The 57381-nt window shown below is 66.8% G+C and carries 48 protein-coding genes, 2 tRNA genes and 6 pseudogenes (2 of these 56 running past the window's edge); 39 read left to right on the top strand and 17 right to left on the bottom strand.

Going from position 1 to position 57381, the window contains the following annotated elements; all coding sequences use genetic code 11:
* The 8 genes and pseudogenes from ACFQDH_RS00515 to ACFQDH_RS00480 all read left to right on the top strand — a co-directional run.
* A protein-coding gene (locus ACFQDH_RS00515) for a nitrate reductase subunit alpha (protein WP_382397460.1) crosses the window boundary here: on the top strand, positions 1-3058 show its 3' portion. It extends 623 nt beyond the left edge of the window; 3058 of the gene's 3681 nt are visible here — the last part of the coding sequence; its start codon lies beyond the left edge, outside the window; the stop codon is at positions 3056-3058.
* Positions 3059-3246: 188 nt separating this feature from the next.
* Positions 3247-4910, top strand: a pseudogene (gene narH / locus ACFQDH_RS00510) (nitrate reductase subunit beta).
* The gene (gene narJ, locus ACFQDH_RS00505; RefSeq protein WP_382397458.1) at positions 4907-5626 is read left to right on the top strand and encodes a nitrate reductase molybdenum cofactor assembly chaperone; all 720 of its coding nucleotides are present in this window, start codon (positions 4907-4909) and stop codon (positions 5624-5626) included. The pseudogene narH and the gene narJ overlap by 4 nt, the downstream one beginning before the upstream one ends.
* The gene (narI, locus tag ACFQDH_RS00500) at positions 5626-6375 is read left to right on the top strand and encodes a respiratory nitrate reductase subunit gamma (RefSeq protein ID WP_382397456.1); all 750 of its coding nucleotides are present in this window, start codon (positions 5626-5628) and stop codon (positions 6373-6375) included. The genes narJ and narI overlap by 1 nt, the downstream gene beginning before the upstream one ends.
* Positions 6372-6983: a molybdenum cofactor guanylyltransferase gene (gene mobA, locus ACFQDH_RS00495; RefSeq protein ID WP_382397454.1), complete on the top strand. Its 612-nt coding sequence runs from the start codon at positions 6372-6374 to the stop codon at positions 6981-6983. Before narI ends, mobA begins: the two co-directional genes overlap by 4 nt.
* A 94-nt stretch (positions 6984-7077) precedes the next feature.
* The gene (gene rsmA, locus ACFQDH_RS00490) at positions 7078-7941 is read left to right on the top strand and encodes a 16S rRNA (adenine(1518)-N(6)/adenine(1519)-N(6))-dimethyltransferase RsmA (RefSeq protein ID WP_382397452.1); all 864 of its coding nucleotides are present in this window, start codon (positions 7078-7080) and stop codon (positions 7939-7941) included.
* 4 nt (positions 7942-7945) lie between these two features.
* A complete protein-coding gene (locus ACFQDH_RS00485; protein ID WP_382397450.1) occupies positions 7946-8875 on the top strand; it encodes a 4-(cytidine 5'-diphospho)-2-C-methyl-D-erythritol kinase in 930 nt (309 codons plus the stop codon).
* A 36-nt stretch (positions 8876-8911) separates the two neighbouring features.
* Positions 8912-10706, top strand: a pseudogene (locus ACFQDH_RS00480) (ABC-F family ATP-binding cassette domain-containing protein).
* A 61-nt stretch (positions 10707-10767) separates the two neighbouring features.
* Here ACFQDH_RS00480 and ACFQDH_RS00475 read toward each other — a convergent pair.
* Positions 10768-11619: a helix-turn-helix transcriptional regulator gene (locus ACFQDH_RS00475; RefSeq protein ID WP_382397448.1), complete on the bottom strand. Its 852-nt coding sequence runs from the start codon at positions 11617-11619 to the stop codon at positions 10768-10770.
* A gap of 101 nt (positions 11620-11720) precedes the next feature.
* On the opposite strand from ACFQDH_RS00475, the gene ACFQDH_RS00470 reads away from it, so the two are divergent.
* Positions 11721-12476, top strand: a complete 756-nt coding sequence (locus ACFQDH_RS00470; protein ID WP_382397446.1) for an SDR family oxidoreductase — start codon at positions 11721-11723, stop codon at positions 12474-12476.
* A gap of 173 nt (positions 12477-12649) precedes the next feature.
* Here the strand turns inward: ACFQDH_RS00470 and ACFQDH_RS00465 are convergent, their stop codons facing one another.
* The 3 genes and pseudogenes from ACFQDH_RS00465 to ACFQDH_RS00455 form a co-directional block, all read right to left on the bottom strand.
* The gene (locus ACFQDH_RS00465; protein WP_382397444.1) at positions 12650-14425 is read right to left on the bottom strand and encodes an ABC transporter substrate-binding protein; all 1776 of its coding nucleotides are present in this window, start codon (positions 14423-14425) and stop codon (positions 12650-12652) included.
* A 385-nt stretch (positions 14426-14810) separates the two neighbouring features.
* The gene (locus ACFQDH_RS00460) at positions 14811-15767 is read right to left on the bottom strand and encodes an ArsR/SmtB family transcription factor (RefSeq protein WP_382397442.1); all 957 of its coding nucleotides are present in this window, start codon (positions 15765-15767) and stop codon (positions 14811-14813) included.
* A 163-nt stretch (positions 15768-15930) separates the two neighbouring features.
* Positions 15931-16436: pseudogene (locus tag ACFQDH_RS00455) on the bottom strand (MarR family winged helix-turn-helix transcriptional regulator).
* Between the two features lie 86 nt (positions 16437-16522).
* Here ACFQDH_RS00455 and ACFQDH_RS00450 point away from each other — a divergent pair.
* Entirely contained in the window at positions 16523-17317 is a 795-nt protein-coding gene (locus tag ACFQDH_RS00450; protein ID WP_382397440.1) for a methyltransferase domain-containing protein, read from the top strand.
* Positions 17314-17709, top strand: a complete 396-nt coding sequence (locus ACFQDH_RS00445; RefSeq protein ID WP_382397438.1) for a VOC family protein — start codon at positions 17314-17316, stop codon at positions 17707-17709. The genes ACFQDH_RS00450 and ACFQDH_RS00445 overlap by 4 nt, the downstream gene beginning before the upstream one ends.
* 106 nt (positions 17710-17815) lie before the next feature.
* On the opposite strand, the gene ACFQDH_RS00440 is transcribed toward ACFQDH_RS00445, so the two are convergent.
* Positions 17816-18439, bottom strand: coding sequence for a TetR/AcrR family transcriptional regulator (locus tag ACFQDH_RS00440; RefSeq protein ID WP_382397436.1), 624 nt, complete (start codon positions 18437-18439; stop codon positions 17816-17818).
* A 121-nt stretch (positions 18440-18560) separates the two neighbouring features.
* Between ACFQDH_RS00440 and ACFQDH_RS00435 the strand changes: the two genes are divergently transcribed.
* Positions 18561-18642, top strand: a tRNA-Gln gene (locus ACFQDH_RS00435).
* An 8-nt stretch (positions 18643-18650) separates the two neighbouring features.
* Here ACFQDH_RS00435 and ACFQDH_RS00430 read toward each other — a convergent pair.
* Positions 18651-19790 (bottom strand): sterol desaturase family protein, encoded by a 1140-nt coding sequence (locus tag ACFQDH_RS00430; RefSeq protein ID WP_382397434.1) that lies wholly within the window; start codon positions 19788-19790, stop codon positions 18651-18653.
* Positions 19791-19849: 59 nt separating this feature from the next.
* On the opposite strand from ACFQDH_RS00430, the gene ACFQDH_RS00425 reads away from it, so the two are divergent.
* From ACFQDH_RS00425 to ACFQDH_RS00365, 13 genes and pseudogenes are all read left to right on the top strand, one after another.
* Entirely contained in the window at positions 19850-20647 is a 798-nt protein-coding gene (locus tag ACFQDH_RS00425; RefSeq protein ID WP_382397432.1) for a GNAT family N-acetyltransferase, read from the top strand.
* 122 nt (positions 20648-20769) lie between these two features.
* Positions 20770-21027, top strand: coding sequence for a hypothetical protein (locus tag ACFQDH_RS00420; RefSeq protein ID WP_382397430.1), 258 nt, complete (start codon positions 20770-20772; stop codon positions 21025-21027).
* A gap of 350 nt (positions 21028-21377) precedes the next feature.
* Positions 21378-21734 (top strand): YciI family protein, encoded by a 357-nt coding sequence (locus tag ACFQDH_RS00415; protein WP_382397428.1) that lies wholly within the window; start codon positions 21378-21380, stop codon positions 21732-21734.
* Positions 21731-22954 carry an RNA polymerase sigma factor gene (locus tag ACFQDH_RS00410; protein ID WP_382397426.1) on the top strand — a complete coding sequence of 408 codons (1224 nt, stop codon included), beginning with the start codon at positions 21731-21733 and terminating at the stop codon, positions 22952-22954. Before ACFQDH_RS00415 ends, ACFQDH_RS00410 begins: the two co-directional genes overlap by 4 nt.
* Positions 22955-23082: 128 nt before the next feature.
* Entirely contained in the window at positions 23083-24525 is a 1443-nt protein-coding gene (glmU, locus tag ACFQDH_RS00405) for a bifunctional UDP-N-acetylglucosamine diphosphorylase/glucosamine-1-phosphate N-acetyltransferase GlmU (RefSeq protein ID WP_382397424.1), read from the top strand.
* Positions 24525-25502, top strand: coding sequence for a ribose-phosphate diphosphokinase (locus tag ACFQDH_RS00400; protein ID WP_382397422.1), 978 nt, complete (start codon positions 24525-24527; stop codon positions 25500-25502). Before glmU ends, ACFQDH_RS00400 begins: the two co-directional genes overlap by 1 nt.
* A gap of 226 nt (positions 25503-25728) precedes the next feature.
* Positions 25729-26394 (top strand): 50S ribosomal protein L25/general stress protein Ctc, encoded by a 666-nt coding sequence (locus tag ACFQDH_RS00395; RefSeq protein ID WP_382397420.1) that lies wholly within the window; start codon positions 25729-25731, stop codon positions 26392-26394.
* A 91-nt stretch (positions 26395-26485) separates the two neighbouring features.
* Positions 26486-27108: pseudogene (gene pth, locus ACFQDH_RS00390) on the top strand (aminoacyl-tRNA hydrolase).
* Between the two features lie 344 nt (positions 27109-27452).
* A pseudogene (gene mfd / locus ACFQDH_RS00385) lies at positions 27453-31003 on the top strand (transcription-repair coupling factor).
* A 106-nt stretch (positions 31004-31109) separates the two neighbouring features.
* Positions 31110-31667, top strand: coding sequence for a YgdI/YgdR family lipoprotein (locus tag ACFQDH_RS00380; protein ID WP_382397418.1), 558 nt, complete (start codon positions 31110-31112; stop codon positions 31665-31667).
* Entirely contained in the window at positions 31664-32629 is a 966-nt protein-coding gene (locus ACFQDH_RS00375) for a MazG family protein (RefSeq protein WP_382397416.1), read from the top strand. Before ACFQDH_RS00380 ends, ACFQDH_RS00375 begins: the two co-directional genes overlap by 4 nt.
* A gap of 18 nt (positions 32630-32647) precedes the next feature.
* Positions 32648-33184 (top strand): orotate phosphoribosyltransferase, encoded by a 537-nt coding sequence (gene pyrE / locus ACFQDH_RS00370; RefSeq protein ID WP_382397414.1) that lies wholly within the window; start codon positions 32648-32650, stop codon positions 33182-33184.
* 36 nt (positions 33185-33220) lie between these two features.
* Positions 33221-33856, top strand: coding sequence for an FMN-binding negative transcriptional regulator (locus tag ACFQDH_RS00365; protein WP_382397412.1), 636 nt, complete (start codon positions 33221-33223; stop codon positions 33854-33856).
* A 9-nt stretch (positions 33857-33865) separates the two neighbouring features.
* Here ACFQDH_RS00365 and ACFQDH_RS00360 read toward each other — a convergent pair whose 3' ends face one another.
* The 6 genes from ACFQDH_RS00360 to ACFQDH_RS00335 all read right to left on the bottom strand — a co-directional run bounded on the left by ACFQDH_RS00360 (position 33866) and on the right by ACFQDH_RS00335 (position 39133).
* Positions 33866-34456 carry a GTP-binding protein gene (locus ACFQDH_RS00360; RefSeq protein ID WP_382397410.1) on the bottom strand — a complete coding sequence of 197 codons (591 nt, stop codon included), beginning with the start codon at positions 34454-34456 and terminating at the stop codon, positions 33866-33868.
* Positions 34437-34838 (bottom strand): DUF742 domain-containing protein, encoded by a 402-nt coding sequence (locus tag ACFQDH_RS00355; protein WP_382397408.1) that lies wholly within the window; start codon positions 34836-34838, stop codon positions 34437-34439. The genes ACFQDH_RS00360 and ACFQDH_RS00355 overlap by 20 nt, the downstream gene beginning before the upstream one ends.
* A 9-nt stretch (positions 34839-34847) precedes the next feature.
* The gene (locus ACFQDH_RS00350) at positions 34848-35255 is read right to left on the bottom strand and encodes a roadblock/LC7 domain-containing protein (protein ID WP_465253871.1); all 408 of its coding nucleotides are present in this window, start codon (positions 35253-35255) and stop codon (positions 34848-34850) included.
* Positions 35252-35938, bottom strand: a complete 687-nt coding sequence (locus ACFQDH_RS00345; RefSeq protein WP_382397406.1) for a hypothetical protein — start codon at positions 35936-35938, stop codon at positions 35252-35254. The genes ACFQDH_RS00350 and ACFQDH_RS00345 overlap by 4 nt, the downstream gene beginning before the upstream one ends.
* A complete protein-coding gene (locus tag ACFQDH_RS00340; RefSeq protein WP_382397404.1) occupies positions 35935-37965 on the bottom strand; it encodes a sensor histidine kinase in 2031 nt (676 codons plus the stop codon). The genes ACFQDH_RS00345 and ACFQDH_RS00340 overlap by 4 nt, the downstream gene beginning before the upstream one ends.
* Positions 37966-38242: 277 nt before the next feature.
* Positions 38243-39133, bottom strand: coding sequence for a LysR family transcriptional regulator (locus ACFQDH_RS00335; protein ID WP_382397402.1), 891 nt, complete (start codon positions 39131-39133; stop codon positions 38243-38245).
* Between the two features lie 85 nt (positions 39134-39218).
* Here ACFQDH_RS00335 and ACFQDH_RS00330 point away from each other — a divergent pair, with 85 nt between their 5' ends.
* From ACFQDH_RS00330 to ACFQDH_RS00300, 7 genes and pseudogenes are all read left to right on the top strand, one after another.
* Complete coding sequence (locus tag ACFQDH_RS00330; RefSeq protein WP_382397400.1) at positions 39219-40181, top strand: threonine ammonia-lyase; 963 nt, start codon at positions 39219-39221, stop codon at positions 40179-40181.
* A gap of 142 nt (positions 40182-40323) precedes the next feature.
* On the top strand, positions 40324-41604 hold the full coding sequence (gene eno, locus ACFQDH_RS00325) for a phosphopyruvate hydratase (protein ID WP_382397398.1): 1281 nt from the start codon (positions 40324-40326) through the stop codon (positions 41602-41604).
* 25 nt (positions 41605-41629) lie between these two features.
* Entirely contained in the window at positions 41630-42172 is a 543-nt protein-coding gene (locus ACFQDH_RS00320; RefSeq protein WP_382397396.1) for an FtsB family cell division protein, read from the top strand.
* 7 nt (positions 42173-42179) lie between these two features.
* The gene (locus ACFQDH_RS00315) at positions 42180-42695 is read left to right on the top strand and encodes a DUF501 domain-containing protein (protein ID WP_382397394.1); all 516 of its coding nucleotides are present in this window, start codon (positions 42180-42182) and stop codon (positions 42693-42695) included.
* A 49-nt stretch (positions 42696-42744) separates the two neighbouring features.
* Positions 42745-43680 carry a Ppx/GppA phosphatase family protein gene (locus ACFQDH_RS00310; protein ID WP_382397392.1) on the top strand — a complete coding sequence of 312 codons (936 nt, stop codon included), beginning with the start codon at positions 42745-42747 and terminating at the stop codon, positions 43678-43680.
* Between the two features lie 136 nt (positions 43681-43816).
* On the top strand, positions 43817-44557 hold the full coding sequence (locus tag ACFQDH_RS00305) for a DsbA family protein (RefSeq protein WP_382397390.1): 741 nt from the start codon (positions 43817-43819) through the stop codon (positions 44555-44557).
* Positions 44558-44592: 35 nt separating this feature from the next.
* Positions 44593-44832, top strand: a pseudogene (locus ACFQDH_RS00300) (WhiB family transcriptional regulator); the annotation flags it as partial.
* Positions 44833-44887: 55 nt separating this feature from the next.
* Here the strand turns inward: ACFQDH_RS00300 and ACFQDH_RS00295 are convergent.
* Entirely contained in the window at positions 44888-45595 is a 708-nt protein-coding gene (locus tag ACFQDH_RS00295) for a helix-turn-helix transcriptional regulator (protein WP_382397388.1), read from the bottom strand.
* 165 nt (positions 45596-45760) lie between these two features.
* Between ACFQDH_RS00295 and ACFQDH_RS00290 the strand changes: the two genes are divergently transcribed.
* Positions 45761-45834: transfer RNA gene (locus ACFQDH_RS00290), tRNA-Leu, on the top strand.
* 75 nt (positions 45835-45909) lie between these two features.
* On the opposite strand, the gene ACFQDH_RS00285 is transcribed toward ACFQDH_RS00290, so the two are convergent.
* The 4 genes from ACFQDH_RS00285 to uxaC all read right to left on the bottom strand — a co-directional run bounded on the left by ACFQDH_RS00285 (position 45910) and on the right by uxaC (position 51377).
* The gene (locus ACFQDH_RS00285) at positions 45910-47004 is read right to left on the bottom strand and encodes a ScyD/ScyE family protein (RefSeq protein WP_382397386.1); all 1095 of its coding nucleotides are present in this window, start codon (positions 47002-47004) and stop codon (positions 45910-45912) included.
* A 164-nt stretch (positions 47005-47168) separates the two neighbouring features.
* Positions 47169-48650 (bottom strand): UxaA family hydrolase, encoded by a 1482-nt coding sequence (locus ACFQDH_RS00280; RefSeq protein ID WP_382397384.1) that lies wholly within the window; start codon positions 48648-48650, stop codon positions 47169-47171.
* A 41-nt stretch (positions 48651-48691) separates the two neighbouring features.
* Positions 48692-49918: a D-mannonate dehydratase ManD gene (gene manD, locus ACFQDH_RS00275; protein WP_382397382.1), complete on the bottom strand. Its 1227-nt coding sequence runs from the start codon at positions 49916-49918 to the stop codon at positions 48692-48694.
* Between the two features lie 22 nt (positions 49919-49940).
* Complete coding sequence (gene uxaC / locus ACFQDH_RS00270; RefSeq protein ID WP_382397380.1) at positions 49941-51377, bottom strand: glucuronate isomerase; 1437 nt, start codon at positions 51375-51377, stop codon at positions 49941-49943.
* A 226-nt stretch (positions 51378-51603) separates the two neighbouring features.
* On the opposite strand from uxaC, the gene ACFQDH_RS00265 reads away from it, so the two are divergent.
* From ACFQDH_RS00265 to ACFQDH_RS00240, 6 genes are all read left to right on the top strand, one after another.
* Positions 51604-52602: a LacI family DNA-binding transcriptional regulator gene (locus ACFQDH_RS00265; RefSeq protein ID WP_382397378.1), complete on the top strand. Its 999-nt coding sequence runs from the start codon at positions 51604-51606 to the stop codon at positions 52600-52602.
* A gap of 149 nt (positions 52603-52751) precedes the next feature.
* Entirely contained in the window at positions 52752-53975 is a 1224-nt protein-coding gene (locus tag ACFQDH_RS00260; RefSeq protein WP_382397376.1) for an extracellular solute-binding protein, read from the top strand.
* Positions 53972-55117 (top strand): ABC transporter ATP-binding protein, encoded by a 1146-nt coding sequence (locus tag ACFQDH_RS00255; RefSeq protein ID WP_382397374.1) that lies wholly within the window; start codon positions 53972-53974, stop codon positions 55115-55117. Before ACFQDH_RS00260 ends, ACFQDH_RS00255 begins: the two co-directional genes overlap by 4 nt.
* Positions 55114-56043 (top strand): ABC transporter permease, encoded by a 930-nt coding sequence (locus ACFQDH_RS00250; protein ID WP_382397372.1) that lies wholly within the window; start codon positions 55114-55116, stop codon positions 56041-56043. The genes ACFQDH_RS00255 and ACFQDH_RS00250 overlap by 4 nt, the downstream gene beginning before the upstream one ends.
* Positions 56043-56912 carry an ABC transporter permease gene (locus ACFQDH_RS00245; RefSeq protein ID WP_382397370.1) on the top strand — a complete coding sequence of 290 codons (870 nt, stop codon included), beginning with the start codon at positions 56043-56045 and terminating at the stop codon, positions 56910-56912. Before ACFQDH_RS00250 ends, ACFQDH_RS00245 begins: the two co-directional genes overlap by 1 nt.
* Positions 56913-56915: 3 nt before the next feature.
* Positions 56916-57381: the 5' end (the start) of a mannitol dehydrogenase family protein gene (locus ACFQDH_RS00240; protein WP_382397368.1), read on the top strand. Its footprint extends 1010 nt past the window's final position; the window shows 466 of its 1476 coding nt (coding positions 1-466); the start codon lies at positions 56916-56918; the stop codon falls past the right edge of the window.

The following is a 57381-nucleotide window of genomic DNA, read 5'->3' as shown; positions in this document are numbered from 1 at the left end:
CGCCTCGGGTGCGCGTTTCAACGAGCTGATCGGCGCGCCGATGCTCAGCTTCTACGACTGGTATGCCGACCTGCCCGTAGCCAGCCCGCAGATCTTCGGCGACCAGACAGACGTGCCGGAGTCCGGTGACTGGTGGGACGCCGCCTACCTCATCATGTGGGGCACGAACGTGCCGCTGACCCGCACGCCCGACGCGCACTGGATGATCGAGGCCCGTTACCGCGGTCAGAAGGTCGTGGTGATGAGCCCGGACTATGCCGAGAACGTCAAGTTCGCCGACGAGTGGCTCGCGCTGGCGCCCGGCACGGACGCAGCGCTGGCGATGGCCATGGGGCACGTCGTGCTGCGCGAGTTCTTCGTCGACCAGCAGGTCGACTTCTTCGACGACTACGTGAAGAAATACACCGACCTGCCCTTCCTCGTCACCCTTTCGCAGCAGGAGGACGGCAGCTGGCGCCCGGGCAAGAACCTCGTTGCAGCCGACTTCGACAACCCCGCTCGCGAGAGTGAGAACGCCCTCTTCAAACCGACCATCTTCGACGATGTCACCGGTGCGCCGGCGGTCCCCAACGGGACGCTCGGTCACCGCTTCGGCGATGAGGGCATCGGCAAGTGGAACCTCGACCTGGAGGACCTGTCGCCGCGGCTGACCTGCTGGTCCGAGGATGCCGAGTCGGTCGCTGTCCGGCTGCCCCGCTTCGACGCTGCCGATGGCCAAGCCGTGCTGGAGGAGCGCGGGGTTCCCGTCATACGCGTGGGGGAGCACCTGGTCACCACGGTCTTCGACCTGATGTTGGCGCAGTACGGCGTCAGCCGCCCGGGGCTGCCCGGCGTGTGGCCGGAGGGGTATGACGACCCGAGAGTGCCCTACACCCCGGCGTGGCAGGAGGAGATCACGGCCGTCCCGGCTGAGGCGTGCGCGCGCATCGCCCGCGAGTTCGCTCGCAATTCTGTTGATACGCAAGGTCGTTCGATGATCTTGATGGGTGCCGGGACCAACCACTGGTATCACTCGGACATGATCTACCGAGCGATGATGATGCTCACCACGATCACCGGTTGCCAGGGACGCAACGGTGGCGGCTGGGCGCACTACGTCGGGCAGGAGAAGGTCCGCCCGTTGATGGGCTTCCAGAACGCCGCGTTCGCGCTGGACTGGACGCGCCCACCGCGGCACATGACCCAGACCGCGTATTGGTACGTCAACACCAGCCAATACCGCTACGACACCTTCATGGCCGACACGGTCGGCGCCGGCATGGGTGCCTTCCCGGGGCAGACGGTGATGGACCTCCTGCTGAAGTCGGCCCGGCTCGGCTGGTCCCCGACCTACCCGACGTTCGACAAGAGTTCGATCGAGATCCCGGAGTTGGACGCGGCAGACGGGGTCGATGTCAAGGACTGGGTGGTCGACAAGCTGCAGACCGGCGAACTGAAGTTCGCGCTCGAGGAGCCGGAGAACCCCGAGAACTATCCGCGGGTGCTGACCCTGTGGCGCTCCAACCTGTTGGGCTCCAGCGCCAAGGGCGACGAATACTTCCTCAAGCACCTGCTCGGCGCGGAGGGATCGGTGACCGCCCGAGAAGCGCCGCCGGAGCAACGGCCGCAGGACATCGCGTGGGCCGACGAGATCGTCGACGGCAAGCTTGATCTGTTGATGACGATCGACTTCCGGATGACCAGCTCGACGCTTTTCTCCGACATCGTCCTGCCGGCCGCGACGTGGTACGAGAAGCACGACATCAACACCACCGACATGCACCCCTTCATCCATTCGTTCAACCCGGCGATCAACCCGCCATGGCAGAGCAAGACCGACTGGGACGCGTGGAAGGAGATCGCAAAACGGTTCTCCGAGTTGGCTGTTGACCACCTCGGCACGCGCACCGACCTGGTCGCCAAGCCGCTGTGGCACGACACCCCGGAGGCCATGGCGACCCCGCACGGCATCGTGCGTGACTGGAAGCTCGGCGAGTGCGACCCGATCCCCGGCAAGACCATGCCGGCGTTGGTTGCAGTGGAGCGCGACTACACCGCGGTCTACGACAAAATGACGTCGATCGGTCCGTTGCTGGACACGCTGGGCACCGCCTGCAAAGGCATCACGTATGACGTGTCGGCCGAGCTGGAGCTGCTCCGTCACGAGCACGGTGTCGTCGCCACCGGCCCCGCGGCCGGTCGGCCGCGGCTGGACACCGACGTGCACGTCGCGCAGATGATCATGACGCTGTCCGGCGCCACCAACGGTCACCTCGCGACCCAGGGTTTCCGGACCCAGGAGCAGCGGACCGGACACCAGATGCACGACCTGGCGGCCGAAAGCGAAGGCAGGAGAATCACTTTCGCCGATATCCAGATGGCGCCGCAGGCGGTCATCACTACTCCGGAGTGGTCCGGCTCGGAGACTGGTGGCCGACGCTACAGCCCGTTCACGGTCAACATCGAGCGGCTCAAGCCCTTCCACACCCTCACCGGACGGCAGCACTTCTACCTCGACCACGACTGGATGCTGGCGATGGGGGAGGCGCTGCCGACCTACCGACCACCGCTGGACATGACCCGACTCTTCGGCGAGGCGGAGATCGGCGCAACCGGCGAACTCGGTGTGTCCGTGCGCTATCTCACGCCGCACAACAAGTGGTCGATCCACTCCGAATACCAGGACAACCTCTTCATGCTGTCGCTGTCCCGTGGTGGTCAGACGGTGTGGATCTCCGACCAGGACGCCGCCAAGGTGGACATCCACGACAACGACTGGGTGGAGATGGTCAACCGCAACGGCGTCGTCGCCTGCCGCGCCATCGTGTCGCACCGGATGCCCGAAGGCACGGTCTACATGCACCACGCGCAGGACCGGCTGATCGACGTGCCGCTGACCCAGCGCGACCAGAAGCGCGGCGGCATACACAACTCGATGACCAGGATCATGATGAAACCCAGTCACCTGATCGGCGGCTACGCGCAGCTGTCCTACTTCTTCAACTACATCGGCCCGACCGGCAGCAACCGCGATGAGGTCACGATGATCCGCAAGCGCACCACGCCAGTGGAATACTAGACAGGGCAAGGTGTTTCGACGATGAAGGTCATGGCCCAAATGTCGATGGGGACCCACCCCACGAAGTTCTCCCCCGCTCCGTCACCCCACGAAGTTCTCCGCTCGTTCCTCGCTCCGATACTTCGCGGGGACCCCGACTCGCTCCTACGATACTTCGCGGGGACCCCGGGACTGACAGAGGTACAGCCATGAAGGTAATGGCGCAGATGTCGATGGTGATGAACCTCGACAAGTGCATCGGCTGCCACACCTGCTCGGTCACCTGCAAGCAGGCGTGGACCAACCGGGCCGGCATGGAATACGTCTGGTTCAACAACGTCGAGACCCGGCCCGGGCTCGGTTATCCGAGGACCTGGCAGGACCAGGACAAGTGGAAGGGCGGCTGGAAGCGATTGCCCAATGGCCGGTTGACGCTCAAGTCGGGCAACCGGCTGAAGAAGCTGGCCAGCATCTTCAGCAACCCGAAGTTGCCGAGCATCAGCGAGTACTACGAGCCGTGGAGCTACGACTACGAGACGTTGCTGGAGTCGCCGGTCACCAAGAACTATCCGGTCGCGCGGCCCTACTCGCTTCTCTCGGGCAAGCCGATGAACGTCGAGTGGTCCGGCAACTGGGACGACGACCTCGGCGGTTCTGCCGAGCATGCCGTCAAGGATCCGATGCTCAAGGGCATCGAGGACAAGGTGAAGTTCGAGTTCGAGCAGACCTTCATGTTCTACCTGCCGCGCATCTGCGAGCACTGCCTCAACCCGGCGTGCGCGGCGTCCTGCCCGAGCGGCGCGATCTACAAGCGCGAAGAGGACGGCATCGTCCTGGTCGACCAGGACAAGTGCCGCGGCTGGCGCATGTGCGTCAGCGGATGCCCTTACAAGAAGGTCTATTTCAACCACAAGACCGGCAAGGCCGAGAAGTGCACCTTCTGTTACCCGCGGATCGAGGTCGGCATCCCGACCGTCTGCGCCGAGACGTGCGTCGGCCGGCTGCGCTACATCGGCATCATGCTGTATGACGCGGACCGCGTCCTCGAAGCCGCGTCGGTGGAGGACGACCAGGACCTCTACGAAGCACAGGTCAGTTGCTTCCTCGACCCGTTCGACCCCGAGGTGCAGCGCGCCGCAGAAGCGGACGGCATACCCGGCGACTGGATCGAAGCGGCCCAGAAGTCACCGGTCCGGCGGCTGATCATGGACTACCGGGTCGCCCTGCCGTTGCATCCGGAATACCGCACCATGCCGATGGTTTGGTACATCCCGCCGCTGTCGCCGGTGGTCGACGCCGTCAAGGACACCGGCTACGACGCGGAGGACCAGGGCAACCTCTTCGCAGCGATCGACGCACTGCGGATCCCGGTCGAGTACCTCGCCAACCTCTTCACCGCGGGCGAAGTCCCGACCGTTGACCGGGTGCTGCGGAAGATGGCTGCCATGCGCTCCTTCATGCGGGAGATCAACCTCGGCGGCGACCCGAGCGAGGAGATCGCCGCATCGGTCGGCATGAGCGCCGAGGACATGTACGAAATGTTCCGGCTGATGGCGATCGCGAAGTATGACGAGCGTTACGTCATACCGACCGCGCACAGCGAGCAGGCCCACGGGCTGGAGGAATTGGCGACCGAGTGCGCGGTCAGCGACTACGACCAGGGCAGCCCCTTCGGCGAAGGTTCCGGACAGAGCGCACTCACCCCGGTGGCGGTCGAGAACTTCCGGATGCTCAAGGAACGACAGACCTCCGACCACGACACCCTGGTCGGCGGCGGCTCGAAGGGGGCCGGGTCAACCTGCTCAACTGGGACGGCCGCGGTGTGCCCGAAGGACTTTTCCCCAAGGACCACGACGAGGGGCCGAGGGCATGAAATCTCTACGGTGGAGCCGACATCGGCGGACCGCCGCCGACCTGCCGGACGACGTGCTGACCGCCGCGTGGCAATCGGTCTCGCTGCTGCTCGAATATCCTTATGCCGAGACGGCGCAACAGTTTCCGGCGATCCGTGACGTCGCCGCACAGTTGCCGTCGGATATCGGCGACCCGCTGATGACGTTCCTGGACTACGCGGCCACGGTCCCGCTGCCCGACCTGCAGGCCGACTACGTCGACACCTTCGACGTGACCCGCAAGTGCAGCCTGCACCTGACCTACTTCAGCAGCGGCGACACCCGGCGTCGGGGAGTGGCGCTGGTGGAGTTCAAGCAGGCCTACCGCCGGGCGGGAGTCGAGCTCGCCGACGGCAACGGTGAGCTGCCGGACTTCCTGCCGGTCCTGCTGGAGTTCGGTGCGTTCACTAGCAGGGACACCGCGTGGAAGCTGCTCAACGACCATCGAGTCGGTGTGGAGCTACTGCATCGGGCGCTCGCACGGCGCGAATCCCGTTGGCTGCCAGTGCTGGACGCCCTTCGCGTGACGTTGCCATCGCTCGGGGAGGACGACGAGGTCGCGCTTGCTGCGCTGATCGCTGCCGGACCGCCCTCGGAGGACGTGGGCATCGACACCTCGCCATACGGCGTTGATCCGCGTCTCAACCCGAGACCGGTTCCGATCGAGTTCGGCCGACCGTCGACAGGAGTGTCCTGATGGCCCTCTTCCTCTGGGTGATCGTGCCTTATCTGTGTTTCGCGGTGTTCATCGTCGGGCACTTCTGGCGTTATCGCTACGACAAGTTCGGCTGGACGACCCGCAGCTCGCAACTCTATGAGAACAACATGCTGCGCTGGGGCAGCCCGATGTTCCACTTCGGCATGCTCGGTGTGCTGGGTGGTCACATCATCGGCCTGGTCATCCCGAAGGTCTGGACCGACGCGCTCGGCATCTCCGAGCACGGCTACCACATCATCGCGCTCGCCGGCGGCATCCCGGCGGGCCTCCTCGCGCTCGCCGGGCTGGTCATCCTGGTCTACCGGCGCCGGGTGACCGGGCCGGTCTTCTCGGCGACCACCAAAATGGACAAGGTGATGTATGTCTTCCTTGCGGCCGCAATCGTGCTCGGCGTCTGGAACACGTTGGCATCTGGTCTGTTCCACATCGGCGGTGACTACAACTACCGCACCGGTGTCAGCCTGTGGTTCCGCGGCGTGTGGACCTTCAACCCCGACGCGAACCTCATGGCGAATGCACCGTGGAGTTTCCAACTGCACGCGTTCGTGGCGATGGTGCTCTTCGCGCTGTGGCCCTTCACCCGACTGGTGCATGTCTTCAGCGCGCCCGTCGGCTACCTCACCCGTCCCTACATCGTCTACCGCTCCCGTGACGAGCGGCCGGGGCAGGGCACCGGTTCGCGGGCGCCGCAACGTGGGTGGGACAAGCCGACGCTGCAGAAGAAGTGAGTGCGCCCGTGGAGTTCGACGCGATCGTGCTGGTCGGTGGTGCCGGTGCTCGCCTCGGCGGGATCGACAAGGCGGCGGTGCAACTGGCCGGGCGTTCGCTGGTGTCCCGGCCGTTGGAAGCCGTCCGGGACGCGCAGACCCTTGTTGTCGTCGGTCACACATCGGCCGAGGTGCCGGAGCGCGCGGTCCGGGTCGTGGAGGAGCCTGCGGGCTCCGGTCCGGCCGCCGCTTCGGTCGCCGGGTTGCGCGCCATACAACGGCCGGCGGAGTGGACCTACCTGATCGCGTGCGACCTGCCGGGCGCGGTGAGCGCCATACAACTGCTGGGGGCGGCGGACGCCGGTGACGCTGACGGGGTCGTGCTGGCCGAGCCGGACGGTCGCCTGCAGTGGTTGCTCGGACGCTACCGGTCGAGCGCGCTCCGAGCGGCCGCTGATGCGCTCGGTGACCCGGCCAACCGGTCGATGCGCGCTCTGCTCGGGGACCTGCGGTTGGCGGAGCTGCCCGCGGACGACGTATGGCGGGACGTCGACACCTGGGCCGACCACGAGCAGTGGGCACGCGCTCTCGACGACAGCCGCGCCACGCCGCCACCGAAAGGTCAGTAGATGTCGTGAGATTCGTGGCTCACGACAGCTGCAGACCTTTCGGCGGTCGGACACCGATCCGGACTGCGCGGCGGTAGCGGCTACTGTCGGGCGGGTGACCGACCACGCCGACGCCGCGACGCTGCTGACCGCACCACGGGTGCGCGCGCTGGCCGAACAACTTCAGCTGCGGCCGACCAAGCAGTGGGGCCAGAACTTCGTCATCGACCCCAACACGGTGCGCAAGATCGTGCGGCTCGCCGGGATCGGCCCGGACGAGAGCGTCGTCGAGATCGGCCCGGGGCTGGGGTCATTGACGCTGCCGCTGCTGGAGGCCGCAGCCCACGTCACGGCGGTGGAGATCGACCCGCGGCTGGCGACACAGCTGCCGCTCACGGTCGCAGACCTCGCGCTGCAGCTGACTGACAGGCTCGCGGTCGTCCAGCAGGACGCCATGACCTTGATGACGCTGCCCGACCCGCAACCTGTCGCGCTGGTCGCGAACCTGCCTTACAACGTGGCTGTGCCGGTGGTGCTGTCGTTCCTGGAGCGTTTCCCCACGCTGCGCCGGGTGCTGGTCATGGTGCAGCTGGAAGTCGCCGAGCGGCTCGCCGCGGCGCCGGGCAACAAGGTTTACGGCGTCCCGAGCGTCAAGGCCGGCTGGTACGCCGACGTGCGCCTCGCCGATCGCGTAGGGCGCAACGTCTTCTGGCCGGCGCCCAACGTCGACTCCGGCCTGGTGTCCATGACCTTTCGCGAGCCGCCGTCGACCACCGCCTCGCGCAAAGACGTCTTCGCGTGTGTGGATGCCGCCTTCGCAGCGCGGCGCAAAACGCTGCGAGCGGCGCTCGCGGGCTGGGCCGGATCCCCTGTCGAAGCGGAGCGGATGCTCCGTGCTGCCGGGGTCGACCCCTCATTGCGCGGCGAACGCCTCACGATCGGGCAGTTCGCGGCGATTGCGGAGCAACGAATAGGGTGACGGCATGGAAGTGACGTCCTCGGCTCCGATCACGGTCCGGGTGCCCGCCAAGGTCAACCTTGAGCTGCGCATCGGGCCGCTTGAAGGCGACGGATATCATTCTCTGTCAACGGTTTTCCATGCGGTCGACCTGGTCGACCACGTGACGGTGCGACCCGCGAAGAGTTGGTCGGTCAAGACCACCGGCATGGGCGAGGACGTCGTGCCCGACGACGAGACCAATCTCGCGATGCGAGCCGCCCAGCTGATCGCTCGCCGGGTGGGCACGGACGAGAAGTTGGCCATCGACGTCGCCAAGAACATCCCGGTCGCGGGCGGTATGGCGGGCGGCTCCGCCGACGCGGCCGCTGCGCTCGTCGCCGTCGACGCGCTGTGGGAGACCGGTTTCAGCCCCCGCGAGCTGCAAGAGATGGCCGCCGAGCTGGGCAGCGACGTCCCCTTCGCCCTGGAGGGCGGCACCGCGATTGGCTCGGGACGGGGCGAGCATCTGGTGCCCGTGCTCAGCCGGGGCGTGTTCGAGTGGGTCTTCGCATTGCACCACGACGGTCTGTCGACCCCCGCGGTCTACGCCGAGTGCGACCGACTGCGGGAGGGACAGGCGGTTGCGGAGCCCGCGCCGAACTCGAACCTGATGGCGGCACTGCGCGCCGGTGACGTTGACGCGCTGGCCGACAACCTGCACAACGACCTGCAGGAAGCCGCCTGCTCGCTGATGCCGCGGCTCACGGACACCATCACCACCGGCCTCGACAACGGCGCGCTCGGTGCCGTTGTCTCGGGCTCCGGACCGACCATCGCGTTCCTGTGCGCCGACCGCAAGTCCGCCCTCGACCTGATGGTCGGGCTCACCGCGAGCACCATCTGCGACGAGGTCGTCAGTGCGACCGGTCCGGTGCACGGCGCGCACGTCGTGCACGACGTTCGCGCCCGCTGAAGGATCTTCCCGCCATACCCGATCGATTGTGAACTGATGCCCAATCTCATTGCTGCTGAGAGCATTTCGCTTGCCCTCGGCACGAACCAAGTGCTCGATGGTGTCTCGCTCGGCATCGGCACCGGCGACCGCATCGGCGTCGTCGGGCGCAACGGCGGAGGCAAGTCGACGCTGCTGCGAGTGCTCGCCGGGACCCAACCGGTCGACTCGGGGCGGGTCACCAACGTCGGCGGTCTCACCCTGGGCATGCTCAGCCAGGACGACCGGCTCGACCCCGAAGCGACAGTGCGTGACGCGACTCTCGGTGACCGCGTGGAGCACGAGTGGGCCGGCGACCCGCGGGTCCGGGACATCCTCGGCGGCCTGCTCGGCGGGTTGGGCTTCGCCGCCCTTGGTGGGCCGGACGCAGTCGTCGGCACCAAATCCGGTGGTGAGCGGCGCCGGATCGCGCTGGCCAAGCTGCTGATCGACGATCCCGACCTGCTCTTCCTGGACGAGCCGACCAACCACCTCGACGTCGAGGGTGTGCAGTGGCTGGCCGATCACCTGGTGCAACGCCGTGCGCGAGCCGACAATGCGTTCGTCACGATCACGCACGACCGGTGGTTCCTCGACGCGGTCGCGGACCGCACGTGGGAGGTCGTTGACGGCCGGATCGAGCAGTATGACGGCGGCTACGCGGCATACGTGCTGGCCAAGAACGAACGCGCCCGCGTCGCCGCGGCGACCGAGGACCGGCGGCAGAATTTGCTGCGCAAGGAGCTCGCCTGGTTGCGGCGCGGCCCGCCCGCACGCACGTCGAAGCCGCGCTTCCGGATCGACGCGGCGAACGAGCTGATCAAGAACGAACCCGATCCCCGCGACGAGGTGGAGCTGGTTCGCTTCGCCACCACCCGCCTCGGCAAGGACGTGATCGACCTGATCGACGCCACTGTGCGACTCGGGGACCGCGCCCTGCTGGACAAGCAGACCTGGCGCTTGGCTCCGGGGAGCGCACCGGCATCGTCGGCGTCAACGGCGCCGGCAAGTCGACCGTGCTGCGGGCGATCGAGGGCAGCCGGCCGTTGGACGCCGGCAAGCGTAAGCAGGGCAAGACCGTCGAGCTGGCGTTCCTGACCCAGGAGGTGCGCGAGCTCGAGAGGTATGACGGCCTACGCGTCATCGACGCGATCACCGAGGTCAAGAGTTTCATCATGCTGGGCGGCAAGGAGGTCTCGGCATCGTCGCTGGCGAAACGACTGGGGTTCTCCGGTCCGCGTCAGCAGACGCGGGTGGGCGACCTGTCGGGCGGTGAGCGTCGCCGGTTGCAGATCCTGCGGCTGCTGATGACCGAGCCGAACGTGCTGTTGCTGGACGAGCCCACGAACGACTTGGACATCGAGACGCTGACTTCCTCGAGGACGTGCTTGACGGCTGGGCCGGCACCCTCGTCGTGGTGTCGCACGACCGATACCTGCTGGAGCGGATGTGCGACCGGCAGATCGCGCTGATGGGCGACGGCAAGCTGCGTGAGTTGCCCGGCGGAGTCGAGCAATATCTCGAATTGCACGCTGCGGCAAAGCAATCCGCGGTCGCAGCACCATCGGTGGCTGCAGCCCGCGGACCGGTCAGCAGTGCGGCTGAGCAGCGTGAGGCCCGCAAGGAGATGGCGCGCATCGAGCGCACGCTGAGCAAGCTGGCGACCCAGGAGGAGAAGCTGCACTCCGCGATGGTTGAGGCCGCGACCGACCCGGTGCGAGCCACTGAGCTGGACGGTCAGTTGCGCGAGGTGCACTCCCAGCGTGAAGAGCTCGAGGAACGCTGGATGGAGGTCGGCGAACTTGTCGAGTGACGGCTTCTTCGGCGAGTGACGGTCGGATCCGGGATCGGACCGTCACTCGGCGAAGAAACCGCTACTCGGGATGAGTGGTGAAGGTCTGGGTCCCGACCACGCTCAGCAGCTGGAGCTTCTCCTCGTCGTCGGTGTGCGGCTCGGCCGTCAGCACGAGCAGCGCCTGGGTCTGGTCCTCGGTGAAGAGCACCTGACAGTCGAGCTCGATAGGTCCGATCTCGGGGTGGATGAGCACTTTGTGGTCGGCGAACCGGCGCGCGACTTCGTGCTCGTGCCACAACTCCACGAACTCAGGACTGCGCCCGAGTAGTTCATCCACCAATTTGCCGGCTCGCGACTGCTTTCCCATGGTGCCCAACGCCATTCGAAGGTTGGCCACCTGCGCACGGCTCTGTCGGTTCCGGTCGTTCTCTGGGTAGCGGCTGCGCTCAGTCTCCGGGTGCACGAACCATCGGTAAATCTCGCTGCGGTCCCACCCGACCCGCGCGGTCGCGTCGCCGAAGAGTGCACGGGCCGGGTCGTTCTGGGCGAGCGTCTCCGCAAGTTCGTTCAGAATCAACGCGGGGGTGTCGGACAGGCGCCCCAGCACGCGGAGCAGGGCCGGAGCGACGTGCTCGCTGGGACCCGAACGATCCGGCGGGTTGTGCCCCGCGACCCGGAAGAGGTAGTCCCGTTCGTCTGCGGTCAGTCGTAGCGCGCGGGCGAGCGACGCGAGAAGTTGGGTGCTCGGCTGGGGTCCACGGCGTTGCTCGAGCCGGGTGTAGTAGTCCGCGGACATGGTCGCGAGCAGTGCGACTTCCTCGCGGCGAAGTCCAGGCGTGCGCCGCCGCACGCCTGCTGGTAGGCCGACGTCGTCCGGTTGCAGCTCCTGCCTCCGACGGGATAGGAAGTCGGCCAGTGCTTCGCGGTCCATTCGTCGATTATGGGTCTTCAAGCTCGTTCGAGGCAGGGACCGCCGATCCCCCGATGAGTGCTCTCTGGAGGGCGTCGTCTCCGGCGGCTTGACTGTAATGTATGAACATCAACGGACGCACAATTTTCATCCCTGGCGCGACGAGCGGCATCGGCCTGGCACTGGCCTTGGCATTGCGGGAGAAGGGAAACACCGTGATTATCGGTGGTCGCCGGACCGAGCTGCTGGAGCAGATCGCCGCGGCGCACCCGGGCATCGGCACCGTCCGGATCGACACCACTGACCAGGACCAGATCTCCACGGTCGCCAAATCGGTGATCGCTCGGTGGCCGGAGCTGGACGTACTGGTCCCGATGGCGGGCATCATGCGGGCCGAGGACTGGACGCGCAGCGGATTCGCGGCCGGCGCCGAGCAGATCGTCGAGACCAACCTGCTCGGACCGATCCGGCTGGTAGACGCCTTCATCGACCACTTGCGGTCGCGGCCGAGGGCCACGATCATGACCGTCTCGTCAGGGTTGGCCTTCGCACCGTTGAAGGTGACGCCCACCTACAACGCGACCAAGGCCGCCATACATCTGCTCAGCGAGTCGATCCGTCTGCAGCTCGCGGGCACCGGTGTCGACGTCATCGAGCTGGAGCCGCCGGCGGTCGCGACCGACCTGATGCCCGGGCAGCGGGACAGTGCCGTCGCGATGCCGTTGGACGACTTCATCACCGAGGTCATCGAGATCCTCGAGACACAACCGGACGCAACAGAGATCCAGGTCGAGAGGGTCAAATTCCTCCGGTATGGCGAGGCGCGTGGCGATTACGACACTGTCGTCTCGGTGCTGAACGACCAGGACCCGCACTGACCGACGAACATTTCTGGCGACTGAAAGCCAGGCATTATTCGCCCGGGAAACAAAGAAGGAGCCGGTGGCAATCGATAACGTTTCGTGCGAATCTACTTCTCGCGAAAGTCATCGAATTGTCACCGGCTCCCGGCGGAGGCGCCGATACCGCTTCTCAGGCAGTTTCTACAGGGTCAGTTCGACACCCAGAGTTGCGACAACGTCGGCATGCTGATGATCGGGTTCAGGATGACGTTGTTGACGTTCTTGCCGAATGTCGCGGTGTTCATGGAGTAGTTGTCCGGCAGGCCAGGAATGTATTTGGTCATGATCTCCTGGTCCAGCTTGGCCCACTCGGGTGCCGCCTTTGCCGGGGCCATCGCGCCGATCTTGTCCATCTCGGCGTTGACCGCGGCGTTCTTGAACTGCCCGACAGTGGTGCCGTCCGGGATGCCCTCACCGCTGAACAGGACCGGGTAGACCGAGTCACCGGTCGGCCAGTCGTAGCACCAGCCCGGCGTGCCGTTCAGCATGTCGACCGGGGCCTTGGGGTCCGCGATCTTCTTGGTGTATTCAGCGCTGGACACCGGGATGTCCTTGACCTTGAAGCCGGCCGCTTCCAGACCGGCCTTGCGCGCGTTGTTGGCGCTCACCACGTTGGGCTTGTCGCTGCGGTAGTAGTAGGACAGCTCGAAGCCGAGCTTGTTCGCGGCCTGCAAGATGGCCTTGGCCTTGGCCGGGTCACCCGTGCCCTGACCGGTCGCATACGGCAGTGCCGGGTATTTCTTGAAGCCCTGCAGGCTGGGCGCCGCGTAGGTGGTCGCCGGCTGGTAGTTCAGCGTCGACGAGCCACTGGCCTTACGGATCTGGTTCCAGGGGTAGGCGTAGCCGATCGCCTTACGAATGTTCAACGGGACCTTGTTGACATTCATGTTGACGTAGAACTCGCACGACGACGGGCCGATCGCGAACTGGTTCTTCTGCGCGCCGGTCACCTTCGACTCCAGCGACGCGTCGATGGAACCGATGTTGACCGTGTTGGCGCCGGTGCCGCTGTTGGCCAGGATGCGCTGCTGGGAGGCCAGGTCGGTGATCGCCAGGTTGATCTGGATCTTGTCCGGGTAGGCATTGCGCACCGGGTCGGTCTTGGCGTCCCAGTTCGCGTTGCGGGACAGCATCAGTTTTGTGCCGATGTTGTAGGAGTCGACCTTGTAGGGGCCGGTGGTCAGCGGGTGCTTCTGGTAGTCGCCCTTGGTGTCCTTGGCCTTGGGGACCGGGGTGAACTCCGGGAACGAGGCGAAGTAGTTGAACGCGGGAACCTTCTTCACCAAGTGGAAGATCAGCGTGTCGGTGCCCTTGGTGGTCACGCCCTTGAAGTTTGCGTTGGGTTGCTTGTAGGGACCCAGGTAGGTCTTGCCGTCGACGAGGTACTGGCGCTGGTAGTCGGTGCCGTTGAGGGCGACGCTCTCCTTGGCGAAGGAACGCTCCATGCCGTAGACGAAGTCTTCGATCTTGACCGGCGAGCCGTCGGAGTACTTCAGGCCCGGCTTGATCTTGAACGTCCAGGTCAGCCCGTCAGCGGACGGTACGCCGACACCCTCGGCCATGTCCGGCACCAGGACCGGCTTGCCCTTGACGATCTTGTACTGCGTCAGGGTGCGGTACATGTACTGCGTCGCGAACGCGTTCGAGTCGATGTAGTAGATGCCGGCCGGGTCCATGGTGGGCGGGTTGGACGAGTCGTCGATGTAGAGCGTCCCGCCCTTCTTGGCACCCGCGACCGCCGGCGCAGGTCCCTTCAGATTCGGGTTCGTGACCGCCTGGGCGGCGTCAGTCTGCTCGGCCGCGGCGGTGTTGTCATTGCCGTTTCCGCTGCTGCTGCCGCCGCTGCCCGACGGGCCGCCGCTGCTGCACGCAGCCAGCGAGACCGCAGTCACTCCCGCAGCGGTCAGCGCCACCAATTTCGTCAATCGCATCGTCCTTGTTTCCCTTCCAGTTCCCGGAAATCGTCCGAGACGCGTGATTCTTCTGTCTGTACCGGTGTCCGATGCATCTGTCGCTCACTCGCCCCCGAGTCGGGTGAGCGTGGATACGTCGTCAGTGCCGATCACCGCTAATTGCCGGAGGTGACGCCGAATTATCGGCTCCATGCAATTGACATTGCTCGCGTCCAGCCCCGGATCGGTCGGTTGAGTCCGCGCCCCATTCTGCTAAGAAGCAGCTAACGGTCCCCGCGGCGTCAACAGCCTCCACATCAACACCATTGACCGGGCGCTGCGCGAAGTCCAGCAATTGATTGTGATCGCGACCAGATCGCAATATTCGAAGAGGCTCGAATCTTCGCCGGAATAGGTCTCAGTGGATGCTGGCAAGCAGTTGCCGGCCGGTGGCGGACAACTCGTAGAACACATTGTGGCGCTGGCGCGAGCGTTCGAGCAGGCCCGCTCGCTGCATCACTTTCACGTGGTAGGACACCGTCCCGGCGGCCAGGCGCAGTTCTTCGCTGAGCTCGGTCGTCGTTCGTGCGGAGCTCAGTCGTCGCAGGATTGCTGCCCGGGTCGGGCCGAGAAGGCGTCGTAGCCCGGTGATCGAGTCCGCAGGGGCGGACGTGGTGTCGATCGGGTAGGCGACATACGGGCGATCACCTCGCAGCCGAATGGTGAGGCGCGGGCCGTAGAGCGCGGTCGGTATGACGAGCAGCTCTGACATGGTCGATTCGGGCTCCGTGCAGTGCTCGCACGCGTTCGGAGAGTCATCTCCCCACGAGAGCTGTTCCTTGACCGCGTGGAGGACGGCCCCGATCCCGCCGCCGTCGGAGAGTTGTTCGCAGCGGTCGATCTCGGCGCGTAACGCCGTTTCCGCGAGTTCGAACACGTCGGGCATGCCGTGCTCCCAGAACATCTTCAGTCCGTGCGCAACCCTGGCGGGCAGCGTGCCGTCGTGCAGCGCGGCGGTGACATTTTCGGGCAGCTCTCGGTCGCTGGAGGCCTCCCACACCTCCACCGCCGCCTGTGCATGATCGGTGCTGCCGATCTCCGCCAGCTGCGACTCGGCGGCACGAGCCGGGGCCGCGGCCGAGGGTGCTGGGGCGAGGAAGTCCGGCGTGGAGCCGTCTCCGGACGGCAACAACTCGGAAACCAGTGCCACGTCGGGCCGGGACAGGAGCTCCTTCGCGGCCCCGCCCGGTGCGCCATACGTCGGGTCTATCTCATCGTCCCGAGTCAGGCGTAGCCAGCCGAGTGTCTCCAGCACCGGTGATACCGCCCACTGAATGCTTGCGGGCGTGCGCACGCTCAGATCAACCGTGATCACGTGCCGAGCCCCTCCCTGCACTGGACGATTCGTTGTCGAAGCGGCAGCGATACCGCTTCCCATGAACCTTTCCTCATCGTGGCTCCGCAAGTGGGCGGCTCACAACAAAGGATGCGCAATCGCGACCTTCGACGGGTGCGTCGGCGTCGTCGGGACCCGGGTGTCAGTCGGTGGGGTTCTCGACTGCAGAGAGCAGGGTGCGCAGGGCGGAGGCGAGCGCGGTGCGGTTGCGACTGGGCAGGTGGGCCAGGATGGCCCGCTCGTGCTCGAGCAACTCCTCCATCGCGGCGTCGACCGCGTCGCGGCCGGCCGGTGTGAGCCGGACCAGCACTCCACGACGGTCCGTGGGTGCCGGATGGCGCTCGACGAGGCCGCGGCTCTCCAGCCGATCCACCCGGTTGGTCATGGTGCCGCTGGTGACCAGTGTTTGCTGGACCAGAGCTCCGGGGAGAGCTCGTATGGCGCACCGACGCGTCGCAGGGCCGACAGCACGTCGAACTCCCAGCCGTCCAGGCCGTGGTCGGTGAATGCGCGTCCGCGTGCTTGATCGAGCAGTCTGGCGAGTCGTGAAACTCGCGAAAGCACTTGCAACGGCTCGACATCGAGGTCGACGCGTTCGCGACGCCAGGCATCGACGATCTGGTCGACCTCATCGCGCTGCGCCACCATGGGAGGAGTCTACTCGCAAGTTTCTTGACATCGAGACAACTGGCAGTATCTTGATATCAAGATAAAACGTGAGCGAGGTGCTTGATATGGCAACGTGGGATCCGCAGCAGTACGAACGCTTTTCCGATCTACGCAATCGGCCGTTCGGCGATCTGATCGCGCGAGTCGGAGCCGATTCGCCGAGGCGGGTGGTGGATCTCGGGTGCGGGAACGGACCGCTCACCCTCACCCTCGCGGACCGGTGGCCGGAGGCGGACATCACCGGGGTGGACTCCTCGGAGTCGATGCTGCAACGAGCGAGCGCGCTCGACGCGCAGGGCCGGGTGCGCTGGGAGCTGGCGGATGTCTCGAAGTGGGATGGCGCCGACGAAACCGACGTGATCGTCACCAACGCGACGTTGCAATGGGTTCCGGAGCATCTGGCGCTGATCGATCGCTGGCTGGCCGGCCTGCCCGCCGGCGGCTGGTTCGCCATGCAAGTCCCGGGGAACTTCGATGCGCCCTCGCACCGGATCATCCGTGAGCTGGCTCGGGAGCACAGTCGGGCCGGCGACCTGGCCGGCGCGTTGCGGGACGCGCCGGTTGAGTCGCCGGAGTGCTACGCCGAGGCGCTGGCGTCATACTGTGGGCACTTCGACGTGTGGGAGACCACCTACCTGCAAGTGCTGGATCCGCAAGGAGCGCAACGCTGTCCGGTGCTCGAGTGGGTCAAGGGGACCGCGCTGCGGCCACTGCTGGACGTCCTCGATGACTCCGAACGGGACGGCTTCCTCGATGAGTTGGTCGGGCGGTTCGATGCGGCATACCCGCGGGCGCCATACGGCACGCCCATGCCCTTCCGTCGGATCTTCGCCGTCGGCCGGAAGGGTGGCGCGGTATGACACAGGGTGTGGAGGTGACGGGCCTGCATCACGTGCAGATCGCGTGTCCCGCCGGGTCCGAAAACCGGCTGCGGGAGTTCTATGGCGGAGTGCTCGACCTGCCGGAGATCCCGAAACCGCCGGCTCTCGCGGCGCGTGGTGGGTGTTGGTTCGCGGTCGGTCCATCACACGAATTGCATTGCGGCGTCGAGGAATCGTTCACTCCCGCACGCAAGGCTCACCCGTGCCTGTTGGTTTCGGACGTCGACGTCGTGGCCGCCGCGGTCACCGATGCTGGGGGAGCGGTGCGCTGGGACGACGCGATCCCCGGCATACGTCGGTTTCACACCGATGACCCGTGCGGAAACCGGGTCGAGATCCAGCAGGCCGGTCAAGCGGGTCAAGCGGGTTGAGTAGGGAGGAGCGAAGCGGGGGACGTATCGAAACCGCGTCAGCGGGTCAAGCGGGCCAAGCGGGTTGAGTAGGGAGGAGCGAAGCGGGGGACGTATCGAAACCGCGTCAGAGGGTTTTCAGCGTCGGCTCCGCCTCGATACCACCCAGGCCGTGCCACGCCAGGTTGACCATGTGGGCGGCGACCGTGTCACGGGGCAGCGACGAACCGGACTCGATCCACCATTCGCCGGTGAAGCCGATCATGCCGACCAGCATCTGCGCGTAGATCGGCACGACCTCGACGTCGAGGTCGTTGCGCTTGAAGACCTCGACGACGATCTCCTCCACCTGGCCCGCGACCGCGGACATGATGCTGGCCGCGGAGCCGTTGCCGTGCCAGGTCGGCGAGTCGCGCAGCAGCACCCGGAAGGCCGCCGGCTCCTCCTCGATGTAGCTCAGCAGCGCGACGGCACCTCTCTCGAGCAACTCGCGGGAGGATCCACCCGAGGTCAGCGAGCCCACCAGATGGTCCAGCAGCTGGCGCATCGCGCGGTCGACCACCACGGCATACAGGCCCTCCTTACCGCCGAAGTGTTCGTAGATCAGCGGCTTGGTGACACCGGCCGCTGTCGCCACGTCCTCGACTGTCGTCGGCTGCACCCCGTGCTCGGCGAAGAGCTTCTCGGCAACGGAGATCAACTGTTCGCGTCGATCGGCGGCAGAGAGACGGGAGCGCTTCTTGGGAGGCATACCCCCATTCAAGGGGATTAGGCCGAATTGCGTGCCGACTGGGGCCAGATCGTTAGCAACGGCCCCGATATGCCATCGCCCGAGATCTGGCCTACCCTTGTGCGGTCCCCTTCGGGGGCGTTCCCCGGTTGCTCTGCTGGTAGGGGCCGCCTGACTTTGAATCAGGATTAGCGACGTTGGTTCGATTCCAACCCGGGGAGCCAGAATTCCGTCAAGCGGCAGCGGCCAGAAGCGCCCTACGCCGGCCGTAGGCCCAGCCCGGAGTGCGCAGCAGGTAGGACCAGCGGTCGTTCCAGGTCGTTGCGTTCGAGACCTCGGTGAACATGTCGACCCACTCGTGGCTCGCGATGCGCAGCGGGTTGAACGTGTCGATGTTGGTGGTCAATCCGTAGACGGGCTGGGCCTTTTCGGGCTCGAAGGTGCCGAAGAGCTTGTCCCAGACGATCAGGATGCTGCCGTGGTTGCGATCGAGGTATTCGCTGTTGGTGCCGTGGTGCACCCGGTGGTGTGACGGGGTGTTCAGGATGCGCTCGAGCCGGCCGATGGAGCGGACCGCCTCGGTGTGGATCCAGAACTGGTAGATCAGGTTGATCGCGCGGGCATTCATGATGTGTGCCGGTCGCACGCCGACCAGCGCGAGCAGGCTGTAGGGGATGTAGAGCGTCATCGTGTCGCCCCACGGCTGCCGCAGCGCGGTCGACAGGTTGTAGCGCTCGCTGGAGTGGTGCACCTCGTGCATCGCCCACATCCAGCGGACCTCGTGGTCGAAGCGGTGGTTCCAGTAGTAGATGAAGTCCCACCCGAGCACCGCGAGGGTTGCCACGACCGCACTGTCGCCGAGGTCGATCGGAGTGCGACCGAAGACCTTCTCGCCCGCTGTCCGCGCACCCCACTCGGTCGCGACGACCAGCGCGGTCGATGCGACGGCGACCGCACCCACGCGGCCGGTGATGCGCTGCAGGACCGGTTTCACCGCAGGAGCGGTCAGATCTGAGGTCGCCTGCTGGAGCTCGCGGGTGTCCCAGTCGGCCACCCCGGCCTGGCCGAAATCGTCGCTGCGCAACTTGCGCACCACGTCCAGGGCGGTCGTCGCGGCGGTGGTGCCGATGGCGATCGTCATCAAGGTCTTGGCCGCCTTGCCGCGTTTGCTGAGCGGACCGAGCAGTGCGTTCGAGACGTATGGCGCCACCAGACTGCCCAACCCCATCGAGAGGCTCGCCATGGTGTCCTTGAACTCGTAGTCGCCGGCGCGGGTGCCCGGCTCCACCGGATGCTTGCGTTGCCAGGCATATTCGGCCGCCATGGCACCGATGAAACCCGGTATGGCGAGCACGGTCAGATCCAGCTTCATGGCGACAGTGTCGCCGAAATTCGGCGGCGCCGTTGCGGATTGCGCCGTACCTTCAGGCCATGACCACGGATCTCTCGCCCGGGCGGCGAACCGACCTCGGGGTGCTTCGACTCCAGGGGGTGCAAATCACCGACCGCGGCGACCACCTCGTCATACGATCGCCGCACAACCCGCTATTCCATTGGGGCAACTTCGTTTTGGTCACCGGCGGTGATCCGTCGGACGCCGACCGGTGGCTCGGTGTGTTCGCAACTGAGTTCCCGGACGCCGAGCACATCGCCATCGACCTGCCGCGTATGCCGGACCCGGCTGCGTATGCCGCACACGGCCTCGCGGTCGAGACAGACGACGTGCTGGCCAGCACCCACCTGCCGCAGTTGCGTCCGCTGCCGGACGGGTATGCCGCGCGGGAACTCCGCTCGGACGACGACTGGGAGCGGCTGATCCGACGGAACGTCGAGGACAACCTCGCCACCGGCGAGCACGAGCCGGTCGGTTACGAACGCTTCTCCCGCGACCAGGCGGCCGGGCGGCGGGCGCTCGTCGAGGCGGGGCACGCCGCGTTCTTCGGCGCGTTCGCCAACCAAGAGCTGGTGGCCGACCTCGGCATCGTGCTGCTCGCAGACACCGCGCGCTATCAGTCCGTCGGCACCGCGCAGGAGCACCGGCGCAAGGGGCTGGCCGGGCACCTGCTCGGCATCGCGGCCCGGTGGGCCGCCGATCGCGGCGCCCGCGAGTGGGTCATCGTCACCGAGTCGACCAATCCCGCGGGTCGCCTCTACCGGTCGCTCGGATTCGCCGAAGCCGCACAGACGGTTCAGGCCTACCGGGCACGGCCGGGAGGCGCCACGGAATAGGTATTCGCCTGGCATTGCACAGCTTCCGCGATCCGGACCGACCGGTATGACGACGGGCGCCCGTCGGGAGCCGCGCTCACGCCTCAGCAAAGATATAGAACACTAGTGCTAATATCTGGGCCATGGGTGTCGAGCGCGTGACGTTCCGAGCAGGCCGGGATCTCTACGGCGATGCCGTGTGGCTGCCCGGGTCGATCCACGATCGTGAGCAGCGTGAGGATGGCGAGTGGTTCTGCGTGCTGCCGGCCTTTGCGGGTTCCGATGACGACGCCCAATGGGTCAGGGGCGACGACATACGTATGCCGAACCAGCAACCCGACGACGGTGCGAGTGACATTGCCGAACCGGTGGGTCGGCCACGTCTCCGGGTTGTCGACTGACCGCCCGCGACCCCCAGCCAGTCACCGGCCCTGCAGATAGTGCGGTCCACTCTGCGCACGATCGGCAGGGCAGCGAGTACCGCCAGCACCGCGCCGGGCCACCGGCCCGCACGACGTGCGGTGGGGCGCACCTCCTGCCGGCCCCAAACCACAGTGGCCCCGGCCAGCCGTGTCGGGCCTGCACACCGTGCGCGACCCCGCCCGCGCCATCTGCAGGATCAGGCAGGCCTCGTAGGTCCGGTGGCTGGGTAAGGAAAGAGTTTGCGGTTCACGTCGATTTGCCCTCCCGCCATTCGTGTAGGTGGTGAGACGCTGGCACGAGGTCGGCGTACGAACCCAAGGAGAACGCCATGGCTCAGTACCTGCTCAAGATGATCCAGCCGGTCGGTGAAGTGCCGGACCACTCCGTCCTCGGGCCGATCATGGCGAAGCTCGGCGCCATCCGGGAGGAGTTGGTGGCACAGAATTCCTGGGTGTTCGGCGGCGGTCTGCACCAGCCCGACACCGCCTCGATGGTGCGGCCGAGCGACAGCGGCCCCGTGGTCACGGACGGACCGTTCGCGGAGGGAGCCGAATTCGTCGGTGGCGTGACGATCATCGACGTCGAAGACCTGGACGAGGCGCTGCGCTGGGCGAGTCGGTATGTCGAGGCGACCGGCCTCGCCAATGAGGTCGCTCCGTTCATCGGCGGTATGCCGCAGAAATGACCGACGTGGCTGCCGTGTTCCGCAGCGAGTACGGCCGCGCGGTGTCCGTGCTGACCGGCGTCCTCGGCGACATCGACCTCGCCGAGGATGCCGTGCAGGCGGCGTTCGAGATCGCCATCAAGAAGTGGCCGCAGGACGGACTGCCGCCCAGCCCCGCCGGCTGGATCATCACGACCGCACGACGGCAGGCGATCGACCGCATCCGCCGGGAGCAGAAGCGCGAGGCGAAGGAATCGGCGGCCCTGCAACTGATCGAGCAGCAGCAACCCGGGAGTGAGGAGGTGTATGCCGTGCCGGACGACCGACTGCGGATGTTCTTCACCTGTTGCCACCCGGCGCTGGCACCTGCGGCGCAGACCGCGCTGACCCTGCGCCTCCTCGGCGGCCTCACAACTGCCGAAATCGCACGCGCCTTCATCACCGGCGAAGCGACCGTCGCGCAGCGAATCGTGCGTGCCAAGGCCAAGATTCGGGATGCGCGGATCCCGTTCCGGGTGCCGGACGACGCGGAGTTGCCCGACCGGCTGGACGGCGTGCTGCGTGCGATCTACCTCGTCTTCACCGAGGGACACCTGACGACTGGCGGCGACGATCCCGTCCGCGACGACCTGTCGAGCGAAGCGATCCGGCTGGCACGTCTGCTCCGGGCGCTGATGCCCGACGAACCCGAGGTGACCGGGCTTCTGGCGCTTGAGCTGCTGACCCAGGCCCGCCGCCCGGCGCGACTGGACGCAGGTGGCGAGCTGGTGCCGCTCGACCAACAGAACCGAGCGCTCTGGGACCGCGTCCTGATCGCCGAGGGGCACGAACTGGTCCGGGCCTGCCTGCGGCGAAACCATCCGGGCAGCTACCAGCTTCAGGCAGCGATCGCGGCCGTGCACACATCGTCGCCGCGCTTCGAGGACACCGACTGGACCCAGATCGTCGCGCTCTACGACCAACTCGCCGCCGTCGACCACAGCCCGGTCGTCGCGTTGCACCGAGGCGTCGCGATCGGTGAACGCGACGGAGCATCCGCCGGACTGAACGCGCTCGACCTACTCGCGGACGATCGCAGGATGCAGCAGTACGCCGTCTTTCACGCTGCCCGCGCGAGGCTGCTCGCACTCGTCGGGCGTATGGCGGAGGCGGTGGCGGCATACGAACGTGCCATCGAGCTCACCGACAACCCGGCCGAACGGCGCGACCTCGAACGTCGACTATCGGCGGATGAGCCCTGACCGGCGCTGACCTGCTGCAGGAGCCGACGGCGCGAGCACCCCGGACGTGCCGGTAATATCGCCGCCGGGCCGCACGCGCACGCGGTCCCGTCACTTGCCCTCCAGCGCGCTCCAGGAGTCGAATCCCCGTGACCGCAGCACCCGCAGCCGTCATCGTCCTGTCCGCAGGGGACGGCACCCGGATGAAGTCGCGACGCAACAAGGCACTGCACGCCATCGGCGGCCGGACGCTGGTCGGGCACGCCGTCAGCGCAGCCGTCGGCACCGGCGCGCAGTATGTCGCGGTCGTGGTCCGAGCCCAGAAGGAGTCCGTCGCCGCGGCCGCGCGCGAGATCGCCGAGGACATCGTCATCGCCGAGCAGGACGACGTCTATGGCACCGGCCGAGCTGCTGAGTGCGGTCTGCTCGCGCTGCCGGACGGGCTGGCCGGCACGGTCCTGGTCACCACCGGTGACACGCCGCTGCTGACCGCCGAGACCTTGCAACAGCTCACCGATGAGCACGAGCGCGCGGCCTCGGCCGTGACCGTGCTGACCGGGGTGCTGCCCGACGCCACCGGCTACGGCCGGATCGTGCGCGACGGCGACGGAGCCGTGCAGGCGATCGTCGAGCACAAGCAAGCAACGCCTGAGCAGCGCGAGATCGGCGAATTCAACTCTGGCATCTTCGCTTTCGACGCTGCCGTGCTCCGCGACGCGCTCGCCGAGGTCGGAGTCCACGCCGAGGCGGGGGAGAAGTACCTCACCGACGTGGTCGAGATCGCGGTGCGTCGTGGCCTGCGGGTCAACGGGCACGTGCTCGAGGACCTCTGGCAGACCGAGGGCGTCAATGACAAGGCGCAGCTCGCCCGGCTCGGCAAGGAGCTGAACCGCCGCACCCTGGACGCGCTGATGCGCGAGAGCGGCGCGATCGTCATCGACCCCGGCAGCACCTGGGTCGACGTCGGGGTGAGCGTCGGTCAGGACAGCGTCATACATCCGGGATGTCAGCTGCATGGCGCTACGTCGATCGGTGCCGACTGCGTGATCGGCCCCGACACCACCCTGACCGACACCGAGGTGCAGGACGGCGCGAGCGTCATACGTACGGTGGCCGAGCTGGCCCTGATCGGTGCCGACGCGACGGTCGGCCCGTTCTCCTACCTGCGCCCGGGCACCGAGCTGGGCCGCGGCGGGAAGATCGGCGGCTTCGTCGAGACCAAGAACGCACAGATCGGCGACGGCGCCAAGGTGCCGCACCTGACCTACTGCGGCGACGCCACGATCGGCGAGGGCAGCAACATCGGCGCCGGCACGATCTTCGCCAACTACGACGGCGTCACCAAGAGCCGCACGACGGTCGGCAAGCACAGCTTCGTCGGCAGCAACTCGGTCATCGTCGCGCCGGTCAACATCGGCGACGGCGTGTATGTCGCAGCCGGCTCGACCGTCATCAAGGACGTCGCACCGGGCGAGCTGGCCATCTCGCGGGCCGAGCAGCGCAATGTCGCCGGCTGGGTCGGACGCAAGCGTGATGGCACCGCGTCCGCGGATGCCGCACATCAGGCACAGCAGGAAGGTTCACAGTCGTAATGGGCACTGGCATGAAGCGCACCACGGAGAAGAATCTGATGGTCTTCTCCGGCCGTGCACATCTTGAGCTTGCCGAGGCGGTGGCGGACGATCTCGGCACCCAACTGGTGCCGACGGAGTTGCGCGACTTCGCCAACACCGAGATGTACGTGCGTTTCGAGGAGTCGGTGCGTGGCTGCGACGCGTTCGTCATCCAGAGCCACACCGCGCCGATCAACAAGTGGATCATGGAGCACCTGCTCATGGTCGACGCGCTGAAACGCGCCAGTGCCAAGCGGATCACGGTCGTGACGCCGTTTTACGGCTACGCCCGACAGGACAAGAAGTCGCGCGGTCGTGAGCCGATCAGCGCCCGGCTGATGGCCGACATGTTCAAGACCGCCGGCGCCGACCGGTTGATGACCGTCGACCTGCACACCGACCAGATCCAGGGCTTCTTCGACGGGCCGGTCGACCACCTGCAGGCGCTGCCGATCCTGACCGGTTACGTCAAGGACAACTACGGCGCCGAGGAGCTGACGGTCGTCTCGCCGGACGCCGGCCGCATCAAGGTCGCCGAGCAGTGGTCCAAGCGCCTCGGCGGCGCCCCGCTGGCCTTCATCCACAAGACACGTGACGTCAGCCGCTCCAACTCCAGCGTCGCCAACCGGGTGATCGGCCATGTCGAAGGCCGCACCTGCATCTTGGTCGACGACATGATCGACTCCGGCGGCACGATCTGCCATGCCGCCGATGCGCTGATGGAGGATGGCGCCGCGAGCGTCGTCATCGCCGCGACGCACGCGATCCTCTCCGACCCGGCCGTCCAACGGCTGAGTGACTCCGTCGCCCGTGAGGTGGTTGTGACCGACACGCTGCCGATCACCCCTGAGAAGCAGTTCGACAAACTCACGCCGCTGTCGATCGCGCCGCTGCTCGGCAAGGCGATCCGAGAGGTCTTCGAGGACGGCTCGGTCACCTCGATGTTCACGTCCTGAGCGGTTCTCGATTTGGGGCAGCGCTGCCGGGCGGCATACGATGTGTGCCGCCAGCCTCGGCGAGGGACGTTGTACGAAAGTCCGTGATCGACAAGGTGTGCACCCGCGACCGTTTCGTATGTCGCTGCCGCGCGCACCAGATCCTCGATCATTCACCGCTCGCGCCGCGTCCCGCGTCGAGGCAGCCACCGTTCATCAACTGCTGCTCGAAAAGCGAGGAAAAGTCATGGCCCTGAAAGAGATTCGTCTGGACGCCGAAGTGCGTACCGAGTTCGGTAAGGGTGCGGCCCGCCGCATCCGTCGCGACCACAAGATCCCGGCCGTGCTCTACGGGCACGGCACCGAGCCGGTGCACCTGACCCTGCCGGGCCACGAGACGATGCTCGCGCTGAAGCACGCCAACGCGATCCTCACCCTGGACTTCGACGGCAAGCAAGAGCTCGCCCTGGCCAAGGACGTCCAGCGCGACGCCATCAAGCCGGTCATCGAGCACATCGACCTGGTCATCGTGAAGCGCGGCGAGAAGGTCACCGTCGACGTCAGTGTTCACATCGAGGGCGACGCCGCCCCGGAGACCAACGTCGTCGTCGAGAACAGCTCGCTCACCGTCGAGGCCGACGTCATCGCCATCCCCGAGTCCTTCACCGTCTCGGTCGAGGGCCTCGAGGCCGGCAGCCAGGTCCTGGCCAAGGACGTCGAGCTGCCCGCGGGTGTCTCCCTGGTTTCCGACGAGGAGCTGCTGGTCGTCAACGTCAGCCAGCAGGTCTCGGCCGAGGAGCTCGAGGAAGAGCTGGCCGAGGCCGAGGGCGAAGCTGGCATCGAGAAGGACGAGCCGGAGACCTCCGAGGAGTCCGACGGCGAGTCTGCGGAGTCCGACGCCGACAAGGCCTGAGTCACACACGATCGCTGATGCGGCCCCGCTCCACCTCGGAGCAGGGTCGCATCGCTCGTTCCGGTGTCGGCCGAGCTCCGTGGCAGCCGGAATGCGTTATCTTCAAAGCGTTTCCGCGACCCCGATAGGACCTCACGTGACTGACGACGCACCCTGGCTGATCGTCGGTCTCGGCAACCCCGGCCCGAAATACGCCGGCAACCGGCACAACGTCGGCGCCATGGTCATCGAGCGTATGGCGGCCGACGGCGGCACGAGCCTGCGCGCGCACAAGGCCGGCGCGCTCGCCGCCCAGGCCCGTGTCGCGGGCAAGTCGGCGATCATCGCAACACCCACCAGCTACATGAACGAATCCGGCGGTCCGGTGGCCGGCCTGATGCGCTTCTTCAAGATCCCACTCGAGCAGCTGATCGTCATACACGACGAGCTGGACATCGACTTCGCGACATTGCGCCTCAAGCGCGGCGGCGGCGAGGGCGGTCACAACGGGCTCAAGTCGATCACCAAGTCCACCGGCAGCAAGGACTACCTGAGAGTGCGGGTCGGCATCGGTCGCCCCCGGGCCGGATGGACGCGGCGGCATACGTGCTGAAGGACTTCAACGCCACTGAGCGCAAGGAGCTGGGCTTCCTGGTCCCGGACGCCGCCGAGGCGGTCGAGGTGCTGATGACCAAGGGTTTGACCGACGCGCAGAATGTCATCCACGCCCGCTGACGCACTCGCCCTCTGAGCGACAGGAGCACCGATGCACTGAGAGGAGTATGGATTCACCCCGAATCCGTACTCCTCTCGGTCAGGCGGTGCTCCTCTCGGTCGTAGAATTGGGGCGTCAACCCCGTCTCGCCAGCGAACGGGGCCCTTTTGCGTGTCTGCGACGGCAGCCACGCCGAGGCTTATTCTGCGCCGGTCAGAGCGTCAGCAAGCTGCCGCCCTGCCGACGCAGCCTGAGCTCGCTGTGTTTGTTCAGAATCAACTTCGATGTGTGAAGGAGCTGCTCAGTCTTGAGCCTGCAACCCGTGCTCGATCTCCTGGCGCGTGACCCGGCGGTCACCCGGCTGATGTCACACGTCGGCACCGCAAACGTCGTCGACATCGCCTGCGCCGCCGGCGCTCGCGGGCCGCTCACCGCCCTGGTGGCGGGCGGCGGTGACGGCCGCGCTGCACGCACCGTCCTCGCAGTCACCGCGACCGGGCGTGAGGCCCAGGACCTGGCGGCCTGCCTGCGTGGCTTCCTGCCGGGCGAGCGGATCGTCGAGTTCCCGAGCTGGGAGACGCTGCCGCACGAGCGGCTCAGCCCGCGCAGCGACACCGTCGGACGCCGGCTTGCCGTGTTGCGCCGGCTGGCCCACCCCGACGCCGATGACGAGGTGTATGGCGAGATCAGCGTGGTCATCGCCAGCGTGCGAGCGTTGATGCAGCCGATCGCCAAGGGCCTGGGCGACCTGTCCCCGGTGTCGCTGCGCGTCGGGCAGGATGCTGAGCTGCCCGACGTCGTGGAGGCGTTGGCCGGCGCGGCATACACCCGCACCGACCTGGTCGAGCGACGTGGCGAATTCGCAGTCCGCGGAGGCATTCTCGACGTCTTCCCGCCCACCGAGGAGCACCCGGTGCGGGTTGAGTTCTGGGGCGACACGGTCGAGGAGATCCGCTGGTTCAAGGTGGCCGACCAGCGCAGCCTGGAGCTCGCCGAGCACGGCCTGTGGGCGCCGCCCTGCCGCGAGTTGCTGCTCACCGAGGACGTCCGAGCACGTGCGGCGACCCTTGCCACCCAACTGCCCGGAGTGCAGGACATGCTGCTCAAGGTCGCCGAGGGCATCGCGGTCGAGGGTATGGAATCCCTGGCGCCGATCCTGCTTGCGGGTGGCACGGCCGGCGGCATGGAGACCCTGTTGGACGTGCTGCCGCGCGGCACGCACGTGCTGCTGAGTGACCCGGAGCGGGTGCGGACCCGCGCCCACGATCTGGTTGCGACGAGCGCGGAGTTCCTCGACGCGAGCTGGGCGAATGCCGCGGCAGGCAATGCGGTGCCGGTCGACCTCGAGTCGGTGCTCGGCACAGCGTCCTATTGGTCACTCCCGGAGCTGCGCGACCACGCGCTGTCCAAAGAGCTTGCCTGGTGGGCATTTTCGTCATTCGCCTCTGACGCCGAGCTCGCGGACTTCCAGGAGGATGACGCGCTCGCGGGTGAACAGGTCACGATCGGCACCGCCGAGGTGCCGCTCTACCGTGGCGACACCGAGCAGGCGATCGGCGACATCCGCGACTGGGCACGAGACGGCAACCGCGTCCTGATCGTGACCGAAGGCCCCGGTCTCGGCCACCGGATCGGCGAGGTGCTGCGCGACCACGACGTCCCGTCGCATCGCATCGAAGACCTGGCGCCCGGATCCGTCGAGCTCACGACGGGTGCGCTCGGTCACGGATTCACTTTGGAGACAAGCGATTTCGTTCTCCTCACGGAGAGCGACCTGACCGGCTCCTCGACGCGCGGCGGCAGCACCAAGGACATGCGCAAGATGCCGTCCCGTCGTCGCAACGTCGTCGACCCGCTACAACTGCACCCGGGCGATTTCGTCGTGCACGAGCAGCACGGCGTCGGCCGGTTCGCCAAGATGATGCAGCGCACCGTCGGCGGCGCGACCCGCGAATACCTGGTGATCGACTACGCACCGGCCAAGAAGAATCAGCCCGCCGATCAGCTCTACGTGCCGACCGATCAGCTCGACCAGGTCACGCGGTATGTCGGAGGCGAGCAGCCCTCGCTCAACCGGATGGGTGGATCCGATTGGCAGACAACGAAATCGCGCGCCCGCCGGCATGTGCGACAGATCGCGGCCGAGTTGATCCAGCTCTACTCGGCACGGATGGCGACCGAGGGTCACGCGTTCGCTCCCGACACCCCGTGGCAACGCGAGCTCGAGGACGCCTTCGCCTATGTCGAGACACCCGACCAGGCCAGCAGCATCGATGAGGTCAAGGCCGACATGGAGAAGTCCGTGCCGATGGACCGGTTGATCTGCGGTGACGTCGGTTACGGCAAGACCGAGATCGCCATCCGTGCCGCCTTCAAGGCGATCCAGGACGGCAAGCAGGTCGCGGTGCTGGTGCCGACCACGATCCTGGTCAAGCAGCACTACCAGACCTTCACCGAGCGCTACGCCGGCTTCCCGGTGGTCGTGAAAGCGCTGTCCCGTTTTCAGACCGACCGGGAAGCGCGCGAAGTAGTGGATGGATTGCGTTCTGGCGCGGTCGATCTCGTCATCGGCACGCACCGACTCCTCTCGAGTGAGGTCAAGTTCAAGGACCTCGGCCTGGCGGTCATCGACGAGGAGCAGCGCTTCGGTGTGGAGCACAAGGAGCAGCTGAAGCAGATGCGCACCGCGGTCGACGTGCTCGCGATGTCCGCGACCCCGATCCCGCGCACCCTGGAGATGGCGGTCACCGGCATCCGTGAGATGTCCACTCTCGCAACGCCGCCCGAGGAGCGCCACCCCGTGCTGACCTTCGTCGGCGGCTATGAGGAGAAGCAGATCGGGGCCGCCATACGCCGTGAGCTGATGCGTGAGGGACAGGTCTTCTTCGTCCACAACAACGTCAGCACGATCGAGAAGGCGGCGTCTCGTCTGCGCGAGCTGGTGCCCGACGCCCGCATCGCGACCGCGCACGGGAAGATGGGCGAGCACCGACTCGAGGACGTCGTGACGGCGTTCTGGGATCGCGAGTTCGACGTGTTGGTCTGCACCACGATCATCGAGACCGGGCTGGACATCTCCAACGCCAACACCCTCATTGTCGATCGAGCCGACCGGCTCGGGCTCTCCCAGTTGCACCAGTTGCGCGGGCGGGTCGGGCGTGGCCGGGAGCGTGCCTACTCCTACTTCCTCTTCCCGCCGGAGAAGCCGCTGACCGACACCGCACACGACCGGTTGCAGACGATCGCCAGTCACACCGACCTCGGCGCCGGCATGCAGGTGGCGATGAAGGACCTGGAGATCCGCGGTGCCGGCAACCTGCTCGGCGGCGAGCAGTCCGGCCATATCGCCGGCGTCGGCTTCGACCTCTACGTCCGGATGGTCGGCGAGGCCGTCGCCGACTTCCGCGGGGACGGCACCTCGAACGCGCCGACCGAGGTCAAGATCGAGCTGCCGGTCGACGCCCACCTGCCGCACGACTACGTGCCGGGGGAGCGGCTGCGGCTGGAGGCCTACAAGAAGCTGGCGACTGTCGAGGACGAGGCCGGGCTCGGCGAGATCGAGGCCGAACTGCGCGATCGGTATGGCGCACCCCCGAGCCGGTGCAGCACCTCTTCGAGGTGGCCCGGTTGCGGATCATCGCGCGGCAGGCCGGCATCGGTGACATCGCCGTGCAGGGCCGGAATGTCCGTTTCGGACCGGTCGACCTGCGCGAGAGTCAACAGCTGCGGCTGGAGCGCATCTACAAGGGGACGATGGTCAAGCCCGGCATACACCAGATCCTGGTGCCGCAGCCGAAGACCGCACCGGTGGGCGGTCAGCCGTTGCGCAACACCGAAGTCCTGCGCTGGGCGGCACAGTTGATCAAGGCGGTGCTGCTGGACGACATCGGTGCGGCTGCGGGAGCGGCGTCGTGACATGCGTGACCAGGCATCGCTCGGCACAGGGCGTGCTGGCATGATGCATGAGGCGTGGCGTCGCTCCACGCCTATTTCTGCAAAGCACGAGAAAGGCCACACCGAGATGCCGAGCTTCCGTCGCGGTCGATTCGCCCTGGGCGCCGCAGCATCGCTGTGCACCCTCGCGCTCGCAGGATGCGGGAGCAGTGGGGTGATGCACGACGGCACCACCGCGTTGACCTATGACGGTCAGTCGGTCAGCAACTCCCAGCTGCAGACGGCCGCTAAGGACATCTCGAGCTTCGTCGGGGCACCGATCGACCCGGCGGTCGTCGCCGGCCGGTTGGCCGTCGGTCCGCAGATCGAGCAGTACGCCGCCAAGAAGGGCCAGTCGCCGATCAGTGACAGCACGATCCAGGCGCAGAAGCCGAACGTCAAGCTCTCGGCGACCGCGCTGGAGGCGCTGCGCGTCGACGCGTTGATCAGCACCCTGGCCAACAACGGCGACCTCGACAACAACAGCCTGCAGGCGCTCACCAAGAAGAGCAACGTCACCGTCAACCCGCGTTACGGGTCGTGGGAGAAGGGCAAGGGCATGGTCGCGGACGCCCACCCGTGGATCAAGGCCACCCCGAAGACCTCGGCCGTGCCGGCCCCGGTGCCGCCTCAGGGCCAAGGGTGAGTGACGCCACTTCGCTGCTGACCGTTCTGGTCACGAGCCCGCGGTTGCCCGCCGGGCTGATGTCACGGGACGCTTGGACGGCCCTGGAAGCCGCCGAGCGAGTGCTCGCCTCCGACCTCGAAGACCCGTTGCCGGCCGCCATCGAGGTCTCGGGCATCACCGTCACTGCGTTGCCCTACGACTCGCCTGCCGAGGCGGCCCGCGCTCTCGTTGATGCGACCCGGTCCGGGTCGGTCCTGTGGGTGGGCTCGCCGGACGCCGACCCCGGGCTGACCGATGCGCTGGCGGAGGAACTCACCCGGCTCGACGAACCACCGCAGATCGAGGTGCTCGTCGGTTCGTGGGACCTGCCGGGCGCCCGGCTCCTGGACGCTGTCGCAGTGATGGACGCATTGCGCTCGCCCGGTGGTTGCCCGTGGGACGCCGAGCAGACGCACGAGTCGCTCGCGAAATACCTGCTCGAAGAAGCGCACGAAACGGTCGAGGCGATCGAGACCGGTGACACCGAGCACGTCGCCGAGGAGCTCGGCGACGTCTTGTTGCAGGTGCTCTTCCACGCACGAATCGCCGCCGACGAGGACCCCGGTTTCGACATCGACGATGTCGCAGGAGCGTTGGTGGAGAAGCTGATTCGCCGTCATCCGCACGTGTTCGGCGATGGCGACGCGAGCACCCCGGACGAGGTCGAGCGGTCGTGGGAGCAGATCAAGGCGACCGAGAAGGCCGACCGCGACGAGGACGACCTGCTGGCCGGCATACCCGTCTCCTTGTCCCCGCTGCTGATCGCCGAGAAGGTCCTCACCCGGGCAGCCCGGCGCGACATACAGCTGACGTATGACGACAAGGCTGACCTCGGCACCCGCCTGCTGGCACTCGTGGCCGAAGCTCGCGCGGCCGGGACGTCAGCCGACGCGGCACTGCGCGCGGTGTTGCGACAGATCGCCCGTCCGGCGACCGACTGAGGATGGCAGGCTGCGCGTATGACGAATCCTGACCTCGCTGCCGCGATCGACGCCCGCTGTCGGCTGCACGGCGAATTCATCCTGCGGTCCGGCCAGGTGGCTGACGAATACTTCGACAAATACCTCTTCGAGGGTGATCCACAGCTGATCCGTCGCGTTGCCGAGGAGATGCAGCCGCTGCTTCCGTCCGATGCCGATGTGCTGGGCGGTCTGGAGTTGGGTGGCGTACCCATCGCGGCCGTGCTGGGTCAACTTGCAGACGCACCAACGGTTTTCGTCCGCAAGAAGGCGAAGGAATACGGCACCCGCAAGCTTGCGGAGGGCGGCCCGGTCGAGGGCAAGCACGTCGTGCTGGTCGAGGACGTGATCACCACCGGTGGAGCCGTCATCGCGGCCGCGCAGGCGTTGCGCGAGCTCGGTGCCCGGGTTGAGCTGGTGCTGTGCGCGATCGACCGACGGCCACCGGACGCCACGGGTCTCGCGGATGCCGGCATCGAGGTGCGGTCGGTCTTCACCCGCGCCGACCTCGACGCGGCCCGTGCGAACGCTGATTGAGCGACGCGAAACGATTCGGGCTGGGACGATGGGTGCATGGTCTATCTGCCGTCCCATGACGAAGCGCCGTCCGCTGCGGATGTCGCCCAACTGATCGCCGCCGTTCCGTTGGCGACTCTCGTCACGACTGACGGAAAAACGTTGAGCGCCAACCACATTCCGTTCCTGCTCGAGAGCGGTGCCGACGGAGACCGGCTGGTCGGTCACGTCGCCCGCGCCAATGACGTATGGCGCGAAGGCAATCACGAGGGCGAGAGCCTGGTCGTCTTCAACGGTGCCGATCACTACGTGTCGCCGACCTGGTATCCGTCCAAGCAGGAGCACCACCAGGTCGTGCCGACGTGGAACTACCTCGTGGCACACGTGTATGGCGAGCTCGTCATACACGATGACCTGCGGTGGACCCGGGGAGCGGTTGCCAAGCTGACGGGCGCGATGGAGCACGGGCGCGAGGATGCTTGGCACATGGGCCAGGCACCGGCCGACTATGTCAGCGAGCAACTCGACAAGATCGTCGGGATCGAGTTGCGGATCTCGCGCATCATCGGGAAGTTCAAGGTCAGCGCGCATCGGAGCAGCGCTGACCGCGGCGGTGCCGCCGACGGGATCGAGGCCGACTCGGGCCTGTCACCGCTGGTCGATGAGATGCGTGCCGTCGACGACCGTCGCTGACCCAGGCGGTCAGCTCAGTTGGCCCGCGACCTGATGGTGCTGGAGCGCGAACTCCGTCACGCGGACGAGCGCAGCCTTGGCCGACTCGCGATCACGGGCGTCGACGCGGATCAACGGAATGGTCGGCGAGATGGCCAGCGCGTCGGAGATCTCCTGCTCGGAGTGCACGCGCGTGCCGTCGAACTGGTTGACCGCAACGATGAACGGCAGCCCCTTGGCCTCGAAGTAGTCGATCGCCGAGAACGCATCGCCGAGTCGTGCGGTGTCGACCAGCACGATCGCGCCGATCGCACCCCGGACCAGGTCGTCCCACATGAACCAGAAGCGGCGCTGGCCGGGCGTTCCGAAGAGGTAGAGCACCAGATCGTCGGCGAGCGTGATCCGCCCGAAGTCCATTGCGACAGTGGTGGTGTTCTTGTTGGGCGTCGACGACAGGTTGTCGGTGCCCTCCGACAACTGGGTAACCGTCGCCTCCGTCTTGAGGGGAACGATCTCGGAGACAGCGCCGACAAGAGTCGTCTTGCCGACGCCGAAGCCGCCGGCGACGACGATCTTGGTCGACGTCGTACGACGGCTCGGGTCAGAGGTCGCGAAGTCCACGCAAGGTCCTTTCGATCAAGCTGATGCGCTCGACACTGGAGGTGCTGTCGGTGAGGGTTTTCTGTAACTGCACGTAGCCGTGAGTGACCAGGTCACCCACGAGGACGCGGGTGACGCCGAGGGCGAGACCGGTCCGCGCAGCGATTTCGGCGACCGACACTCGTTCGGCGGCGCACAGGTCGGCGATGCGACTGCTGGGGTCGTGCGGTGGCCACCGGCGGTCGTGCCCGGCGCCGGTGAGTTCGACGGTCGCTTCCATCGGCACATCGATCTGGCTGGTGGTGCGTCCGGCCGTCATCGTGTAGGGCCGCACGACACTGGCGACCGGCTCGTCATACTGCTCGGCGAACCCGTCCCCGGCGTCCGGATCGATGTCAGTCATCGCCGGTCATCACGTTCTCGGAACCGCATCCACGACACGGCCCACGCGCTCGACCATGATCGCCATCTCGTAGCCGATCTGGCCGATATCGGCCGAGGCCGCGGTGAGTACGGCGAGGTGAGAGCCGTCGCCCACGCTCATCAGCAGCACGTAACCGTGCTGCATCTCGACGATCGACTGCAGCACGGCGCCGCCGTCGAATAGCCCGGCAGCACCTGCGGCCAGGCTCGCCAGCCCGGAGGAGACCGCCGCCATCTGCTCGGCACGGTCGACCGGCAGCTCGTTGTTCCGGGCGATCACCAGGCCATCGACGGAGACGAGTACCGCGTGCGACACACCAGGCGTGTCTTGCACGAATCGCGATACGAGCCAGTCGAATTGACCGCCATCGCCAGCAGTCATGGAGTGGTCGGTCACCAGGGCCTCGATCCGTTGTCGGTGTCATTGTGAGTGTGGTCGTCAGACTGGTTGGCTGCTGTCGACTGCCGGCCGCGTTCGACCCCGGCCTTGTAGCGGCTGAGCTTGGCGCGCAGCGCCTCCGGGTCGCGCACCGGAGGTGCCTCGGCACGTTCGACGGCGCCCGGCACGATGAACCGACCGGGTCGTCGCTGTGGGAGCGATCCATCGCCGTTGGAGCCTTGCTCGGTCGCCAATTGTGCGGCCTCCCAGGCCTTGTCGGTGCGCTGACTGGACCAGGAGGCGACCTGCTCGCCGTCCGCGTCCAGCCAACGCGAGCTGATCTGCCGGAAGATCGGGGTGTCCTCCAGGCGGAGTGGCGTATGGCGCTCCACGGGCTGCGTGACCGGCGCCGACTGCTCGTCCGGAGGGGTCGGTGCGCTAGGCGGGGTTGGTGCGGACTCCGGCCGGCGCATCGGCAGGCTTGCGGTCTGCCCGTCGTGGTGGCCGTCGTCGCGGCCGTCGCCATCAGCTCTGACGGACTGTCGGGCCGAGAAGAACGCTGACGTCACGCTCGCGCGCTCTGGATCGGCTGTCGGTGCGGCCCCGATCGGGGAGACCCATTTGTCGGTGCGGTCCGATGCACTGACGGTCCTTGCCGCCGCAGCGGCGCCCAACGAGTCAGCGCCGGTCAGTGCGGTCACGCCGGTTGCTCCCGGGCGTCGGCGGGGAGCCCCGCGCCGGTCTGCTCAGGCTCGGTTGCGTTCGAACGGTCCGTGGCCGGTGCGGATGCCGGTGCGGCAGCCGGAGCTGCCATGGCCGGTGTGAGTTCATGGCGACGGTCGATCTCATCCGGCGTTTCCGCGGCCGGCGCTGCGACGGTCAGCTCGGTCGACAAGACCGCCATCGGCACGTGTACCGCAGCAACCGTGCCACGCCTGGGCCGAGACCGCAGGCGGACGTCGATGTCGTAGCTGTCGCTGAGTCGCGCCACCACGAAGAGCCCCATGTGCCGCGTCGTGTCGACGCCGAACTTGCCACCGGCGGAGATGTCCTCGTTGAGCTGCTTCAGCTCGTCCTTCTCGATGCCGAGGCCGTGATCCTCGATCTCCAGCAGCACTCCACCGTCGATGGCGCGTGCGCCGCTGATCTCGACGCGGGAGTCCGGCGGCGAGAAGGTCAGCGCGTTGTCGACGAGCTCGGCGATGAGGTGGACGAGGTCGCTCGCGACGTTGCTGTCGACGGTGTGGTCGGGCAAGCCACCGACATTGACCCGCTGGTAGTCCTGAACTTCCGAGATCGCGGCACCGACGACCTGTGCGATCGGCAGCGACTCGGCCCGACCGCCGTGCGCGTGGTTGCCGGCGAGAACCATCAGGCTCTGGCCGTTCCGGCGCATCCGGGCGGCCATGTGGTCGAGTCGGAAGAGGCTGTCCAGGCGTGTCGGATCGTCCTCGGAGCGCTCCAGCTGTTCCAGCAGGTTCAGCTGCTGGTTGACCAGCGACGTGCTACGTCGCGACAAGGTCTCGAACATGTCGGTCATCTGGCGCCGCAAGGTGGCCTGCTCTGTCGCGAGCCGGATCGCGCGGTTCTGCATGTCGTCGACGGCGCGGGACAGCTGGCCGATCTCTTCACGGCTGGTGAGGGCCACGCTCTTGATCCGGCCGACGCCCTGACCCGACTGGACCCGCTCGATCGCTGCGGGCAGGTGCTCCTGGGAGGCGTCGATCGTGTTGCGTCGCAGCGCGGTGATCGGCCGCAGCAGCAGCGAGCGCGACAGGAAGTACACCGCGGCCGCGGTGAGAGCCAGCAACGCGATGATGAGCGCGATCTGCAGCAGCGCGGAGCGACGTGCGTCGTCCGCCTGTCGTGAGACGCGCTCCGTCGCCGCAGCCGCGGCGGCCTTGTATGCCGAGCTGTATGACGCCCTCACCGGCCGCGTGACGCTCTTGACCTGGTCCATGGTGCCGTCGGTGCTGAAGGCAAGCCTGCTGACGGTGTCCGACTGCACGCCCGACACGTCCACATTCGGCACATGTGCGGCCTGGACGCGCTCCAGCGCATCTCGCTCGCCGCCGACATCCGCCGACAGCTGCGTCCGCAGGGAGTCGGAGAACTTCGTCTCGGGCGCCAGGTCGAGCCGTTCGTCGGCAAGGTGGCTCTGTGCGGTGACGAGGTCGTGGAGCGCGTTCAGCGTCGACTCCGGGTGTGACGCGTTGAGGTCGTCCAGGAAACCCAGCACGTCGGAGCTGATGGCGCCCGGCGCGAGAGCCGTCGACCCGGAGGTCGCGTTGTTTGCCGAGTCCAGTGCTCGACCGGTGCTGATCGCGGCGCTGAGCAGGTTGTGCTGACGGGAGCTGAGGTCCGTCGATTTGATGGACGACTGCAAAGTCTCCCGGGCCTGTTGGAACTGTGCACGTGCGGCTCCGACCGTCTTGTCGCTCGCCGACGGGGTCACCAACTGGGCCGACAGGTCCTGGCTGCTGGCCAGATAGTCGATCGCCGGTTGCACCGATTGGTAACGGGTCCGTGCCTGCGACGCGTTCTGTGCGTCAGTCCAGGCACCCGCGATGCGGATGCCCACCACAACGGTGGCGAAGACCAACGGCAGCGCCAGACAGGCGATGACCTTGCGCCGAAGCGACCAGTCGCTCGGCGGCCAGAAGGTCCTGGTGATCTGTCGTTGCTCGGGTTCGGCAGCCGTCGTCGCACCTTGGCGAGATTCGGGCATCGTGATGGTTCTCTTCCAGGTCGATGACGTGAGGGACGGGGTTCCGCGTCGCCTCACGGGTAGGCGTGGCCGACTCTCACCGACTCACGCGCGTGGTCATGCTGGGCGCCTGTGCGACGCACTGGGTCCAGGGGCGGACCTGCTGGCGGCATCATCGGCGCCTGCTGACACAGGATGCCGCACTTGTGCCGCCCGCGAGGGCGGAATGGCGCAGAATGCCGTAGTCGCCGAACATTGTGACACGTGGATAGACCCGCCTTCGCCGGTTCCCGCGAAGTCACCGCGGCAGGGTCACGTCCCGTGCCACCTCGACGATCGCGTCGGCGACCGCGTTCACGGCTCGTGGTCGCGGCGGTGCGCCATACGTGACGACCTGGACCTGCCGGGTGGCAGGCAGTCTGGTGACCCGCACGCCGGGATGCTGGTGCACCGCGAGTGCGAGTCCGGGCAGGATGCTCACCAGTGAGCCCTGTGCCACGAGCGACTGGACCGCGAGGTAGTCGTCGGTCGCGAAGCTGATCTCGGGCTCGTAGCCGCTCGCCGTGCACAGCTCGACCAGTTGGGCCCGGCAGCGCTCGCACCCCGCCACCCATGCTGTATGGCGATGCGCGCGCAACGCCCGCCCGACCGTGCGCGCTCGTTCGGAGACGGGTTCGACGAGATAGAGATGGTCGGTGAGCACGGTGTCGGCGCTCAGGAGCTCGGCGTCGGTGTCGTCATACGTGAAGGTGATCGCGAGGTCGACGCGGCCGGCGCGCAGTAGCTCGATGGCGTCCGGCGGTTCGGCTTCCACGAGCTCGATCGCCACGCCGGGCGCCGAGTCTCGCAATGCGGCCAGGGCAGGCGGCACGACGGTCGCAGTGGCTGACGGGAACGCGGCCAGCCGAACTCGACCGGCGCGCAGCCCAGCCGCCATGTGCAGCTCGTCCTCGGCGCGTCGACTGAGCGCGAGGATCTCTTCCGCGCGATGGGCGAGCGCCATACCTTCCGCGGTCAGGCGTACACCGCGGCCGACCCGTTGCAGCAGGACCGTGTGCGTCTCGGCCTCCAGCCGACGCAGATGATGGGAGATCGTGGGTTGCCCGTAGTGCAACTCGTCGGCGGCCGCGGACACCGAGCCGGTGCGTGCGACGGCGACGAGCGCCTGGAGGCGGCGAAGATCGAGCACCCGGCCAACATATCGATACTGTCGTTGATATTGCGATAAAACATCTATTGGACTGATGTGACGTGAGTGCTCCACACTCGCAGGCATGAGCGCATTGACCTTCGCCGGAGTCCTGCACGCTGCCGATGCCATCGCCGGCGAGCTGCCGCCGACGCCGTCGTGGATCTACCCCGCGCTCAACGAAGCGGTCGGTGCGCAGGTCGTCGTCAAGCACGAAAACGTCCAGCCGACAGGCGCGTTCAAGGTTCGAGGCGGAGTGTCGCTCGCGGCCGGACTGACCGACGCCGAGCGACAAGCGGGGCTGATCAGCGCGTCGACCGGCAACCACGCGCAGAGCCTGGCGTATGCCGGACGGCTCGCCCACGCGCCGACGATCGTCGTGATGCCGGTGACCGCGCCCGAGGAGAAGGCGCACGCCACCCGATTGCTGGGTGCCGAGGTGATCCGGCACGGCGCGACGATGACGGAGTCGTGCCAGCACGCCATGGAGATCGCCACCGAGCGCGGGATGCGCTTCGTCAGCCCCGGTGACGACCCGGCGATCGTGCACGGCCACGCGACGATCTACCTCGAGCTGCTGCGCCGCCATCCGGACCTGGAGGCGATCTACGTCCCGGTCGGGAGCGGGTCCGGCGCCGCAGGTGCCTGCGTGGTCCGTGACGAGCTGGCTCCGAACTGCAAGATCATCGGCGTGCAGAGCGCGGCGGCGCCCGCTGCATACAACTCCTGGCGCAGTGGCCGGGTCGAGCAGGCAGCGTGCGACACGCGGTTCAGCGGTATCGCCACCTCCAGCGGCTCGCAGTTGCCGTTGTCGGTGATGCACGGACGGATGAATGACTTCCTGCTGGTCGACGACTTCCAGATCCTGGACGCGATGCGGTTGTTCAGCACGGCAGCGCACACCCTGGCCGAAGGCGCCGGGGCAGCTGCGCTCGCGGGCTTGTTGCAGGACACCGAGCACCCGCAGCGGTGCGCGGTCGTGTGCTCCGGTGGTAACGCCGACGGGAGCGAGATCGCCGACATCGCGGCCTTCGCGGCGATGGCCTGACCGACGCACCCGGGACTCCGTGGACTGACTTTGCGGGTCGTCCCGGACCGGGCAGTGGTTCGGCGATAGTCTGGGCGCGCAGCACGCGACCCGGGCATACCGCCTGCCGGACGCCCCGACGATGCGCCAGGAGACTCACCAAGTGGCCACGATTGACGCCCTGCTCGCCCGTGAAATCCTCGACTCCCGAGGCAACCCGACCGTTGAGGTCGAGGTCGCGCTCGATGACGGCACGGTCGGCCGCGCCGCCGTCCCGTCCGGCGCCAGCACCGGCCAGTTCGAAGCAGCCGAACGTCGCGACGGCGACAAGAAACGCTACGGCGGCAAGGGTGTTCAGGACGCTGTCGACGCGGTCGCCGAGGAGATCGCCCCGCACGTGCTGGGCTATGACGCGAGCGAGCAGCGTCTGGTCGACCAGGAGATGATCGCCCTCGACGGCACCGACAACAAGGCCCGGATCGGTGCCAACGCGATCCTCGGTGTCAGCCTCGCGGTCGCACAGGCCGCGGCCGACTCGGCCGACCTGCCGTTCTTCCGCTACATCGGCGGTCCCAACGCGCACCTGCTGCCGGTGCCGATGATGAACATCCTCAACGGTGGCGCGCACGCCGACTCCAACGTCGACATCCAGGAGTTCATGATCGCGCCGATCGGTGCGGGCTCTTTCCGCGAGGCGTTGCGCTGGGGCGCCGAGGTCTACCACGCGCTCAAGGGCGTGCTGAAGGAACGCGGCCTGTCCACCGGCCTCGGTGACGAGGGCGGCTTCGCGCCCAGCCTCGAGTCCAACCGCGCCGCACTCGACCTGATCCTCGACGCGATCAAGGCCGCCGGCTACACGCCGGGCAAGGACATCGCGCTCGCGATGGACGCCGCGGCGAGCGAGTTCTTCGAGGACGGGTCCTACGTCTTCGAGGGTTCGAAGAAGTCGGCGACCGAGATGACTGCTTACTACGCCGACCTCGTTGCCTCCTACCCGCTGGTCTCGATCGAGGACCCGCTGGACGAAGAGGACTGGGAAGGCTGGAAGACCCTCACCGACGAGCTCGGGGACAAGGTCCAGATCGTCGGCGACGACCTGTTCGTCACCAACCCGACCCGGATCGCTCGCGGCATCGAAGGCGGCAACGCAAACGCCCTGCTCGTCAAGGTCAACCAGATCGGCACCCTGACCGAGGCGTTGGACGCCGTGTCGCTGGCGCAGAGCAACGGCCTTCGCTGCATGATGAGCCACCGGTCCGGTGAGACCGAGGACACCGCGATCGCTGACCTGGCGGTCGCCACCAACTGCGGCCAGATCAAGACCGGCGCTCCGGCTCGCTCCGACCGCGTAGCCAAGTACAACCAGTTGCTGCGCATTGAAGAAGAGCTCGACGACGCCGCGGTCTACGCCGGTGCCGGTGCCTTCCCGCGGTTCAAGGCCTGAGCTCTCGTCGACGAAAGGCTTTCTTGTGACACGCGATTCGCGTAAGACCACTGCAGGTCGGTCACGCGCGACGTCCCGTCCGACTCCTGGTCGGCGACGGACCGGCACGGGACGCACCACCACGGTGCGGACCGCCTCGACGAAGCCGACCGGTGCGGGCCCCGGCGGCTCGTCGGGTAGTGCTCGCGCCGTGCGCAAGCAGCGGTCGCCGCGGTCCATGCGGCGGCTGGCAGTCGTTGGCGCGCTGATCGTCTTCCTCGCGGTGGTCATCGCACCGACCGTCCGCTCCTATGTGTCCGAACGCCAGCATGTTTCGCAACTGCAGGCGCAGGTAGCCGCGCAGCAGGCCAACGTTGCATCGCTCAAGGAGCAGAAGCAGAAGTGGAGCGACCCGAAGTATGTCGCCGCACAGGCCGGCGAGCGGCTCGGCTTCGCCAAGCCCGGCAAGACACTGACGGTCTACGTCACGGACCAGAAGTCGAAGGACGTCGCGGCAAAGAAGTCCGAGGCCAAGCAGACCTGGTACGGCACGGTCTGGAAATCCGTCGTCGCCTCCGGCGAGCACTGATCCGTCGATGACCGAGAGTTCATTGCCACCAGTCGATCCCGCGGATCTCGAGCGCGTCGAGCAGCAGCTCGGCCGACTTCCGCGCGGCGTTGTCGAGATCGCCGCGCGTTGCCCATGCGGCTGCCCCGCCGTGGTGCGCACACTGCCCCGGTTGCCGGATGGCACTCCGTTCCCGACCAGCTATTACGCCACCTGCCCTCGCCTCACCGGTGCGATCGGCACCCTGGAGTCGCAGGGCATGATGCGTGAGATGACCGACCGGCTTGCGGCCGATCCGGAGCTTGCGGCCGCCTACCGCGCAGCGCACGACGACTACCTGCGCAGGCGCGCCGAGCTGGGCGACGTCGCGGAGATCTCCGGTGTCTCGGCCGGCGGTATGCCGGATCGCGTCAAGTGCCTGCACGTTCTCGTCGCTCACTCGATGGCGGTGGGTCCTGGCATCAACCCCCTTGGTGACGAAGCACTTTCGGCATTACCCAAGTGGTGGCTCAACGGCTGCTGCAGCCAAATGCGGGTCGAGTAGCGGTGAGGTACGAGCCGCGTATCGAGACCCTCGAAGAACGAAGAGCCAGATGAAGCGAGTCGCTGCGGTCGACTGCGGCACCAACTCGATAAGGTTGCTGATCGCCGACACCGACGGGTCGTCTCTGACAGATGTCGTCCGCACCATGGAGATCGTGCGACTCGGCCAGGGTGTCGACGTGACCGGTCGGATCGCGCCGGAGGCGATGGAGCGGACCCTGCGGGTCGCGCGGGACTACGCCCAGCAGTGCACCGACGCAGGGGTCGAGCGGGTGCGGTTCGTCGCGACCTCGGCTTCGCGCGATGCGCAGAACGCCGCCGAGTTCACCGCCGGTATCGCGGACGCCTTCGCCGGGTTCGGGACCGTGCCCGAGGTGGTGACCGGAGACGAAGAAGCCCAGCTCAGCTTCCGCGGCGCGACCAGCGTGGCAGCGGAGTCAACTCCTGCGCCATACCTCGTGGTCGACTTGGGCGGTGGCTCAACGGAGTTCGTCCTCGGCGACCAGCAGGTCGATGCGGCACTCTCGACCAACATCGGCTGCGTCCGTCTCACCGAGCGGCACCTGCACACCGACCCGCCGACCGAGGCCGAGGTCGACGCGGCGCTGGTCGACATCGATGCGGCCATCGACGACGCAGCTGCGGTCGTCCCGCTGGATCGCGCCGGTTCACTCATCGGCTTGGCCGGTTCGGTCACCACCATCACTGCTCATGCGCTCGGCCTGACCGAATATGACCCCGAGCGCATCCATGGCACGCAGCTCTCGGTCGCTCAGGTCGAGCGTTCCTGCAATGCGTTGCTCCATGCGACGCGGGAGCAGCGCGCCGCCCTGGGCTACATGCATCCGGGCCGGGTCGACGTGATTGGTTCCGGCGCACTCATCTGGCGCACCATCGTCCGCCGAGTGAGCGCCGCGGCCGGTATCGAGACCGTGCTCACCAGCGAGCACGACATCCTCGACGGCATCGCCCTCGGCCTGGCCTGACGGCCGACGTCGGCCGACCACCTCGTTCTCCGGCGAATCAGAACGCAGCACTCCCGCGGGTCTTCCGATGGCTAATAAAAACTATTACACTGGTAAAAAATAAGGCCGCTTGCGGCACAATGGATCGGATGCGGTCGTGAACCTGGTCATCTACGCGGACTTCAGTGGTCCGGAGTGTTATCTCGCGAGTCGGCGAGCCGACGCGATCGCGGCCGCCGCAGCGGTGGATTGGCGAGCAGTCGAGCAGTACCCGCGAAGGCCGGTCAGCGGTGTGCCGGTGTCGGAGAGCGAGCAGTTGCCGGCCAGATTGGCGGCGCTGGAGCAACTCCTGCTGCCGCGGGAGCAGTTGCCATGGCGGCTGCCGACAGTCGTTCCGAAGACTCAGGCCGCGGTGTCGGCATACGCGGAGGCGCACGGCACTCGGGTGGACGCCGAGGTGCGGCGCCTGCTCTTCGATCTCTATTGGCGCGACGGCGCCGACATCGGGAGTCCGACCGTGCTGCGCACGCCGTTGACCGGTCCCATGCTGCGGTCCGGTGCGGACGCCGATCCGCTCCGGCAGTTCGGGTATGCCGTCGGGCCGCACCGGGAGCCAATCACGACTGGGGCTCACCGCCGGATTCAGGCATGGCGGGGGCAGTGGCAACAACTGGGCGGCGCGGAGTTGCCGGTTGTGCTGGTCGACGGCGCAACGCTGACCGGCCTCGATGCGGTACGTCGGCTGGGCAAAGAGATCGCGCGGCTCGGCGTCGACGTCGCGCCGGTGCTGGCTGACCCTCTCCGCTATCCGGCGCTGGACGGCAACCCGCCGTTGTCGTGGGTGTCGCAGATCGGCGGCGAGTGGCTGCATCGCTACCGCATCGGCGCGCCGAGCTAGCAGACCTCGGAGCGCCGAGGCGGAAGGAATCGGACATGGTGGAGGACTGGCGCGAACAGGCCGAGTGTCGGGGCGAGAACCCCGAACTCTTCTTCCCTGTCGGCACGAACGGGCCTGCGCTGCAACAGATCGATCAGGCGAAGGCGATCTGCAGTCGCTGTCCGGTGGTCGCGCAGTGTCTGGCAGCGGCGCTGGATCACGGTGAGGACGCCGGCATCTGGGGCGGCCTGACCGCCGAGGAACGGCGGGTGGTGCGGCAGGCTCGCGCGCGGCGGGTGGCCCGGCTCGAGGCCGTGCGCCGTCAGCTCGGTGCGGGCGAGCAGGTCGGGTTCACCCAGCTTCGGGCCGGCGCTCGGCAAGTCGTGCCACGCACAGGTTCGGCTCGACGAACGGTTCCAGCGCAGTCGCCTCGACGGGCGCCTTCAACTCTGACAGAACGCCGCGCATGAGCCCCAGGTGAACGGCGCAGGCCACGTCGGGATGTTCCTCGGCCACCTCGCGGAACGGGCAGTGGTGCAACAGGATGCGCGGATCGCTTGGACCTGTGTCGGCTTGCGGTGCAAAACCGATGTCGTCCAGCACCTCCGTCAGCTGTCGTATGGCGGTGGCCGTGTCGACCTCGCGGAACGGCGCGGGGCGGTCGGTGAGGAACTTTCCCCATGCTTTCCCTGCTTGTTCGGCGGCGGCGCTGGCCTGCGGGGTTTGGGTCGACAGGTAACTGGTGAGGATCTCGGCGAGCAGTCGGTAGCTGCGTCGGCCGGTGCGCGTGCTCTCCGAGCTTGCCCGATAGAGGGTCCGCGGGCGGCCGGGGGCGTCGCGTTGCTCGGTCTCACGCGCGGCCAGGCCCTGCTCGACGAGGTGGTCCAGATGGAAGCGCGCAGTGTTGGGGTGCAGCCCCACCTGTCGGGCGACCATGAGGACCGAGACGGGATCGGAGCGGCTCTGCAGCGCGGCCAGCACCTGGGCGCGACTGTCTCCGAGAACAGGACCGGCTGGCGGGTCTGCTCGGGTCAACTCCCGGCGGTCGACTGTATTCATATTTACGATGATAGATCGTCTAAACATTATCGACGCAGAGAACCGGGCGTGTAGCGCGCGCCGCCTGACTCCGTTGGCCGACTTTGATCGACTGAGCGAACCACAGCGCGGGAGGCACCAGGCCACGACATATCTGCCTGGTGCCTCCCGCGTACGCTGGCTCTCGCCCTCGTAGCCCAATTGGCAGAGGCAGGCGACTTAAAATCGCTCGAGTGCGGGTTCGAGTCCCGTCGGGGGCACCCAATCGGGGGACTCAGCTATAAGGCAGACCGGCGGGGGAGTCCAGGGGTTCGTCCGCCCGCCGGCCTACCGGCTCACCGCACGCTGTGGCGTGACTGTATCTTGCCGTTCGCGATCTTCACGATCGATCCGGGCGTCGACTCGTCCATGCCCATGGTGCCGGCGTAAACCGTTCCATTTGCTGCGGTTTCGACCGAGACGACACCGGGGAGGTTGACCAGTGTCGACACGCCATGGGAGTTCACGACGGAGATCTTCCCGCCGAAGAGCTCCGCGACGTAGATGTCGCCGTGCTTGCCGATCGCCAGGTTGGTCGCGCCCGCGAAACCGGTCGCGATCTTGGTGACCGAGTGCGTCGACGGGTTGACCTTCCAGAGTGATCCGCGTGCGCCGAGCTCGGGTCCCTCGGGACCACCGGGCAGCGTGGTCACGTAGATGGATCCGCCCGGCCCGACCTCCACGTCGGTCGGCACCGGCTCGAAGTCATAGGTGACGCCGACCATGCACGCCGGCATGCCGAGCGCATCCGCCTCCGCCTGAGTGACGGTCGTGGGCTGCGCCGGGAAGGTCGCGACGGTGCTGATTTGCCCGCTGTCGGTGATCGCCAGCAGGTCGTTCGCGCCGGCATCGGCCAGCAGCCAGCTGTTGCCGTTGCTCGCCACGGAGTAGGCGTGCGAATCGAGGCCACCCGTGTAGCGCGGGCCGACAACGGACTGCACGCACGGGTCATCGCTGCGCGGGCCGTATTCCGTCATACCGTCCGGATTGTGTGCGGCTTCGTATGCCGTGGTGTCGGCATACACCGTGCCGCCACCGGGTCGGCGGATGTGCAGTCCGGCCGCAGAGTTCACGGAATTCTCCCCCTCGCCGACGGTCACGGTCGAGGTGTAGGCAAGCCAGGCGCCACGTGTCGCGACGCCTGCAGCGCCTGGGATATTCGCGACGACAGGTGTAACCGAGCCGTCCGAGCCAAGGCTGCCGACGTAGCCGGGGCCGCCATCGGCGATCAGGACTCGTGGGCCGTCGACCTCGAGGTTGAAGGGTGCTCCGACGGAGGATGAGAGGGTTACCGGTGGCGACGGCTTCGGATGGGCTGACGCAGTGCCCGGCAGGGTGACGGCAAGGCCGACGGCAGCACCGCCGACGGCGAGTGAGCGCAGATGACGCATGAGTTCTCCGATCCGACCTGCCAGTGACGTGGCAGGTCTCTCCGCTCCCACAGGCGACTGCCCTGGATCGCACCCGATGGAGACGTTCTCGGCCACAGGAGGTCGGCGGCCTTGTCGGTCATTGTGCGCGAGGTGGCGGGGGCAGGACGACTAATTGCACCGCACTAGGTCACTGCACCCAGCTGCCAGGGCACGAACTCCTCCTGGCCGAGGTCAAGTTCCTCGCTGACGGTCTGCCGTCCGGACGCAACCGCCAGGATCTGCTCGAAGACCTTGTCACCGACCTCGGCGAGAGTCTCGGTGCCGTCAACGATCGTGCCGCAGTTGAGGTCGATGTCCTCGGACATGCGTTCATAGAGTTCGGTGTTCGTGCCGAGCTTGATGCTCGGCACCGGCTTGCACCCGAAGACCGAGCCGCGACCGGTGGTGAAACACACCACGGTGGCGCCGCCGGCGACGATCCCGGTCACCGAAACCGGGTCATAACCGGGGGTGTCCATGAAGATCAGACCCGGTGTCCGAGGCGTCTCGGCATACTCCACGACGTCGGTGAGGTCGGCGTGACCGCCCTTGGCGACAGCGCCGAGGGACTTCTCCAGGATGGTGGTCAGACCACCCGCCTTGTTGCCCGGGGATGGGTTGTTGTCCATGGTCCCGCCACCCGCGGCGGTGTAGTCGCGCCACCAGTCGAGACGAGCGAGCAGCTTGCGGCCGACGGTCTCGGAGACCGCCCGTCGGGTGAGCAGACCCTCGGCGCCGTGCACCTCGGGTGTCTCGCCCAGGATCGACGTGGCGCCGTAGGAGACCAGCCGGTCCGAGGCGACACCGAGTGCGGGATTCGCGGTGATGCCCGAAAACCCATCGGAGCCACCACAATTCAGGCCCAGCACCAGTTTCGAGATGTCGCACGGCTCCCGCCGCAGCCCGTTGATCGGCTCAAGCATCCGGTTGATCGCCGCGACGCCGGCGCGAACGGTACGACGAACGCCACCCTCGTCCTGTATGACGAGATGTTCGATCAGCGTCGACGAGGGGATGTCGGCCGTGTCGACGATGCGGGACGACTGGAGCATCTCGCAGCCGAGGCCGACGACCAGGAGTCCGGCGATGTTGGGGTGTGCGGCATACCCACGAAGGGTGCGCATGAGGACGCGAGCGCCCTCGCTCTCGGTGACCAGCCCGCAGCCGCTGCGATGCGTGAGGGCGACGACGCCGTCGACGTTCGGGTAGGCATCCAGCACCGCGCCGCGGAACTGATCGGCGATCATCCGGGCGGTGCTCGCCGAGCAGTTCACCGACGTCAGGATGCCGATGTAGTTGCGGGTACCGACCCGCCCGTCGGCGCGGGGATATCCGAGAAACGTCGGTCGTGCACCGGGTGGAGTCGCCAACCGGTGCCGGTCCGTGCCGAACTCGTGCGGCTCGTCGGCCTCGCTGAAGGCGAGGTTGTGGACGTGCACGTGGTCGCCGACCTCGACGGCCGCGGAGGTCCGGCCGATCGTCGCGCCGTACTTTCGGACCGGGGCATCGGGAGGAAGCGCCACGACCGCGACCTTGTGTCCGAGAGGGACGGACGATCGCAGGGTCACGGCCGCACCGCCGGGCGGGGCGACCACCTCACCGGGCGAAAGGGCACGGGTCGCCACGGCAACATCGTCGCCGGGTGCCAGGAGGAGCAGGCCATTTGTCACCAGTCGTGCACCGTTCCGTCCAGACGGCGGTTGACGGGGAGATAGGCCGGTGTGTAGTCGAACGCCGCGGCCGCATTGTCGTCGTATTCGACTCCAAGGCCAGGGTTTTCGCCGGGGTCGAGCAATCCGTCGGTGAAGGTGTAGCTGGTGCGGAACACCTCGAGCGTGTCGGTCGAGTGCTGCATGTATTCCTGGATGCCGAAGTTGTGCAGTGCGATGCCGAGGTGCAGGTGGGCGGCCTGGCCGACCGGGGAGATGTCGGTCGGTCCGTGGAAACCGGAACGGATCCCGTAGATCGCCGCGAAGTCCATCAGTTTCTTCAGGGCGGTGATGCCGCCGGTGTGCGTGACGGCGGATCGCACGTAGTCGATGAGTTGCTCGGTGATCAATGTCTGGTAATCGAAGACCGAGTTGAAGACCTCACCGATTGCCAGCGGTGTGGTGGTCTGCGACCGAACCCTGCGCAGCGCCTCCTGGTTCTCACCGGGCGTGCAGTCCTCGAGCCAGAAGAGGTCGTAGGGCTCGAGGGACTTGCCGAGGATAGCCGCTTCGTTCGGCGTCATACGGTGGTGCCCGTCGTGCAGCAGCGGCAGCTCGGGCCCGAACTCTGCCCGCACCGCCTCGAAAACCGTTGGTACGTGCCGCAAATAGGCGCGCGTGTCCCACGACTCCTCGGCGGGCAGCGCCTGCCGCTTGGCGGGTTCGTAGTCGTAGCGCTGGCCGGCCTGCTGGTCGGATGCGACCCCGTAGACCTGGCCGAGCCCGGGAACCCCGGTCTGCACGCGTATGGCGCCATACCCCTGCTCGAGGTGGTTGCGGATCGAGCTGAAGAGCGCATCCGTCGTGCTCCCGGAGGCGTGACCATAGGCCAGGCAGCCACGACGTGATCGTCCGCCGAGCAGCTGATACAGCGGAATACCAGCGGTTTTCGCCTTGATGTCCCACAGCGCCATGTCGACGGCTGCGATCGCTGCCATGGTGACCGGACCCCGTCGCCAGTAGGCGCCGCGATAGAGGTACTGCCAGGTGTCCTCGATCTGCCCCTCGTCCCGGCCGATGAGCAACGGGGCGACGTGATCGCGCAGGTATGACGCAGCGGCGAGCTCGCGCCCGTTGAGCGTGGCGTCGCCGAGGCCGGTCACGCCCTCTTCGGTGGTGAGGCGCAGCGTCACAAAGTTGCGCCCGGGACTGGTCACCAGCACTTCGGCTGATCTGATGGTCATGCTTCTCCTTGGTGCCGGGCGGTCAGTTGTTCGGTGCGGCGTATGCCGTCAGGGCCAGCCGGTGGGCAAGGTCGACCATCGTGTCGAGCGCCTCGTCCATCGGGAGACGCCCCTCGGCAACGAGCCTGGCCAGGTAGCCCGCATCGATGCGGCGTGAAAGGTCGTGGCGAGCCGGAATCGATGCGAATGCCCTTGTGTCGTCGACGAATCCGCTGGTGTTGTAGAACCCCGCGGTCTCCACGGCGGACTGTCGGAAGCGCAGCATCTGCTCGGGGCTGTCCAGGAACCACCAGGGGGCGCCCAGCCTGATCGACGGGTAGGCGCCGGCGAGCGGCGCGAGCTCGCGGGAGTAGACGGTCTCATCGGTCGTGAAGAGGATGCAACGGAAATGTCGGCTCAGACCGAACTTCTCCAGGACCGGCCGTAGGTTGCGGGTGAACTCGACCCGCACCGGCACATCGAAGCCCTGGTCGGGCCCGTACTGCCGGTAGATGTCGCTGCTGTGGTTGCGCAGCACGCCGGGGTGCAGCTGCATCACCAAACCGTCTTCGGTGGACATCTCGGCCATCTGGAAGAGCATGTGGGCGGCGAACGCCTCCGTGTCACCCGGCTGCACGTCGCCGTGCAGTGCGTCGCGATAGATACGCTCCGCGGTCGCAACGGGTAGCGGAGTTGTGTCCGCCGACAGATGGCCGTGATCGGTGGCCCGAGCACCGGCCTCGATGAAGGCGCGCCGCCGACTTCGAAGTGCTGCCAGGAAGCCGGCGTAGTCACCGGTGTCGACGCCCGAGACCTCGGCCAACTGCGCGACCTCGGCGGGCCATGCCTGGTGTCCGACGTGCACCAGCGAGTCGGGCCGGAAGGTCGGCACAATGCGACCGGCGCCGAGTTTCCGGGCAAGGGCGGCATGCCCGGAGAGGTCCGACAGCGCCGAGTCGGTCGTCGCGAGGATTTCGACATTCATCCGCTCCAGCAGTGCGAGCGGCCGGAAGTCCTCGCGCTGGAGGGTGGCGCTCAGCTCGTCATACAGCGCATCTGCGTTGGCCGCGGACGGGGGAGCGGACAGCTCGAAGATCTCGGCGAGTTCGTGCTCCAGCCAATAGCGGGTGGGCGTGCCACGGAAGAGGTGCCAGTTCTCGCAGAAGCGCCGCCAGACCGCTCGCGGATCCTGCTCGGCGGCGTCCGCCCCCTGGGCGCCTTCGCGGGGCGGGACACCCAGTTGGCTGTGCCGGTAGCCCTGCGAGACCAGCATCCGCACCAGGTAGTGGTCCGGGGTGATGAGCAGTTCGGCCGGGTCCCCGAACGGCTGGTTCGCGGCGAAGAGACCCACGTCGACATGTCCGTGCATCGATACGAGCGGCAGCGCCGCGGCGTGCCGGTAGATCGTGCGCGCCAGGTCTCTCGTGGAGGGCTCGGCGGGGAGGGCTCGATCGGGATCGAGCTGCCACAGCTCTGTCATTGCAGCCTTTCGATGAAACAGTTTGCAATCGATTGCAGGGCACACTATGCCGGGGTCTCCTCGATACTTCAAGGGGAATCTTCATTGTTTTGAACTGTGTTGGGTGAGCCCCGCCAACCGGTTCGCCAGGCCCAGCCATAGTTTGTAACGGTTTGGTAACAGCGATTGACGCGCGTATGGAAACGATTGCAGTCTGTGACGCGCCGCACATTCGAAGGAGGTGCCCGTGGCTTCATCCATCACTGTTCACGACGTGGCCAAAGCAGCCGGTGTGTCTGCTTCGACGGTTTCGCGTGCGCTCTCGGGCAACGCGGCCGTTGCGGCGACGACGCGGAATCGCGTCGTCGAAGTAGCTCGGCAACTCGGGTACCAACCCAATCTGGCTGCTCGCGGCCTGATCACCGGCACGACACACAACATCGGGCTGGTGGTTCCCGACCTGGAGAACCCCTACTTCGCCTCGATCACCAAGAGCGTGCAGAGCCGGGCTCTTGCCTCGGGCTATTCGGTCTTCATCGCCGACTCCGACGAAGACACCCGCACCGAACTCGAGTTGGTGCATCAGCTGTCCAAGCAGGTCGACGGTTTGATCCTGTGCTCACCGCGTATGTCGACGTCCGACATCGCCGGGATCGCCGGTCAGACGATGATGGTGCTGATCAACCGCGAGTGGGAGGGCCTGGCGTCGGTCGTCATCGACGACGCCGAGATCGTCCGGCTCGCGTTGGAGCATCTGCACGCTCTGGGCCACCGGAAAGTCGCGTATGTCGGCGGGCCGGAAACCTCCTGGTCCAACCAGAAGCGATGGGCTGCCATCGAACGCTTTGCACCGACCTTCGACGATCTCGAGGTCAGCAAGGTCGGTTCGTACGCGCCGAACTTCGACGGCGGTCAGTCCGCCGCGGACGTGGTCCTGGCCTCGGGCGCAACGGCCGCCTTCGCCTACAACGACCTCGTGGGGCTGGGCCTCCTCGCCCGCCTCAACACCCGAGGGGTTCGCGTACCCGAGGACCTGTCCGTCATGGGTATCGACGACGTCAATGTGGCGACGCTGGTCTCTCCCGGACTGACGACCGTGCGGTCGCCCCTGAAGAAGGTCGGCCGCTTCGCCGTCAACAAACTGATCGATCTGATGTCTCCCACTGATCGGCCCAGCTCTACAGAGGACCTGCCGGTCCAGCTGGTCGTCCGACAGTCCACCTCGGTGCCGCCGCAGCGCCGCTGAGCCTCCGTCATACCGGACGTGAGCCCCACGTCCTAAGAGGCTTGTTCTGCGGTGGCGTTGCGAGTCGCAAGCTCCCTGCAACGCCACCGCATCTCAAGCTTCCTGTGCCTGTCCCGAATGAACTTCAAGGATCCAAGGAGCGAAACCACATGCGCTTCACCAAAAAAGTTGGAACAGTTGCCGCGGTGGCTGCCGCCGGCCTCGCCATGACTGCCTGCGGGACTCCGGGAGGCGGCGGCTCCGGTGCGTCGAAGTCCATCAACGCCTCCGCCGTGCCGGCGAAGCCGTCGAAGGCGATCACGCTCAACATTCTGGACGTCGCGGGCAACAAGCAGCTGACCGAATCGATCTTCTCGTCGTTCGTGAAAGAGCACCCGGACGTCATCTCGAAGGTCACCTGGCAGACGGCCGGTGCTCCCGACATGGCCGGCAAGGTCAAGGCGCAGCAGGATGCCGGCAACCTGCACATCGACCTCGTTCTCACGGGAACCGACGGCTTGTCCGCCGGGATCGAGCAGGGACTGTTCGTCAACATGAAGAAGTTCTCCAGCCGGTTGGCGAACATGGCGAATTACCAGACGCCGGCGGCGAACATGAAGAAGCTCGCGCAGGACCAGGCGGTGGAGCTGGTCTACTACCCGTCCGGCCCGCTGCTGGAGTACAACCCGGACAAGGTGAAGAACCCGCCGAAGACCGCGACCGAGCTGCTGGCCTGGGCGAAGGCGCACCCCGGCAAGTTCGGCTATGCCCAGCCGGCCAACTCCGGACCGGGCCGCACCTGGCTGATGGGGCTTCCGTACATCCTGAAGGACAAGGACCCGAAGGATCCGGTGAACGGCTGGCCGAAGACTTGGACGTACCTGCAGAACCTCGGCAAGTACATCAACACGTACCCGACGGGCACCAGCGTCACGATGAACAACCTCAAGACCGGCGCGTGGGACATGGCCCTCACCACCACCGGCTGGGACATCAACCCTCGTGCGCTCGATCAGGTGCCGAAGAACTTCAAAGTCACCTCGTTGGACGGCTTCAAGTGGGTCTCCGATGCGCAGTATGCCGCTGTGCCGAATGGCGTTTCGACCGACAAGATGTCCGCGATCCTGCAGGTCCTCAACTACGCGCTCACCAAGAAGCAGCAGGCGAAGACCTTCGACGACGGCTACTTCTACCCGGGTCCGGCGGTCAAGGGCGTGACCATCGACATGGCACCGAGCAAGAGCCAGCAGGTGATCAAGGAGTACGGGCGCCCGGAGTATGACGCCCTGATCAAGTCCAACCCGGTCGTCACGCCGATCGACGCCAAGAAGCTCGTGAAGGCATTCAGCATGTGGGACCAGAAGGTCGGCGGCGGGAAGGCGAAGAGTAAATGACAGCCGCCAAGGACGACTTCCGCACTCTTCGATTGGAGGGTCTGACCCGCAGCTTCGGCGGCCAGACCGCGTTGAGTGGTCTCGACCTGACGATCAAGCAGGGCGAGTTCATCGCACTGCTCGGGCCGTCGGGGTGCGGCAAGTCGACCGCGTTGAACTGCATCGCCGGGCTGCTTCCGCTGACCGGTGGCCGGATCATGCTCGACGACCGGCAGGTTGACCAGTTGCCACCGGAGAAGCGTGGCTTCGGGATGGTTTTCCAGAACTACGCTCTCTTCCCTCACCTTTCGGTGCAGAAGAACATCGCCTTCGGCTTGCAGATGCGCAAGGTTCCCCGGGCCGAGATCAAGCGCCGGGTCGCCGAGGCGATCGAGCTGGTGCAACTGGGGCCGCATGCCAAGAAGCTGCCGGGTCAGATGTCCGGCGGCCAGCAGCAGCGGGTCGCCATCGCCCGCGCGGTCGTGCTCCGGCCGCCGCTGGTGCTCATGGACGAACCGCTGTCGAACCTCGATGCCAAGCTCCGCCTCGAGATGCGCACGGAGATCCGACGTCTGCACCAGTCACTGGGGTTGACCACGATCTACGTCACGCACGACCAGGAGGAAGCGCTGTCCCTCGCGGACCGGCTGGTCGTGCTGCGGCTCGGCGAGGTCCAACAGATCGGCACTCCACAGCAGCTGCACGAGACACCGGCCAACGCGCACGTCGCCGACTTCATGGGCTACCGCAACCTTTTCGACGGTGTCATCGAGCAGGGCGGCGACGGGGAGGTCGAGGTCTCACTGCTCGGCACGACCGGCCGCGGGATGGCCGCCAATCCGGTCCCTGCCGGTGCGCGTGTGCAGGTCGCCATCCGACCCGAAGACCTCACGATCGGTGACGCCGACACTTCGTCCGCGCTCGTCGTGGATGCCACGGTCGGAGTGGTCGAGTATCAGGGCCGCGAGTTCGCCGTCGAGGCCCACTTGGCCACTGGCGAAGCCGTGCATGTGCGCACGAACGAGCGTCCGTCGGTCGGCGATCCGATCCGGCTGACCGCCGAGGCGAACCGTCTCCTGGTGTTTCCTGTCGCCGCGGAGAGCGCTGACTCGGCACCGGGACGTGGCTCCTTGAAACTCGAAGCCGCAGGTGTCGGTACATGAGTTCGCCGGTCCTCGACGCGGAACGGCATACACCGCAAGGCAATCCGCCGCCGAAGCCCTCCCTGGTGCACCGTCTTGCCGAACACGGCATCGACCGCACGCTGTTGTTGCTGGTGCCCGGGTTGCTCTTCGTGATCGTGTTGTTCATCTATCCGTTCCTCTACGGCCTGAACCTGTCACTGCACCCGAACAAGGGCGGCGTGTTCGGCGCCTACCAGGCGTTCTTCACCGATCCGGAGATGCGTGGCTGGGACTCGCTCTGGATCACCATGAAGCTCGCGCTGCCGGCAGCGCTGATCAACGTCATCGCGTCGATTCCGTTGGCCTACATGATGCGTCGCAACTTCCGCGGCAAGCGGCTGCTCACGACGATCCTCGTGGTGCCGATCACGCTCGGCACCGTGCTGACCGCAGAGGGCCTGCTGAACTTCTTCGGGCCACGCGGCTGGTTCAACCGGTTCCTCGGCCTGTTCGACATCGGCCCGGTGCAACTTGTCCAGAACTACTGGGGCGTGCTGTGGTCACTGATCATTTCCGGCTTCCCCTTCGCGTTCCTGCTGATCCTGTCCTACATGTCAGGGATCGACCCGTCCCTGGAAGCGGCGGCGAAAACCCTTGGTGCTGACTGGAAACAGCGCTTCCGTCGGATCATCATGCCGCTGCTCGCACCTGGCTTGGCGACCACCTTCTGCCTGACCTTCGTGCTGGCCTTCAGCGTGTTCCCCTCGGCGATCCTCGTCGGTGACCCGTCCGGCTCCACCCGGGTCGTCGCGTACGTCGCGTACAACGCCTGGGGCCAGATGTTCGACTACCCGCTGGCGTCTGCCTCCGCCATCGTGATGGGAGTTGTCGAGATGCTCGTGATCGGAGTGGTCCTGATGCTGCGATCGACCATGTACAAGGGATCCACCGGAGGTAAGGGCTGATGACCACGCTCGTCGAGCGCAGCTCGCCCACCGCGCGCCGCCGCCGCTTCATCGCCTCACCCGGGGCGTTCTTGACCTGGGGCGGTATGGCGATCTTCCTGATCCTGGTCTTCGGAGTCGTCGCGTCTGTTGTCGTCAACTCGTTCGCCGGTAAATGGTTCGACAGCTGGTTGCCGACGAGCTACACCGGATCTTGGTACGGCACCGCCTGGACGCAGTACGACCTGACCCAGGTGGTCGTCACGACCCTGGTCGTCGCCATCGTTGTCGTGGCGTTGTCGGTGCTCATCGGAGTGCCCGCGTCGTACGTGCTGGCCCGCAAGAAGTTCCCGGGGTCGAAGTTCGTGATGCTGCTCTTCCTACTGCCGATCATGATGCCGCCGATCACCTACGGGATCCCGTTGGCGACACTGCTCAACTACTACCACCTGGCTCCCGGGCTCACCGGGGTCATCCTGGCGAACCTGGTGCCCTCGGTGCCGTTCGTGGTGTTGACCATGACCCCGTTCATCGAGCAGATCAATCCGTCGATCGAGTCGGCTGCGCGCATGTGCGGTGCATCGACGTCGAAGCTGTTCCTGCGCATCCTCGCCCCGCTGCTGATCCCGGGCATCTTGGCCGCGGCGGTCCTCGTGCTGGTGCGGACAGTCGGCATGTTCGAGCTGACCTTCCTCACCTCGGACTCGAGCTCCAACACCCTGGTGGTGGCGCTGTTCACCGCCATGACCGGTGCCGGCATCCGGGCGCAGCAGTCCGTGGATGCGATGGCGGTCATCTACATGCTGTCGATGCTCGTGCTGCTGGTGATCGCGCTGCGCTTCGTCAACCCGACCCAGCTGGTCGCCCGTGTCGACGACTCGAAGGACTGAGGCGTGCAACGGCTCGCTCTGAGCACACTGCCAACGGCGTCGACCGACGTCGTCACGCTGCCCGCAGTCGATCCACGAAATCTGTCAACTGGCTTGGTACACCTCGGGATCGGGGCATTTCACCGAGCGCATCAAGCGGTCTACACCGAGTTGGCGAGTGCGGCCACCGGCGATGACCGGTGGGGCATCTTCGCGGTCACCGGGCGGTCCGCGAACGTCGTCGAACAACTGGCGCCGCAGGACGGGCTGTATGGCGTGCTGACCAAGTCGGTCGAGCGCTCCACGCTGCACGTGGTCGGAGCCGTTCGCGAAGTCATCAGCGGCGGGGCCGACCAGAGGTCGGCGCTGGCCGCCATCGCGTCACCCGACGTGCGCGTGGTGACCCTGACAATCACCGAGAAGGGCTACCCCCGCACACCGGACGGTGGTCTGGCGCTCGGCACAGCGGCGGTCACCGCGGACGTCGCCG

This window comes from Flexivirga alba, from assembly GCF_042661025.1.
Taxonomy (GTDB): Bacteria; Actinomycetota; Actinomycetes; order Actinomycetales; family Dermatophilaceae; genus Flexivirga; species Flexivirga alba.
Note: the sequence above shows the minus strand (reverse complement) of the source record. Positions and strands in the feature narration are given on the sequence as shown.

Excerpts from the sequence above, each read along its gene's own strand:
- ACFQDH_RS00260 (WP_382397376.1), top strand. The coding sequence starts at position 52,752 with ATGCGCTTCACCAAAAAAGTTGGAACAGTTGCCGCGGTGGCTGCCGCC.
- ACFQDH_RS00245 (WP_382397370.1), top strand. The coding sequence starts at position 56,043 with ATGACCACGCTCGTCGAGCGCAGCTCGCCCACCGCGCGCCGCCGCCGC.
- ACFQDH_RS00330 (WP_382397400.1), top strand. The coding sequence starts at position 39,219 with ATGAGCGCATTGACCTTCGCCGGAGTCCTGCACGCTGCCGATGCCATC.
- ACFQDH_RS00315 (WP_382397394.1), top strand. The coding sequence starts at position 42,180 with ATGACCGAGAGTTCATTGCCACCAGTCGATCCCGCGGATCTCGAGCGC.
- narI (WP_382397456.1), top strand. The coding sequence starts at position 5,626 with ATGGCCCTCTTCCTCTGGGTGATCGTGCCTTATCTGTGTTTCGCGGTG.
- ACFQDH_RS00415 (WP_382397428.1), top strand. The coding sequence starts at position 21,378 with ATGGCTCAGTACCTGCTCAAGATGATCCAGCCGGTCGGTGAAGTGCCG.
- narJ (WP_382397458.1), top strand. The coding sequence starts at position 4,907 with ATGAAATCTCTACGGTGGAGCCGACATCGGCGGACCGCCGCCGACCTG.
- ACFQDH_RS00310 (WP_382397392.1), top strand. The coding sequence starts at position 42,745 with ATGAAGCGAGTCGCTGCGGTCGACTGCGGCACCAACTCGATAAGGTTG.
- ACFQDH_RS00365 (WP_382397412.1), top strand. The coding sequence starts at position 33,221 with ATGGTCTATCTGCCGTCCCATGACGAAGCGCCGTCCGCTGCGGATGTC.
- ACFQDH_RS00380 (WP_382397418.1), top strand. The coding sequence starts at position 31,110 with ATGCCGAGCTTCCGTCGCGGTCGATTCGCCCTGGGCGCCGCAGCATCG.
- ACFQDH_RS00295 (WP_382397388.1), bottom strand. The coding sequence starts at position 45,595 with ATGAATACAGTCGACCGCCGGGAGTTGACCCGAGCAGACCCGCCAGCC.
- manD (WP_382397382.1), bottom strand. The coding sequence starts at position 49,918 with ATGACCATCAGATCAGCCGAAGTGCTGGTGACCAGTCCCGGGCGCAAC.
- ACFQDH_RS00255 (WP_382397374.1), top strand. The coding sequence starts at position 53,972 with ATGACAGCCGCCAAGGACGACTTCCGCACTCTTCGATTGGAGGGTCTG.
- ACFQDH_RS00410 (WP_382397426.1), top strand. The coding sequence starts at position 21,731 with ATGACCGACGTGGCTGCCGTGTTCCGCAGCGAGTACGGCCGCGCGGTG.
- ACFQDH_RS00425 (WP_382397432.1), top strand. The coding sequence starts at position 19,850 with ATGACCACGGATCTCTCGCCCGGGCGGCGAACCGACCTCGGGGTGCTT.
- ACFQDH_RS00420 (WP_382397430.1), top strand. The coding sequence starts at position 20,770 with ATGGGTGTCGAGCGCGTGACGTTCCGAGCAGGCCGGGATCTCTACGGC.
- ACFQDH_RS00340 (WP_382397404.1), bottom strand. The coding sequence starts at position 37,965 with ATGCCCGAATCTCGCCAAGGTGCGACGACGGCTGCCGAACCCGAGCAA.
- ACFQDH_RS00395 (WP_382397420.1), top strand. The coding sequence starts at position 25,729 with ATGGCCCTGAAAGAGATTCGTCTGGACGCCGAAGTGCGTACCGAGTTC.
- ACFQDH_RS00450 (WP_382397440.1), top strand. The coding sequence starts at position 16,523 with ATGGCAACGTGGGATCCGCAGCAGTACGAACGCTTTTCCGATCTACGC.
- ACFQDH_RS00445 (WP_382397438.1), top strand. The coding sequence starts at position 17,314 with ATGACACAGGGTGTGGAGGTGACGGGCCTGCATCACGTGCAGATCGCG.
- ACFQDH_RS00355 (WP_382397408.1), bottom strand. The coding sequence starts at position 34,838 with ATGACTGACATCGATCCGGACGCCGGGGACGGGTTCGCCGAGCAGTAT.
- pyrE (WP_382397414.1), top strand. The coding sequence starts at position 32,648 with ATGACGAATCCTGACCTCGCTGCCGCGATCGACGCCCGCTGTCGGCTG.
- ACFQDH_RS00440 (WP_382397436.1), bottom strand. The coding sequence starts at position 18,439 with ATGCCTCCCAAGAAGCGCTCCCGTCTCTCTGCCGCCGATCGACGCGAA.
- ACFQDH_RS00430 (WP_382397434.1), bottom strand. The coding sequence starts at position 19,790 with ATGAAGCTGGATCTGACCGTGCTCGCCATACCGGGTTTCATCGGTGCC.
- ACFQDH_RS00475 (WP_382397448.1), bottom strand. The coding sequence starts at position 11,619 with ATGGACCGCGAAGCACTGGCCGACTTCCTATCCCGTCGGAGGCAGGAG.
- ACFQDH_RS00485 (WP_382397450.1), top strand. The coding sequence starts at position 7,946 with ATGGAAGTGACGTCCTCGGCTCCGATCACGGTCCGGGTGCCCGCCAAG.
- ACFQDH_RS00250 (WP_382397372.1), top strand. The coding sequence starts at position 55,114 with ATGAGTTCGCCGGTCCTCGACGCGGAACGGCATACACCGCAAGGCAAT.
- ACFQDH_RS00285 (WP_382397386.1), bottom strand. The coding sequence starts at position 47,004 with ATGCGTCATCTGCGCTCACTCGCCGTCGGCGGTGCTGCCGTCGGCCTT.
- uxaC (WP_382397380.1), bottom strand. The coding sequence starts at position 51,377 with ATGACAGAGCTGTGGCAGCTCGATCCCGATCGAGCCCTCCCCGCCGAG.
- ACFQDH_RS00470 (WP_382397446.1), top strand. The coding sequence starts at position 11,721 with ATGAACATCAACGGACGCACAATTTTCATCCCTGGCGCGACGAGCGGC.
- ACFQDH_RS00400 (WP_382397422.1), top strand. The coding sequence starts at position 24,525 with ATGGGCACTGGCATGAAGCGCACCACGGAGAAGAATCTGATGGTCTTC.